Consider the following 57,671-nt stretch of genomic DNA (forward strand, 5'->3'; position numbering starts at 1 on the left):
AAAATCGCTACACTCCACTATTTCTCATGCTTCCGCCTCCTTGTCACCCCTTCAGCTGTTGGACATTTCCGTACAGTTCACCAACCAATCCGTCCAGTTCGTGCTTTATATCTTCATAGCGTCCAAGTTTGCTAGTCCACATACCATCATCTAGCTGTTTAGCTATGTGCTGTGGCTTACCGTCTTCTTTTACATATATAGCAATCTTTTCAAATCCAACTTCAATTTCCGCATTAATGCATATCTCCTAACCGCAAATTTGGAATGCAATAGTAAATGCTTGTAGTGTTTCCTCTTTAGGTGCACCATCAGGCCAGTAATAATCCTCTCCAGGTGCAGGAGACCACCAACGGTCATCTTCATTATTAATTGCCCAAGCAATGCAATTATATTCAGGTGTGAATTTGCTTGTGATTTCGTATGTAGTCTTGACTAAGTTAGGCCAATCAGCTTCAAGTTCAGCATTTGTATCCATGCTGTCTACCCCAATCCAACCAAGCCTCTGCCATTTTTTTGAGCCTCCCTCTATCTTCTGGCTTAATGGGATTAGCTCCAGTGATGGATCTTAATGCCCAAAACCAGTGTTCCGGCTCTCTGCTTAGTTCTTCAAGAATTAAAGGCACTGCATCTGTCCCCATGCCTATTATTTGTTGATATGCAGTGTGTAAAATCATATCACTCATTAATGACAGATGCTTGGTTTCGCTACGCCATTGATTAGCAAGCTTAATAAAAGTGTCTTTTAGTTCTGCTTGCCTTAATAGATAACTTGACGGACGGCTTGTTGTTTGCTTCGCTTTCCGAAATTTACTTTTTTGCAGTAAGGATTGTTCAGAAGAAACATACAACACTGTTTCTTCTCTCCAAAGAAAAGCCTCTTGCTTCCAGTTTTTAGTTCTCCATAACGATGCTTTGCTTGTTTCAGCTTTAATTTGATTACTCAAATAAATATCGTAGTTATTATCTTTAAATAAATTGAAACTACTATAATTTTCTTGAATTGGCACAGCAGAGACACAAATGCGGCGAAATTTAGGATAATGTGAATATTTGCTTAATTTTTTATTATTTACTTTTTGAGTCCAAAAGTTTATTTTATTTTTCGCTTTTTCTGATGTCAACATATTTCTACCCTAATTGTCGATTGGAAATTTCTGATATTTATACAGTTGAATCAATTTTTTTATTCATCGTCATTTTCTATATTTTATTCTATTACAGGATTTATATACTCTATTTCTGCTTTTTTTAAAACAGATCCAAGAGCTTGTCTATTGTCTATTGCAATAATTATTTGCTCATGTAAATTTTCTAAATCATCTGAGTCAAGAACTACATAAAATTCTTTAGTTCCCTCTGCATCTCTATACTGAATTTTAAGCGTATGAATTAAGATAACAGCTTCTACTTTTCTCTCAGTTTCTGAGTCAAATACAGGTCGGATATCAGTAACAATTCTTGAATCTGAAAATATCCGCTCATGTTCAATCAGTAAATCAGAAGCTTTATCCAAAATATCTAAAGGAAAAGCAATACTTTCTAAAGCTTTTAGTAGGCTGGATAACTTCCGTTTAAAAGGTTCTATTTGCTCTGGTTTGAAAAATTCAGCAAATTCAGCGTCTTCTTCTATAGACTTACTGAGTAAAGCTACAATAGCTTCATTAGACAAGTTTTGTTCTTTGTATAATTGCCTTAAAGATACTAGAGTAACAACAATATTTAGAGCAGTACGCCTATTAAGTTTTTGTGTTTGAACTATTTTTTCAGAAATTTTATATACAATGTTTTCGACCGTCGGAGGAAAATCCCGTAAAACTGATATAATTGCATCAATAGTATCATCATCAGTGTTGAAAATAAATTCAATCCCAGACTTATACTGCTCAGGAATTCTTAAATCCATAAATTATCCCACTCTTATCAAAAATACTTGAAGCACAAATACTATGCAGCAATAATAGTGTACTTTGCCGCCTTGAAATATATACCCATTACATTTTTACCATAAACAATAAGCTTTCCTTCAAAAAACCTCTTAGTATACTCTATATAGTATATTATAGTCAATACAAAGATTGATTGGTTTTTATTATAGATTTGAATATTAAGTAAGATTTTTTTTATAAACCTTTATTAGTTTTTAGTGTTGAGAACATCAATAAGAGGGGATAAAATTTATACTTAAATAATCATATTAATATGCAAGGTAATCATAAATCTCTTTCAGGTCTCTATTTTGTACAGACAAAAAGTTTAAGAAGATTTTTATTAACTTGATTAAGTACTATATGGATTTTGAGGATGATGAAACAACTTTTTAAAATCCTACGTGTCAGACTTGATGAAGTGCTGATCTGTAGTATTTAGGATGACACTTATATTACTATTGGGATGTCGGGTTGTTAAATTGACTATCACGACTTCTTCGGGAGTGCCATCAGGCTCAGTCGTAGCGTCGTAGCTATCCAAAGATGAAGTTTCATTGCTGTGGGTTAGGGAGATGAAACCTTCTCCGAGCATAAATTTTTAAGCCCATTGCGCTCATAACGATTCGGTTGCTTAATGCGGTAATTAAAGACTCTAGCACTGTTAGAAGAGATATTTAATGTCTATAAATTCCTTATTAGAATTGTTTTGCTGATATATCAATAAAATATTTAACCACTTGACAGCCTCAGAGTATGCATCTTTATCCAGGCGATTAACTGACAATGCTGTAATAGAATTAATACAATTACTATAATTTTCCTGTAGCTTTTCTTTAATCCTTTTAGAAAATAAGGGTTAAAAGTCTTACTAACCAGTGATTCCCTAAGATTTTGTTAAAAGCTTGGCAAAAAGGTAAGAATGCGATGGAAGAACGGATGAGGACGATTGACCAACACTTTGCACGGCACCTAATAGATTTACAACGTCCTTATCTCAATCCCAGTTCTGAGGATATATACAAGCCGTTAAATTGATGGGGATTGGGGATTGGGGACTAGAAGACCGATTCAGTATTCAGAGTGATGACGAAAAATTCGGGTTTCTTTTAGGCGCAAGAAGGAAATTGTGCTTGAAATGACCTGAAAATCTGGTTGTCCAGTCTTGCGTTTTATTACTGAATCGGTGTACTAGGGAGAATAATAATGCCCAATCGCCAATCCCCATACCCCATTCAAAATTCCACAATTACCGGCACATGGTCGCTAGGTTGAGTTAACTTTCTGGGGGCAACATCAATGATGCAACTTGTCGCACGCTCATACAGGATGGGTGTGAGATAGTGATGGTCAATTCGCCAACCTAAGTTACGACGAAAGGCGGCAGAGCGATAATCCCACCAGCTATAATTTCCACCTTCTGTGGTGAATTTGCGAAAAGCATCGGCAAATCCCAGTTTCAGAATATCCCGTAAGGCTTGGCGCTCTGTATCTGTTGCCATAATGTGATTTTCTGTACTCACTTGCTCGTGAATATCCTTATCTTCCAAGGCGATATTGAAGTCGCCGCACACACAAATTGCGGGTTGTGACAGCACGAGCAATCGCAAATACTCGTGTAGAGCTGTCAACCAACGCAGTTTGTATTCGTATTTCTCAGTTCCTACCGCTGCGCCATTAGGAACATATAAGTTTACAATCCGAACACCATCAATTACACCTGTAATTACGCGCTTTTGCTCGTCCCATTCGTGATGTAAATCTGGCAAAATCGCCCTAAGCCCGCTACTGACATTTAGGAATGGCTGGCGGCTAATCAGGGCTACACCGTTATAAGATTTTTGTCCTGATATATAAAGGTTATAGCCTAACTGCTCAAAAGGCGATCGCGGAAATTCAGCATCCACAACTTTGGTTTCTTGCAAGCAGAGAACATCAACGGGATTCAGGGTTAACCAATCGATAACCTGTTCAAGGCGAGTGCGAATTGAGTTGACGTTCCAAGTAGCGATTTTCATTAGTTAATTATCAGATTTTTTCTAAATTACTAATTACAAATTATGTAATTATTGTACAATTACTTAATATTTATAATTTCTGTTCCCTTTGCTAATTACCTTTAAATGAAGCTTTAATGACTTGATCCCATTCAATATTTTAGTATTTGCAGCTACAAAATATTCCATTTTGTAAGTTTTGCTACAAAATATTCTACCTTATTATGATTCCCAAGACAGATGCAACAAGTAATAGGTTAGCTATACGGTTAGAAGTGTAGATCAGAGTTGACTTTTGCCGATAGTCCATTAGATTTGTCGGTAGAAAATTTACGGAACGGTCAATCGTTATTGCGCTTTTGTTAGCCTGTTAGGTTAATTTAAATGTCAAAAGAGTAAGTACAAATGCTCTTTACTCATAAAATGAATGATGTCGCTCATTATATTGAGGACAATTTCATAGACTGAACCAGAAAAACTTATGAAAATCGCTCAAGTTGCCCCCTTATGGGAAAGGGTTCCACCTCCTAATTATGGAGGAATCGAACTGGTAGTGAGTCGCTTGACTGATGAACTTGTTCGTCGCGGTCATGAGGTAACTTTATTTGCCTCTGGCGATTCTCAAACTTTGGCTCATTTAGAAGCAGTTTATCCACGTGCATTGCGCTTAGACCCAAATGTGAAAGAGTATGCAGTGTATGAAATGTTAGAACTAAGCCAAGTTTACCAGCGTGCTGACCAATTCGATATTATCCATTCTCATGTAGGGATTTCGGCATTACCTTTAGCGAGTTTGATAACAGCAACTTCTACAGTCCACACCCTGCACAATAATTTTACAACTGACAACCGTCACGCATTTAGCTACTACCAAAAGCAACCATACATCAGTATTAGTAACTCGCAGCGTCAAATCGATCTTAATTATGTTGGCACGGTTTATAACGGAATTGAGTTAGCAGATTACCCATTTGTAGCCCAACCGTTAGAACCTCCATATTTAGCATTTTTAGGTCGTTTTTCGCCAGATAAAGGCCCGCAACATGCGATCGCTATTGCTAAACAGAGTGGTTGGCGCTTGAAGATGGCAGGAAAGGTTGATGCAGTAAACTCTGAGTTTTTTGAACAAGAGATTGCTCCCCACATAGATGGCCAGCAAATCGAATATCTCGGTGAAATTAACCACACTGAAAAAACTGAACTTCTGGGTAATGCTGCCATAACTCTTTTCCCCATTAACTGGCAAGAACCTTTTGGGTTAGTAATGATTGAATCAATGGCAACTGGTACGCCAGTGATTGCCATGAATTTCGGCTCCGTACCTGAAGTTATTGCCCACGGGAAGACAGGTTTTATCTGCAATAGCCATGCAGAAATGGCGGCAATGATTCCACTAGCTTTGGAACTCAATCGTCAAACCTGTCGAAAACACGTAGAAAACAACTTTAGTGTTAGCCACATGGTTAACGAATATGAAGCTGTTTACAGACAAATTATTAAAGACCGCATAGAATCGAATGGCCGCATTCATGCAGCTAACATTCAGTTTTAATCAACTGCTTTTTTTAATCAGCTTAAAACAACAATTTTTTTAAGGAGAATATTGGTATGAGTACGAGAGCCAACACCTGCCCATGCTGCGGTGGTTCCCTCCTGCGTCATGCTCGTCATGGTGAACTATATTGGTTTTGCCTGTCGTGCCGACAAGAAGTACCGCTATTAACTGCAACTCGCCTGCCGAATGTGGAAACCCGGAACACCGGTGTGCTTCCCCAGCCAGCAGTGAATAGCTAGTTTTTCAACATATAAAACCTACTAAAAATCAATACTGATTTAGTTTAGACCTATCAATAAGCCCCAACTGGTAAAATTGGATTGAGCTAATTGATAGGTTTAAAGTTTTGTTAGCAGCGTTACTTTATGGCCAAGAAGATTTACGCCTAGAGCAAGTTCCTGACCCCACTCCGGCGGCTGGGGAAGTCGCGATCAAAGTAGGGGCAGCAACAACTTGTGGTACAGATTTGAAAGTGTGGCGGCGTGGTGGTCATGCCAGGATGCTGATACCACCAACGCTGTTTGGTCACGAAGCTGCTGGGCGAATTGTTGCTGTGGGTGCAGGGGTGACAAATTGGCAAGTAGGCGATCGCATCGTCGCTAATAATTCTGCACCATGCATGAAATGCTTTTTTTGTCAACGTCAAGAATATTCCCTATGCCCAAATTTGACCTGGAATAATGGGACTTTTGCCCAATACCTAAAAATTCCCGCACCGATCGTAGAGCATAATATGTTGCAGATTCCTGATGAGTTGCCGTGGGAATTAGCAGCGATGACGGAACCTTTAGCTTGTGTCTTGCATGGTGTAGCCCGTTCTAATATTAAGCCCAAAGATAAAGTAGTCGTCTTGGGAGATGGGGCGATCGGGCTGATGTTTGTGGCAGCCTTGAGCGAGAAAGCTGAGGTTTTGCTGTGGGGAGGTAATAACCATAGACTAGAAATTGGTCAGAAATTGGGTGCAACCCAGACCTTTAATTATCATCAAATTCCAGAGATTCCCAGTGTAGTGAAAGAACTTACCCAAGGATGGGGTGCAGATATAGTGATTGAAGCCACTGGTGTCCCAAGTGTTTGGGAAACGGCGATCGCTTGCGCTCGTCCTGGTGCAACAGTCAACTTATTCGGTGGATGTCCACGGGATACCAGCATTACCGTCAGTACTGAACAACTGCACTATAGTGAACTTACTATCAAAGGCGTGTTTCATAATACACCAGACTATGTGCGATCGGCGCTTGCACTCATAGCTAGTCGCAAAATTCCCTTTGAGTTACTTATTAGCGAACAGCGACCATTAAAAGATATAGAACAGGTGCTTTCTGAGATGAAGGCGCGTAAAGTAATAAAGGTAGCAATGATTCCTTAGTATTTTGGCAGCCAATTCACAGGGCACACTACAATGACTATAGCACCACAGACTTAGGCTAAAGCACTATGACTCCTCAAGTCATTACCCCAGTATTGATGATTGAACCCTCATCATGGCTCTGCTCTGGCATCACCATTGAGAAAGTTGATAATGTTAACCTTGCTAAGTTTACAGATGAGTTACATACTCGTCTCGAAGAATTGCTTGAAAAACGAAAATCTGGATTGCTGACTCCTGAAGAAGAAGCAGAATATGCTGGAATTGCTGAACTAGAGCGCATCCTAAGTTTTGTTAACGCTAAATTGATTGCCAGTCGTGGGTGTTAAAGATGGTACTCGGCAGTTTGTGCGCGAAAGAGCTAAATATCTGTGTGAATATTGCCACTCTCTAGAACGCTCCAGTTCAGATCGCTTCACAATCCATCATCTTGTTCCACAATCATTAGGTGGTTCAGATGCAGATGACAACTTAGCTCTAGCTTGTCGTCGCTGTAATGAGCGTCGTTACAACTTCATAACTGGCGTTGATGCTCAAACTCAGCAAGAAGTCGCCTTATTCAATCCTCGTCAGCAACGGTGGGTAGATCACTTCATCTGGACAGGCGATGGACTAAAGATCATTGGCAAAAGTCCTACAGGTCAAGCAACTTGTCATCGACTAGATATCAATGATGAAAAATATATTGCAAAAGCATTCAAAACTTGTGGCGAGTTTGGAGGTGTAAATGACAGCTAATTATCGAATGTCTCGACAATATGTTCTAGAATATAATCTTCTGTTTAGAAAATGCCAAGAGATTATTAAAAATTGTGGCTTTATTCTTCAAGAATCAAATCAGACAAGTGGTTCCATTAAGGCAAAAGCAGGCATGAGTTGGAAGTCATTTGGTGAAAATATTGAGTTGCAGATTAATCATAATGGCATGATAAATGCACAAAGTACTTGCTCATAGTACCAACTTGTAGATTATGGAAAGAACAAAGAAAATCTTGAGAAATTATTCAAAACACTCGATACTTTGTTGGGAACGGTAAATACCGATATGTCCGCATTGTCAACAAATCTTAAAAAGCAATTTCAATTGATTCAAAACACTCAATTGAAGGAACATATCGAAATAATTTCCATTGAAAAATTTCCTCTAGATAACAAGTTTGGTTCTGAAATATTATCAGTTGAACACGAGTTTTCAAAAACCGTAAATAACGAAGTAACTTTAGAAGCCACCCAAGAAATAAAAGGAATGGGTGGCTTGGAGCTTTTTGAGGTTATAAAGGCTGAAATTTCGCGTACCTCTTCTCAAAAGCATGAGTTGTCTACTGGAGAATCAGTAACTAGGCGTTTTAAGCTAACATTTAGTGTAAAGCCAGGTGATTTTGTTACATACAAAGTTATATGGAAACGTAGAGTAATTAGTGGTGAGTACCATGTGATGGTCAACCAAAGTACTTTGATTGTGCCTTATAGTCTCCAATTAGGTCTAGAATACGAAGTCTCAACTGGTCAAGTAAATTAAGTGTAACTCAGTAAACCAAAAAGTTTTTCCCAAAGAGCGATGCCTACGCTACGCCTACGCTAATTTACTATACGTAGTTTTAAGTGCTATAAGCTACTTGTTTTATAATGAATTAGTTTAATTGAGCGATCGCTATAATTGCGTCTCTACCAACTAATAACTAAATCCTTATGGCAAACACTATTTCAATTACCGATTCTCTAGTTCCTAATCCCGTCCCGAAATCAACAATTATTCGTTTGGAAAATATCTTTAAAGTATATGGCAGTGACGAAACTGAAGTCAAAGCACTTAACGATGTGAATTTGACTATCCACGAGGGTGAATATTGTTCAATTATGGGGCCGTCTGGTTCAGGTAAATCCACAGCGATGAATATTATTGGCTGTCTAGACCGACCCACAGGCGGACATTATTACTTAGATAATATTGATGTGGCGCAAATGGATGATAAATCCTTGGCACACATCCGTAATAAAAAGCTGGGTTTTGTCTTCCAACAATTTCATTTATTACCCCAACTCACAGCATTAGAAAATGTGATGCTACCAATGGTTTATGCTAGTGTCAATCCAAAAGAAAGAAGCGATCGTGCCACAGTTGCACTGACGCGAGTAGGTTTAGCAAATCGCCTCAACAACAAACCAACTCAACTATCTGGTGGACAACAACAAAGAGTGGCGATCGCCCGTGCGATCGTCAATCGTCCGGTAGTACTCCTCGCCGATGAACCCACAGGCGCACTTGATTCGCGTACAACCCAAGAAGTCTTAGATATTTTTGGCGAACTCAATGCCAGTGGAATCACAGTTGTAATGGTGACACACGAACCAGAAGTTGCTCGTCAAACCCAGCGCATCGTTTGGTTCCGTGATGGTCAAGTAGTACACTCCAACCTCACCCCAGGCGACTTGAGTCAGTTAGCTGTCTCGTAGGTTGTTAAAGTCCGCGCAGGCGGACTTTAGTTTGTGTAGTAGCGACTTCTAATCGCCAAAGCTGATTACAAACTTGACGTTTTCCCAGTTTCTGCTTGCGTTGCGATCGGCTTAACATCTGTATAACCCACTTCACCAGCTATTGTCCGAAACACTGACATTTGCTCTTCAAAATCTAGTCCTTCAATTTGGGAAAGCAGATCGTTAACTGCCTTACTTGGCTGGTAGCTAGCTGGTATTCCAACCACCGTATCTCCCATAGCTACCGCCCAAGCATACCAAACTAGCAGCTGGTTGTTTTCTTTTATCGCCCCATAAGCACGAGAATATTCTGTGTCTTTGCGGTTAACAATATCCCGCATAATTTCTAGTTGCTGATCATCGGATAATTTAAAATAATCTCCTAGCAGAAGTGGTGCTAACTCTGGTTCGGCCGCAGCGGGAACAGCTGGTGTGATCGAATCACCCATTTTTTCATAAACAAAATAGAACCAGGCTAATTTGGCATCGGTATCTAAGGCGTTAAACGCATCCACCAAATTTTGAGTTTCATTGCTCTGAGCTTGAGAAATACTTTTATCGTAACTTGCAGTCATTATAATTTGTCTCCAAAATAATTTAATATGCCAAACTAAGAGGTACCAGAGTTTGATCGTCAGATTCTACTACCCATAGAAATAGTTAAAATAATTGGAAATTCTAGCTTTAATCTACCTTTTAATAGAGGTAAAAGTCTCCCCCAGGAAGCAATAAAGCAGTACACTACTTCGCTATGATTGCTCTAGCAATAAAAAATTTACCTAAGGTTTTAATTATGCCTGATGAAGAAGTGAAGCCCAATTTAAATGAAGCTTCCACCCAGGATGCACAATTAGCTGCCGATAACATAGCTAGTGGTGAAGAAGAAGCGCCAACGGTGGATTTTGATGCTGATTATGCAACTGCACAAAAATTCAGCGTTAGTGAAGTTGATCGCACAGGTAAAGGTGCAATAGCAGCTGAAGCAGCTACTGCACCTAATCAGAAAACCTCTCAGCCACAAGAGACGAAAACTCAAACTCAGTCAACTGGTAATCCTGATGATTTTCTAGAGTCAGCAAAAGAAGTTGGAAATTCTGAGACTGGGGGTGCAACTAATGTCAGTGATGATTTAGTAAAACAAGCTTTAGAAAAGGGTGAACGGCAAAATTAAGTTTTCCTGATTTTTTGCTATTTTGTCAGATGGGCAATGTCACAAATATGAAAATTGAAGTTATCGCTATTGGTAGACATTGCCCACTCTACTGTTTTTATCGATTGTCAATTGTTAAAATTATCACTATCGACTTTTGACTATTAATTAATGACTATTCATTACTTCTAGTAGTTCGCTAGGTTGCTGAATTAAATAATCTGGATTTTGCTTGGCTAGTACTTCCGGTGAGTTAAAGCCCCAAGTGACTGCAATCACTTGGATATTTGCTTTTTTTGATGCTTCTATATCTCTGGTTTCATCTCCAACATAAATAACTTCTTGAGGTTTGAGTTGCTTTTGCCTCAAGACATTATTTATAATAGTTGTTTTGCCAAAAATTGTAATTCCTGAGTAGATAAAATCAAATAGGTGATTTAAATCATTGATTGTAAGAAATTGTGTAACATTTTCTTTAGAATTAGAAGTGATAATACCCAGTTTATATCCTTGATTTTGGAGTTCTGTTAATGCTTCCTTAATTCCCGGAATTGGCTTTAATTCTGGGATTTTGTTTTTTAATTCCCCTTTAACTTTTTTAACTAGAAAAGGTATCTTAAATAAAGAAACTCCTGAGTACTTAATGATTTCCCTAGATGTTAAGTTCTTGAGGAAGGCTAATTGTTCTGGGCTTATTTGTCTATAACCAAAGTCTCCAGCTAAACGATTAGCAATACTTACAAGGGCATCTACTGTATCAGCAATAGTGCCATCAAAATCAAAAATAATTACTTTCTGGGTCATTCTTGTGCCTGGATGCGTCAAGATTAGCTAGGGCGTTGCGTCGTAACATTTCTGGCTTAATCCGCCGCAAGGCAGATGCTGGAAAACGTTTATCCCACTCCCGATCTGAGATTTGGGCTAATTCTAGCAGGTGGGGAGCAATATTCCCAGGATAAGGCTGAAACTCTGCAATATCAGTTGTTTGCGCAAAACGTTGATTCCAAGGACAAACATCTTGGCAAATATCGCAACCAGCAACCCAGCCTTGCAAATGAGGTGCGATTGTCTCTGGCAATTCCTTGTCACGATTTTCAATTGTATGATAAGCAATGCAACGATTAGCATCGACAACAAAAGGCTGAGTAATTGCACCTGTAGGACAAGCCTGAAGACAACGAGTACAGCTACCGCAGTGTTCTGTGTGTGGGCGATCGCTCTCTAATTCTAAATTGGTCAACACTTCTCCCAAAAATACCCAAGAGCCATATTCCCGTGTAATCACATTACCATTCTTGGCAATCCAACCAATTCCGGCAAGTTGTGCTAACACTTTATCTTGCACCGGACCAGTATCTGCATAATAAAGAGCTAATACGCTTGCATCAAGTGATTTTAGCCATATAGATAGCTGCTTAAGTTTTCTATGCATCACCTTGTGATAATCTCTTCCCCAACCATAACGGGAAATTTTAGCGTATTCCTCACTTTCAGGACGTTGATGTGGTGTGTAGTAATTCAGCGCTACACACACTAGCGATCGCACCTCTGGCATTACTAAGCGGATATCCTGACGCTTTGGATTAGCCATCCATTTCATATCAGCGTGATAACCTAGTTCAATCCATGCTTGCAACCTCTGCGCTTCTGTGGGATTTACCCGATCTACAGCAGCAATTCCAACTTTGTGAAAGCCCAACTCGCTGGCTTTTTCTTTCACCAGACTGCTGCTCGTTACGGAATACTGATTCATTTTTTTTATTTGGATTTTGCCTAAATAAAGGCGTTTTAATTATACCTTATCTAGCTAATATTTTTAATTAAGATTTGTTACTTACCTGATATATAGCCTGTCTTAAGTTGCGTAGCAGCTCAAGACTTCCATCGTCAGGAAGATTTATTAATATGTAGCAATCTATCTCAACAGCAGCTTTTTTTTTACTTAGTTTTGTATTGAAATTAATATTCAGACACCATAATACAGGTAATTTTATGACCTCTGCTGAATTTATATCGCCAGCGCAGTTTGAAGAATTCCAGATTGAGGGAATTAGAGAACCAAGCGTACTGGGTTATTTTGAAACCTTAAATACAGGAGAATTTGAGGCAACTGCTGCCTTGTTTGCGCTAGATGGTGTGATGCGTCCGCCATTTGAATCTGATATTGTGGGGACAGATGCGATCGCAGCCTACTTAAAACAAGAAGGTCAAAACATCAAAGCTTACCCAAACACAGGAATAGCCGAGACTTTAGAAAATGGTGATATCCAAGTCCAGGTAACAGGCAAAGCACAAACTTCGTGGTGTAGTGTTAATGTCTTGTGGCTATTTATCCTCAACCAACAACGGCAAATTCTATATACTAGAATCAAACTTTTAGCTTCCCCCAAAGAGTTACTTTCTTTACGTCGTGAAAGTAAGTAGCAAATAACTACAAACGGCAAAGTTTTAAACCAATATTTCTCCCCGACTCACACAGGATTCATGGCTTTATTCTGACTTCTGACTCCTGACTCCTGACTCCTGAATTCTTCCTCATAAATAGCATGACTTGAAAAATAGTAATACCAATTTAAAAAAAAGAATGCGACAGATACATACGGACATACCTTTGTTATGTCTGGCTTTCTTAATGCATGAATTTTGAATGCGTGAATTTTGAATTGGTATAACTTTTGTCTATTGGACTAATTCAGGTAAAGTAGCTTCTAACTTCAGACAGTTAGCACCATTAACTTGCAACTTGTAATCTACTTTATCCATGAGACGATTCATAATCAGCCAACCATAACCACCTTCTTGCTTTTCCATCGGATTTGGAGCGTAGTAGTTAGACATGTCAAAGCCTTCGCCGTAGTCCCAAATTTCTAGGGCAAAATCCCGGTCTTTCACTTCTAAACGTAGTAAGATGGGTAAATTTGGTTGATCCTTGTGGGCATGACGGACTGCATTAGAATAGGCTTCCACTAAAGCCAGTCTCAAACGACTTGATTGCCGCGACCAATCTACAGATTCCCCTAGCTGAATTTTCAAACATCCCAACAACCAGTTTTCAACAATATTCAGAAAATTTAAGTCGCTTGGTACATGAAGCTCACTTTTCATGACTTACAAAATCTCCAGTGAAAGTATAGTTTGATCGTCTTCTTGAACGTGATTATCTGCCTGGATGCGAGCTAGTAAATGGTTCAGAGAAAGTGGTTGTTGCTCTTGTTGTAAGAGTTGCCAAAGACCATCTTGATTCAGCATCGAACGGTTCACTGGCTCAATCCCAGCCTCAGTTTTTACTGTTGAATCATGATTACTTGATACCATTGCTTCTGTAATTCCATCACTGGCTAGTAACAATGTGTCTCCAGCAGCGAGAACCAAGCGACCAGACTGTGCCTGCCACTTAGGCAAAATCCCCAAAGGAACGCTGCGAACTTTCAGGTAATTGGGATTTTCAGCTAAAGTCGAGCAACGCGACCATAATATTGGATAAATATGACCGGCATTAGTGTAGACCAGTTCCTTAGTGCTAGGGGTATAACAAGCTAACACAAGAGTGACAAAATAATTGTTGCTAATCAAATCTTCACTGAGAGCGTGGTTGAGGTTCTGCATGACCACATTCGGCTCTGCTGGTGTCTCTTGAGATAATTCTCGGCGCAAAACTGAAATAATACTAGCCATAAATAAAGCTGCTGGGACGCCCTTACCAGAAACGTCACCCACTGCCAACCACAAGTCGCCTTTAGGATGGACAAAAACTTCAAAAAAATCGCCTCCGACTTCGCGCGCTGGATAGCAGCAAGCTTGTACCTTCACACCTTTGATGTCAGGTAAACTTTGGCGTAGCAGGTTGTATTGAATTTGACGAGCCACCTCTAACTCAGTGTGAATCTGCTGTTGCTTTTCTTGGAGGCGTTGGTAGAGTTTTGCTTGCGAGAGGGCTAAGGCTGCTTGTTCGGCAACACCTGCAATTAGTTGGATGTCTTCGTCTTCCCAAGGGCGATCGCGTCCCCATTGGTGGAGGGTGAGCACAGCCAACAGATGCTGATGGTAGCTAAGTGGCACAACTAGGTGATAACTAGGATTACCGTTATATATATCTTGAGCAAGTTGATAATGACGGGTTTCCAGCACCTTTTCGATTAAAACACTGGAGTCGAAGAAGGAATCTAATACATCAGATTTCGGATCGCGGTAGAAAAACTCGTCTTGTGTGAGGCGATCGCCCTCTACTGGTTTGAGCAAGCAACTGGTAGCTTCAAATGTTTCTCCAATAGTTGCGACAATTTTTTGCAGCATACTATCGTAGTCTAAAGATTCCCGAATTGCTGTTGTTACCGCATTAAACAAAGATTCTCGCCGTAGGGCCCGACGCAACTCTTGGGTGCGCTTCTTAACTAGGCGATATGTATCAGTGGCTTGCTCAACTAAGCTTCTCAGCCGTTCTGGATTCCAGGGTTTGGTAATGTACTTGAATACCTGACCGGAGTTAATCGCATCTACCAAATCTTCGACATCAGTAAAACCAGTTAACAAAATCCGAATCGTGTCTGGAAAACGTTCTACGGTGCGACTAAAAAATTCAGTCCCATTCATTTCTGGCATTCTTTGGTCAGAAATAATTACCGCCATTTCGCCAAATTGATCCAAGATTTCCAGAGCACCAAAGGCATGATTGGCTTTATATACTTGAAAATCTCGCCTAAAAGTGCGGTAGAGTAAATCTAGGTTATCTGGCTCATCATCTACCACCATGAGCTTAAGTTTGTCCGTACCAATCTCAGCCATATTTGACTTTTGTTTTTATATATTTGAATGGCGAGATAATATAATGTTTATCCCACCTAATAAATAAGAGAAAATCAGAGAAGCCATTCCCTTTGAAAATATAACTTTTCAAAGTTGTGAGTTTCCCTTGATTATCCTCAATCGATCCACACCAAAATTAAATTTATCCAACTAACCCAGAACGCAAGGCGCGGACTGCTGCTTGGGTACGGTCATCGGCACATAGCTTATTCAAAATATTGCGAACGTGAGTTTTAACAGTGCCAACTGTGATGTAAAGTCTTTCCGCAATTACTGCATTACTACAACCTTCGACAATCAACTGTAACACTTCCAATTCCCTTTCTGTCAGGGTGTAAGGTGGAATTTCTTCCAAATTCTCAAAAGAATCTGGGTTAGGAGCAATAGTCTTAGAATCGACCAAAGCCGATTCCAACTTTTGAGGATTTTGTTGCGCTTGTTGTAATACAATCCGAGCGATCGCTGGATCGATCCAGGCGTTGCCATTGTAAGTTACTCGTACTGCTTCCAGCAAATTATCAAATTTGATATCTTTCATACAGTAAGAGTCTGCACCAGCAGCAAAAGCTGCCAACACCGCTTCTTTGTTATCCCGCAGCGTCAAAATTAACACTTTTGTGAGTAGCTGCTGTGCATTAGTAGTAGATTTTACCTCCCGTGTTAATTCAATGCCATCCTTATCTGGTAAACCAATATCTACAATGGCAATATCTGGTTGTAGCATTTTTAACATTTTTAGACCCTCAACAGCATTAGCAGCTTCACCTACAACTTCAATTTCATCTTTTTGCTGTAGTGCTGTGCGAATACCCACACGAGTTAGGTCATGATCTTCAATCAGAGCGATACGAATTTTACTCATAGCCAACTTCAGCCCGTTACACTATAACCATAAAGTCGAGTTTCGTGACATACTCCCACACTAACTGCAAGCAGTATAGTGGGGGTTTCTATTCCCGGAACCAGAGTTGCAAGTTGAGCGTTTTATACTGAGTGAATATTACACTTTAATAATAAAAGTTGGACTGGTTCAGTCCCAGTACAAGCGCCCAAGATTAATAGACAGATGAGTGAAATTAATTATGTGTTACCTAAAACACTTATATATACGTAGCACTACTACGTATATACATTCTTGTTCACTCTTATGTCTATTTAGTTTAATCATGCTTTCTCTGGTTGCAGGGCAAAGGAGAATCTCTTTTGCCTAAGTTCTAATATAAAAAAATTTGATAAACTTAACATTCATGCAAAATCTGGTGTGAGTATTACTTAAGAATAGGCTATGTCTAAAGGCAATCAAGCATTTTCAGTGTTGGGAATACCAGTTCATGTGATGGCTGACTATCCAGGCTGGTTGTTAGAATGCCTGCACACAGGCAGAGGAACTCATGTAGTAACGCTCAATGCAGAAATGACTATGCAGGCAGAGCGAAATCAATTATTAGCTCAGGTGATTAAAAATGCTGAACTCGTGATTCCAGATGGAGCCGGGGTTGTTCTGTATTTACGATGGCTGTTATGGCAAAAAGTGCAGCGTTTTCCAGGGATTGAATTAGCAGAAAAACTTTTGCAAGCCCTTGGGCAACAAAAGACAGGGGCTAAGATATTTTTCTATGGAGGAGCGCCTGGAGTAGCGGCAAAAACGGCAGATTTTTGGCAACAGCAAATTCCAGATTTGAGTATAGTCGGCACTCACTCAGGCTACCATTCCCTAGAAGAAGAAGCACAATTGCGACAAACTCTGGCTCAATTGCAGCCACAAGTGATTTTTGTTGGTTTGGGAGTGCCACGTCAAGAGTTATGGATTGCCGAAAACCGCCATTTGTGTCCGCAAGCAATTTGGATCGGCGTTGGTGGCAGTTTTGATATTTGGTCGGGAACTAAAACTCGCGCTCCCGCCTGGTTAGGAAATAATAATTTGGAATGGTTGTATCGCCTTTATCAAGAACCTTGGCGCTGGCGGCGGATGTTGGCTTTGCCAGCGTTTGCTGTGAAAGCGTTTGTTTATCGTTTGACAGCAAGGGGTGCAATTAGTTAAGAGTGCTGAGTGCTGAGTGCTGAATTCTGAGTTCTGAATTCTGAGTTCTGAGTTCCGAGTGTTCTTACTTAGTTAGTATTAAAGTCTTAAAAAAATTTTAAATTTTCTTTGTTGAATTTTAAATTCCCAGGCAAAACCTGGGAATCCTTATTTTGGGGAGAATGTCACATTTAAGCAGTCAAACTGTTTGATTGTGGGTATGAGGAAAATTTAACAATGCCAGTATTAACAACTCAAGTTAAGACAGATAAATCCGTTCATGGAGAGGACTGTGAAACTCAACAGTACGGTAGCAATACTACTACAAAGGTACAATTGCACTCTGTAACCAAGACTTATGCTAACGGCACTCACGCCTTATTGAATGCAAACCTTGAGGTAAAAAAGGGAGAATTTCTGTTTATCACGGGGCCAAGTGGTTCTGGAAAATCAACGCTCTTGAAACTGCTGTATGGCCAGGAGTTGCCTACACAGGGAGAAGTAATTGTTGATGAATGTAATGTAGCGGATTTGCGAGGCGATCGCTTGTCATTATTGCGGCGACGGATTGGTATTGTGTTTCAAGACTACAAACTGATTACCCAACGAACAGTAGCAGAAAATGTCACTTTTGTGCTGCAAGCTCAAGGTTATACCCGTAAAGAAATCCAACGACGTTTAGAACCAACCTTAAAGTTGGTAGGTTTGCTGAGTAAAGCTGACTGTTTTCCAGATCAACTGTCTGGAGGAGAACAGCAACGGGTGAGTATTGCTCGTGCGATCGTTGGTACACCACCCTTGTTGTTGGCAGATGAGCCGACTGGAAATCTCGATCCAGATAATTCCTGGCAAGTCATCCAGATTCTCCAGAAGTTAAATTCTTTTGGAGCTACGGTAATTGTCACTACCCACGATGAACAATTGGTACGGCGGTGCAATCATCCAGTAGTGCAAGTTCGTAATGGAAGGTTGTCTCGAAAATAGTTATTTGTCATTAGTCATTAGTCATTAGTCATTGGTCATTTGCAAAGGACAAAGGACAAAAGACAAATGACAAATAACTAATAAACGTGGTGTTTGACTTTTGCTGATATCGGTGTGAAAATTGTTGCTGTTTTGGGGGGTAGCACTTGTAGGCGATCGCAGGCTTGTAAACTTTTAAAAGCTGCCTCTCGCACTACAACTTCTTCTTCTCGACTGAGTAGGAGTTGCAAGCATTGGACAATATCTTGCTGCACTGAAGAATCAACTCGCTTACGGCTGATGAATTTACTTAGTTGACCTAGAGCAATCAACCGCTTCAATGGATCTTTTTCTGTTAAATTCATTAACAACCGATCGAGGTGGTCTTCTTCTCGATTTTCATAGAAGTTGACAATTTGCCATACCAATAAAATTAAAGTTAACAGGGTTCCTACAGCTTGCACAATCGCACCAGTAGCAATCCAGTGACTGTGAGAGTCAACCCATATTGCCGCTGCCATGTAAGTGCTGACACTAGCAATACCACCACTGATGACTGCTAAAACTAACCGACGATTTGAACTATTTAAGAACTTACGTATTTTAGACCAGCGCAATTGCCAGTCCCACTCCTGCATTGAGTAAACCAATACCATTACTCCAATGCCGATTAAGAGAGCCAGTAGCAGTTTCCAGTTCCACAACAACATGGCAATGATAATTGTCAGGAACCCAAGAAAGCCCCCAGGGCCAGAGAAACGTTTAAATGTTTGCTGCTTTATGGCTCCCTTTGCCTTGAATTTTGTCAGCGACCAGTTCCAGTTGGGGATTTGGTTGATCAATTGCTGCCAAGAAGACGAAGCCTGTGCCACAGTGTTTACCTACTTGATTATGAAATTACCTATTGTATAAGTTTTACTATGGATGAAGAAAGGATGAAGGCTCAAATCACAAAATGCCCGGTTTTATAGACGGATAGTAGACTAATACAGCACAGCGCAAATAAGATACCATTTTCAATCGCTCAGAGCAAGGGCATTTTGTACGTAAGTCTTAGTTAAAGACAAAAACGAAAGTTATCAAGGGTGAATTGACCATCAAAAGTACAAAAGGTAACGCTGTAAATGTTATTCACATTTATAGATAATAAAGTATTGGGGGAAATTGGCGAGTCGGAATTGGCAAGATTGGAGCCTGGTAGTGCAGTTTGAGCAAGTAGTTGTTGATCGCGATCGTAAGCGGAAAGGACTAGCCGTTGCGAACTAGTGACAAAGACGCTAACTGAGTTAACTGGACGCAAGAAATTAGCTTCTAAAAATCCACTTTTGGGCGCTCCCATTAAGACTATTAGCCCTGAATAGGTTGGAAATGCGGGATTTGATGGCTGTACTGCTAGAGAATTGTGAAAAATGACTCCCCAACGTTCATATTGGCGCTCTACTGCTTCAAAACACTTCAAGTCTTCTAAGTCTAAACAAATACAAGTAGGTACAGTAAGTCTGGTAGCATCAAGAACTGGCTCGACCTGACCCCGCCTAGCTGAAGCTTTAATTTCGTTTTCTATATTAAAGTTGTCAAGCGCAAATTTAGCGTCTTCAATCGTTGGTAGTTTATTTGATTGAAGAGTAGCCTGCTCTACCATGACATCCCGCCTTACCATTACTTAGATAATAATCAGATTAGTTATACATCAAAAGCAATTATTTCTACATATATTAAGTAGAATTAACAGCTTATTAAAATAAGCGTTTTAACTATTGTTGACGTGTTGACGCTCAAAATTATTTATGGGTTTTTTGATAGACTACCATAAAAACTTATGTTGGATTGACGCTGGAGCGAGCCTCGCTATCATGAAAAACCTTTATAAAACAGTAATTTTAACGTTAATTTACTTGATGATTATGAAAAAAAAGCACCAAATCTTTACAAGTAATCCAGTAATTTTATATCTACTTAATCTGACGCTAGCAAGAAGTTTTAGAATGATTGGTTTGCTGATAATAACAATGAGTGGGGAGTTTGAACTAGACACATCAAGAGTGCTGAGTTAAAAGACTGCCTACAAAGGACGTTGTTTTTACTAAGTACACAGATATTGAGTACTTTTTAATTTACTTAGCACTGAGTAGTGTAAACATCTAAGGTGACTAAAGCGGAGGCGGATAAATTATCAAATCTTCTCTTGCTGTGCTTGCGTCCCAGATATCGTATCTTACTTGTGCCAACGAATCACTACAGTCAACAAAAAAATACTTATGTTTCAACCACTAGGATTTGAACAACGTTCTATAGATACCTCACTAGGTAGAATGGTATATTACACTGCTACTGGAGCACCTTGGCAGGATGATCGAACTGCCAAAGATGATCGGGAAACTTTGGTATTCCTGCACGGCTTTGGTGGTGGGTCTTCTGCTTATGAGTGGTCGAAGGTTTATCCGGCTTTTGCAGCTGAATATCGAGTCATTGCGCCAGATTTGCTCGGTTGGGGTAGGTCTGAACATCCAGCACGGAGTTACAAGATTGAGGATTATTTGACCACGATTCGGGAGTTTTTCGAGCAGACTTGTACTGGGCCAGTAACAGCGATCGCTTCTTCTTTAACCGCAGGATTTACAATTCGGGTAGCAGCAGATCGTCCTGATTTATTCAAGTCTTTAATTCTTACCACCCCCGCCGGACTTTCTGACTTTGGCGAAGACTACTCCCGTAGTTTTTTTGCCCAGTTAGTTAGCGTTCCCATTGTTGATCGTTTACTTTACAACACTGGAGTTGCTACTAGTGGTGGTATTCGCGGCTTCTTAGAACAAAGGCAATTTGCTCAATCAAATCGAGTCTACGAAGAAATTGTAGATGCTTATCTACAATCCGCCCAACAGCCTAATGCTGAGTATGCAGCACTGTCCTTTGTTCGTGGCGATTTATGCTTTGATTTATCCCTTTACATTCAACAATTAACCACTCCCACTGCCATTATTTGGGGACAAAAGTCAGAATTTACAGGCCCCTCAATTGGTCGCCGCCTTGCTGAAATCAATCCTCAAGCAATCCGATTTTTTCAACAGTTGGAAGATGTCGGATTAACACCACAGTTGGAATTGCCAGCAGTGACAATCGGGTTAATTCGCAAATTTTTGCCTTTGCTTAATTAACATGAGTAGTAGAGACGCAAAATTGGACTGGGCAACTCTTGGAGACGCTGCGCGAACGCCCCGTTGTGCTAATGCGTCTCTACATTATCAAAATAGAATTCAGGAGTCAGTCGCCAGAATACAAGTTGGGTATTTTGAACGAAAGAGCGGATGAATCAAGGGCGTTTTTGCACCCCCACGCTTATCTTCTCTTTCAGAGACGCTCTTGCGTTCGATTTAGTGGTCAACTTTCGTAGTGGCGGGTCCCAATCCCCCACTGTAAGCGTTGTGTTAGCGAGTCTTCTTCCAAGGGGAGACGCCAAGGGCGAACGAGCGTCTTGATTCTGACCGGAATTTCGGAGTCTCCGGCTCCGCTCCTGAATTCAGAATAGCTGAATTTTTTTTCAATTTTCACCAGATGTTTAATAAGATTGTTAGAGAAAATATTATCAGCAAAAGTGACAATACTATTTATCTTTCAATCTGATATCAATGACAGTTGCATTGAAGTTGTAGTTAAAGCCTTCTAACTCAAATGGCATCCCAATTTTCACTTTACTGTTACCCAAAACTGGACCGCTTTCAGTAACTTGGGCTTTGCCATCTAAAGTCAAAAGCAAATCTGTACTGTAATTATTGCTCTTTGGATCTGGCAGTTCTTTAACAGTGCCATCTGGTTGGAAAACATTGACTGTTCTAGGTAGCTGTTGAATAGATTTAATTTCAATCTGTCCGTAGGGTTGATTGCGAATAATCACATTGGTTTTTCCGCCTTTTTTTAAACCATTGTCGATTAATTTTTCTGGGTCGCGTACATTCAAACCACGAACTACTAAGTCTACTTCTATGGGTACTGTTTTCGCACCAACTTGGGCAACAGAACCAGAAGTGCCAGGAAAAACAAAGATGCCAAAGATAACTAGCAGAATTACCAGCACAGCACCTAAATCTAGGAGATTGATTTTGCCAAACAAGCGACCTTTTGAATCTAAAATAGCCATAAAAAGTTTTCCGAGGTAATAGCGAAGTAATGGATTGTAACAAGAAAGTTTTCGATGGAAACGGCAATTTTCTCTATTTGGTAATAACTCAAAGTATTCGGGGTTGCGATTATGCGACAGTTTATCACGAGTTAGTAATTTCCGAGGAACGGCAGCTAACCCTCAAAATTTTACCTGTTAATACTGACGCGCCTGGAAACTAAAATCTAGTGTTTAAGCCTATCTTTGGAGAGAATCCCTAGCCTCCCGCAGTTCGGTAGATTTGCGTCAAGATTATTCTGTATGACAACTCCTTTGGTCTTGAGTTAAGAATGCAACTTAGAATACTCTAAATCCGTCTCATAATTTGTCCCCTCATTTTATGTTCTCCCGAAATAATCTTCAGAGCGTATTATGTTTAATTGGAAAGGTTTTGCTGCAAATTACCGTGTATGGCGGCGTCGCTGGTTTTATCCCCTAATTTCAGTGGTAGTCGCCCTGAGTCTGTGCTTGAGTACACCCTTGCCTGGAAGAACTTTAGATTTCTTGCCTCTTCTACTCCAAGGAGTTCAGGCATTTCAGCTTTCTAATATATCCCCTAATCAAGAAGTTGATCTTGGTAAGCAGATTAATCAGGAATTAGTCGGCAGTCAAGTCCGACTTTACCGCAATCCCGAAGTTAATCGTTATGTAGAACAAGTTGGTCGACGTTTAGCAGCAAATAGCGATCGCCCCGATCTCCCCTATACTTTCCAGATAGTTGAGGATAACTCTATTAACGCCTTTGCGACCTTGGGCGGCTATGTATATGTCCACACGGGTTTGCTGAAAACCGCAGACAATGAAGCGGAACTAGCAAGTGTACTCGCCCATGAAATTGGTCACATTGGCGGAAAACACGTAGTCAAGCAGATGCAGCAAAAAGCCCTCGAAAGTGGTCTATTAACAGCAGCTGGCTTAGATCGAAATTCCGCAGTGCAAATTGGTGTACAGTTAGCGCGAGACTTACCACGCAGTCGTAAAAACGAATTTGAGGCCGATCAAAGAGGACTACGAACTTTGACACGTACTGGTTATGCCCAGTCAGCAATGGTCTCTTTTATGCAAAAGCTGCTGAAAAAGGGTGGTTCTACTCCAACATTTTTGAGTACACACCCCGGAACTAGCGATCGCATTGATGCCCTCAGACGTGCAATTAACTCTCAACCTAGTAATAAAAAATCTGGCTTGGATAATGCTAGTTATAAAGCTAATATTCGACCATTAGCGAAGTCTTGAGGAAATTGGGCATTGGGAATTGGCTCATAGGAGGCAGGAGGCAGAGGTTCTTTAATTTTGAATTTTGTTAGCGCCGGCGGCAAGCGAGTCCGCGAGCGTCATTTTGAATTTTGAATTAATTTCTCCCCACTCCCCCTCATTTCAAATATTGCTCAATTCTTATTGCGGCGAGCGACTTTAATTTTGGCTGGATCGACCGTACTTACAACCTCTTCTAAAGGCAGCGTACGGATATAATTTTTAAAGATATTAACTTGATAAACTAACTGATTTGTGACATCTAGTCCAGTCAACCAGCCACTCCGGGGATGATAAGCGCCAGTATCTATGTCTAGCCATCCCTTTCCTTGTGCCAGTTTACCAGGAGAAACACCCGGCAGGGTAAAGGTAATGGTGTGACCGATGATAATTTGTTTATCTGGAAAGTAAGGTTTTTCAATGCTGTGAAACTCCTCTCGTATCCAGCACAGTTCATCGGCAGTTTGTTCTGTCACCGACTTGCAAGGGTCAACACCAGCATGAGTTAACCAAATATCTCCCAAGTCAAGGTATGTAGGCAAAGCTTTTAACCAATCCAGATGGTCATCAGGAATTGGAGCCTCTTGGTAACTGGCTACAGTAGCTTGCCCTCCACCAAACAGCCATGCTTGCATCGTCGAGGAGGAAGTCCTTTCACTCGTCAGAATGTTTAGTAACATCTGCTCATGATTTCCCAACAAACATGAGTAGTTATTTTCTTTGACAAAATTAACTACTTGTGCACTATGAGGACCGCGATCAATTAAGTCTCCCAGAAAATAGACTCGATCTTCTGAAGTGGGGGCGATCGCCTCCAACAATGTCATTAAGCCTTCATAGTGTCCATGCACATCCCCAATTACAATTCGTCTGGGGCTAGTTTCGCTCATTGTCTCTTAGCTGCAATAGTTTTGGCTAATACTCCTGCTACAGTTTACGCTGTCTGCTTTCCGCAATGAAAGGTAAAAATACTGGATAATGGTTATTTTAATTTAATTTTTGTACGAGTAATAAACTTAACTTATCAAATATATACAACGGCAATTGTTTTTCAGATATAACCTATAATAATGATGGCGTAAGACTAGCTTTTTCTGCTAATTTGAACTACTTAGCCGATAATTTAGGCTCTTGCCATATTCATCACTTTTAAGTTCAGAATGTCTAATGGTTTCTCTGCTGAAATTAGTTCGCGCATCTGCAAGCACATGAATGAAGATCATGCGGATGCTGTAGTTATTTATGCTAAAGCTTTTGGTGGTGTCACTGATGCGACCGCAGCCGAAATGCTGTCAATTGATGCACAGGGTATGGATTTAACAGCGCAAGTAAATGGGGAAGCTGTACCAGTTCGCATTCAATTTGATCGTGTTTTAGTAGATGCGGAAGATGCCCATCAAACTTTGATTGTAATGGTGAAGCAGGCGCGGGTGAAGGCTAAATAGGAAATGACAAAGTAATTGACACTAAATCTGCGATATATTTAATCACATATTTTTGTACATATAGCAATACTAAATCATTTGTGAAAAACAAGATCCCCGACTTTGTACAAGTTGTCGGGGATCTGCGGCTTGGTTAAGCTTAGAGTCAAAGCTGTGTTATGTCGTAATTGCTGTAAATACTCACCCCGCCAGCCGATACATAATCACTTTTCCTTTCCAATTTTCTTCCACAAATACCAGATGCTCACCATTGGAACGCCGAAAAGCGCGAATACCGTAGGGTATATCAATCCAGCCACTTTCGCTGCCAACTTCTGGGCCTGGTTTTAACTTTTGTACTTGCGCTCCCGTTTTGGCATTGTAGACATATACCTCTGCGGTTTTGACTGTGACGGCAAATACATAGTCTCCCGCCACACTGATTGCTGCTGTAGACACTTCACGCTTACCGGTGCTGTCGTAGGGAATTACAATCCGCCATTTGGGAGTACGATTTCCTTTACTCCAATTGTCAAAACGGGCAATCTCAGATCCAGCAACTCCAGCATCGTCACTAAATGCAGGGCGATCTACCGTAAAGCCTGACAAATACATACTATCTGTTTCAGGGAAATATTCGATCCGCCGCAAGTCGTTAAATATTTTGGGAGTAGTTTGCTTTTCCATCGAACTATAGCTGTAGATGGGGTTGCCTTTAGGATCTATTCCCTGTAAAGGATAATGTCGAATGCCATCTTCTGTTCGCAAAGCTTTCCAAACATCTCCTTTGCTGTCTACCCACCAACCGCCGAGATAAGGATAATCTTTGCTGCGATCGTATTCGTTTTTTTCAAATTTGCCATTACCGTTGCGATCGCGCCAGATCCATTCGCCTTGTTCTGGTTGATGCGGTGGCCAATTTCCGGTGATAAATGGTTTATCTGCGCTATTAGTACCGACAAACATTCCGGCGGGTATGGCGACTTTACCATCTGTGGCGGAATTAAAACGATATATTTGCAGAAAGCTGTTATACATATCTGTGAGGAACAAAAACGGCTTCCCTTGGATGCGGCGAACAAAGGTTCCATCTGGGGATGTATGCAGACGTGGATCTTGAGGATATTTGAAAGCATTTAAGGTGTAGGCTTTGTAAGTCCATTGCTTACCAGCAGCCTTACTGTAATCGATCAAATAGTGTTCTTGTTTGGTGAATAAATCGACACCATCGGTTTTAGGATCGGCATCTGCATTATCGACGAATATCAATCCCAGCGATCGCCACATTAGTTTTCCCGATGGCGAAAATTTCCGCAAATCTGTTCCTGATTTGTTGAAACCATTACTATTTATATAGATATTGCCGGAAGCATCTGTACCGACTCCGGTAAGTCCGTAAAGTTTCAAATCTCGAACTTCACCAGGAACTCCTGCATAAATACCGCCTTTAGAACCAAAACTACTCACCTGCACCGGCTGATCTTTGATCTCATAAGTCAACATTTGCTGACGCGGGCCATTTTCTGCTACTAACAGCTTACCTTGATGATTAATAGCGATCGCTGTTGGTTCAACGATATCTGCAATCTGTTGAGGCAATTGTTTTCCACTTTGGGAATAATGTAAAATTTTTGCAGGCTTACTACCATTTTTACTTTGAATAATCCACAGATTTTTTTGTGGATCGATAGTTATTGCTCCCGGATTAGCAAAGGTAAAGCTGCGGAGTTTCTTCATCGTATCAGTATCATAAACACGAATCTGGTTAGTAGCAAAATCACTTACATATAACTCGCTTCCTACAGTTGCTAATCCAGTGACTTCATTTTTAGTACTGGTAATCAACATACTTTTATCCCAGCCACGCCCATTCGGAAATGGTGCGGGTTTTCCTGACAAGTCATAGCGTCTAACGCTATACCAAGTTGTTCCTTCTGGTGGGTAATCTTCTTTTATATTGCCCCTCGAACCTTGAGTCATGGCAATATAAACATATTTACTATTTGCTGTTACAGCTTTGCCACCGCCACGACTCCAGCCGTGAGTATCTCCAAGGGCAGCAATAACCTTACCATCTTTATATATTGCTGCCTCCATTCCCGCCTCATCCCAATGGCTGTTAGTATAAACTGTGCCATCAGGGGCAACATACATGGTCTCAATATTATTTTGTATCCGCAGATTTCCACTGCCAATAGTATTACCTATCCACGATGTTTTGTAGTTAAGCGTAGGTGTTTCAGTATTGTTTTGTACCTGCAAATTTGCATTGTCAATAGTATTACTTATCGACGATGTTTTGTAGTTAAGCGTGGGTGTTTCTGTTGTTGCCCAGTCTGTTGTAATTCCGATGCTAGTAACAATGACTCCAACAGTCAGGCTAAGTAAAAAGTTGAAAGTTTTACTTTTGTATAAATATCTAGCTTTAGATAATTTTTTGATATGCTGATTAAGCTTGTGACGGAGTTTTTTTAACTGCGTCAGGAATTTATTTATCATATAATTTTTCAGCTTTTAATTATTTATATACAATTATTGTTTCTGAAATCCGTAAAAAAATATAACTCTTTTTAACAAGGTTCGATACAAGTTGTGTCGTAACACTACATCTAAAATCTTTTGATTAATCATTAATGTTTATTTTTTGTATTATTTATTACTTATTTTTCAATCAAAAATGGTAAATATTAATACAAAATACTTTGACATTAATTTATTATTAATGGTTTGTTCCTCTTCCCATATACCTCTCAGCTTCCTTGCTTTGCAGGTATAATGTATGTCGTAGTCGGTATTCTCTAGTTAATAAAAACACAGAATTTAATTCATTGTTGACGTTGGCATATAAATAGTTTATAAATTGGTGTTCTATAAAAAAATATTATTGGGAATGGGTATTCGCAAATCATTGTAATTGAAATTTTGCTCGAACACGCTGTAGAGAAACATATCAATTTTTATCTCTACATCTAAAGCGTGAGATTTTTATACTGTTATTCAAAAATACTCAAGAAATTATAGGACACACATTAGTGGAAAATAAAAGAGAGAATTTTGATTCAACACCTGCATCTATTCTCACTCTTGGATTAGGCTGGTTTCCCAAAAGTCCTGGAGGATTAGAAAGGTATATTTATGAACTAACTCATAAATTAGCTGTAAATAAAGACCAGATTGAATTATGCGGAGTCGGTTTACCAGAGGCTGAACTAAATTCGCCGATTAAGCTGACTAACTTGGCGAGTCCCGATAGTGCTATTTGGCAAAGATTATGGTCGATTCGTAATAATTTTCAGAAAACAAGAACCAGCAAACCAGATGCTATTAATTTACACTTTGCATTATACAGCTTTCCTATTTTAGATATTTTGCCAAAGGGAGTACCAGTTACTTTTAACTTTCATGGCCCTTGGGCTTCTGAAAGTCAGCAAGAGGTAGTTAATAAAAACCTTAGTCTTTTGATCAAGCATTGGCTAATAGAACAAAACACTTATAATCGCTGCGATCGCTTCATTGTTTTGAGCAAAGCTTTTGGGAAAATTTTGCACGCTCAATATCAAGTACCGTGGAGCAAAATTAATGTTATCCCTGGTGGAGTTGATATTAATTGGTTTCAACCAAATTTATCACCCCAAGAGGCTTGTGCAAAGCTAGGCTGGCCTAATAATCGCCAGATTATATTTACATCACGCCGCTTAGTACATCGAACCGGAGTTGACAAATTATTGCAAGCTCTGGCTATAATTAAGCCCAGAATACCAGATGTTTGGCTAGCGATCGCAGGTCGTGGTCACATCCAAGCTGCACTACAACAACAGGCTACAGAATTAGGGCTAGATGATAACGTTAAATTTTTAGGTTTTCTGCCTGATGAGCAATTACCTATAGCTTATCAAGCTGCTGAATTAACCATCATGCCTAGTCAATCCTTTGAAGGGTTTGGATTAGTAATAGTTGAGTCTCTAGCCTGTGGTACTCCTGTTTTATGTACTCCAGTTGGGGGAATGCCAGAAATTTTATCAGAATTTTCACCCGATTTAATTACGACTTCAACAGAAGCCTCATCCATTGCTGAAAAATTAGAACAAGCACTATTGGGAAATATCCCCATACCATCAAGAGCAGCCTGTCGCCATTACGCCAGCATACACTATGACTGGAATCAAATTGCCCAACAAGTACGGCATGTTTTATTAAATTAAACAAGTGATTGTAATAAATAGTAAGGGTGCTACATGAGTCAAATTAGATAAAATAGAGGTTTAATGAGAATTTTTTTTCTAGACCAAAGCGGTAAACCAGGCGGTGCGGAATTATGTTTAATAGATATTGCTAAACCTTATGGCGATCGCGCTTTAGTAGGTTTATTTGCAGATGGCTCATTTAAACATTTATTACAGCAAAATCATATTCCAGTAGAAGTTTTCACAACTCAAGCCATCCAAGTTCACAAAGAAAGTAGTTTGGTACAAGGATTCAAAAGTCTTGGACAACTTGTACCTTTGATTAGTAAGGTAGTTAAAAAAGCACGTGAATACGATTTAATCTACGCCAACACCCAAAAAGCATTAGTTGTCGGAGCATTGGCAAGTTTTTTCAGTCATCGCCCTTTAGTTTATCATTTACACGATATTCTTTCCAAAGAACATTTTAGCCAAACTAATCTTCGCATTGCTATTAACTTAGCTAATCGTTTTGCATCATTAGTAATTGCGAATTCTCAAGCTAGTAAAACAGCCTTTGTGCAAGCAGGAGGGCGCTCAGATATCATCAAAGTTGTTTATAACGGCTTTAATCCAAAAATTTATCAAACTGATGAATCTGACATTAATCAATTACAACAACAGTTAGGATTAAAAGGAAAATTTGTCGTTGGACACTTTAGCCGTCTTGCACCTTGGAAAGGGCAGCATATTTTAATTGATGCCCTTGCTAAGTGTCCGCCAGAAGTGATAGCAATTTTAGTGGGTGATGCACTATTTGGCGAACAAGATTATGTCCAAAAGTTACACCAACAAGTTAGTCAACTAGGACTAGAAAACCGCGTCAAATTTTTAGGATTTCGTTCTGATATTCCTCAGTTAATGGCAGTTTGTAACTTGGTGGCACATACCTCTACTTCACCAGAACCCTTTGGTAGAGTGATTGTAGAGGCTATGCTATGTGAAAAACCTGTAGTTGCAGCAAAAGCCGGGGGTGTAATGGAATTAGTAGAACATGGATTTAATGGTTTTCTAGTCACACCAGGAAAACCCCAGGAACTTGCACAAGTAATTAGCACTTGTTTACAGGAGACGGAAATAACTGCAACTATAGCTAAGAATGCCAGGATTACTGCTAGTGAGCGTTTTAATGTTGCAGTTATTAATCAGCAAATTGCCCAACTGCTGTTTAATATCATGTCCGCTTAAATAGACATAATACCCGTGCTAACCCCACCCAGCTAAAGCATAGCTTTTGTTTTCTTCCTCGCTTGCAAAGGGGTGCTTTTGTGATTGACAATTAGACGGGCATAATAATATTAAAAATTAGTACAGCCTTGTACAAGTTTGCAGCGAATCGAATTTAGAAACTTTGCCTTAGTGTGTGAATGTTTACACCAAGTTGCTGTATTTAGCAATACTCTATATCATATAAATAGTGTAATTTAGAACACTGACTAGAAAAAACTCCATCTTATATTGTGATTTCTATAAATGATACAACAGAAATACATTTAACAATCTCCTGCGACTTTCAACTACCCACATTTGGTAGATAAAAAGATTTTGCCGACCATAGCGCTGTATTATGAAAACACATCGCAATACACAACACTCAGCGCAAACGCATCTAAACTACTCTTGATCGCAACCAAGGTTAAGAACCAACGACAAAATCAGCATTTATCGTTTGGTTTAGTTTCCAAGACTCAAAGCGATATCCACGACGGGCTGTTCGGTGACGCTAAATTTGTGTCAATAAGCGGGGATTAATGCGACTATTTTGGAGCCGATTGAGAATAAAATCCTTTTGTTGACATGATGCGTTTGCCCTGACACAACACCGAATCAAACAGATAAGGAACACAAATATTATGACCTCAACTACAACTTACACTTACGATGCTGCTGGCAATGTGATATCTGAGAAGATAGACAACAACAGTGATGGGATAATAGACTCAGTTATTACCTACCGCTATAACCGGACATCCTCTAGCATTGACTACAACAACGACGGCATAGTTGATAGTGTCTTAACCTATACTTATGATGCCAACGGCAACGAGACATCCTATAGCAGTAATAACAAGAACAATGGCAAAGTTGATTATGCCGAAACCTCTACTTATGATGCCAACGGCAACCGGACATCCTTTAGCCGTGACGACAATGGCGACGGCATAGCTGATTCTGTCCAAACCTCTACTTATGATGCCAACGGCAACCAGACATTTTATAGCCAAGACTACAATGGTGACGGCAAAGCTGATGATGTCTCAACCTCTACTTATGATGCCAACGGCAACCAGACATTTTATAGCAGTGACAATAATGGTGACGGCAAAGTTGATGATGTCTCAACCTATACTTATGATGCCAACGGCAAGTTAATATCCTCTAGCCGTGACAATAATGGCGATGGCATAGTTGATGAGGTGGAAACCTATACTTATGATGCCAACGGCAAGTTAATATCCTCTAGCCGTGACAATAATGGCGATGGCATAGTTGATGATGTCTCAACCTTTACTTATGATGCCAACGGCAACCAGACATCCTCTAGCAGTGACAACAATAACGACGGCATAGTTGATGATGTCTCAACCTTTACTTATGATGCCAACGGCAACCAGACATCCTCTAGCCGTGATAGCAACAACGATGGCATAGTTGATAGAGTCTCAATCTCTACTTATGATGCCAACGGCAAGTTGACATCCTCTAGCCGTGACTATGACGATGGCATAATTCATGAGGTCGAAACCTATACTTATGATGCCAACGGCAACCAGACATCCTTTAGCCGTGATAGCAACAACGATGGCATAGTTGATGAGGTCTCAACCTTTACTTATGATGCCAACGGCAAGTTGACATCCTCTAGCCGTGATAGTAACAACGATGGCATAGTTGATGAAGTCTCAACCTCTACTTATGATGCCAACGGCAAGTTGACATCCTCTAGCCGTGACGACAATGGCGACGGCATAGTTGATTATGTCGAAACCTTTACTTATGATGCCAAAGGGAACCAGACATCCACCAGCCGTGACAGCAACAACGATGGCATAGTTGATTATGTCGAAACCTATACTTATGATGCCAACGGCAAGTTGACATCCTTTAACATTGACAATTATATCCAAACCTATACTAATGGACGCGCATCCGCCAGCTATGACTTCAACAACGATAGTGTAACTGATGCAGTTGGCATCTACAGCTACGATTTGAGCGGCAAGCTGATTTCACAGAAGATTGACAACAATAATGATGGTATCTTTGATCAAGTGACTGCCTTAAGTTACGACGATAACAACAGACTAGCTGCACAGCTAGCTGACCTGAATAATGATGGCATCGCTGAAGAAATTACCACTTACAACTACGATGCCAATGGCAAACTAACTACCGCAGATATTGACAGCAACAGTGATGGCACTACTGATGCAGTTGCCACTTATCTGTATGATGCCAATGGTCAACTTCTCAGCAAGACCACCACACAAGGAACTGTGCCAAACCAAACCTTAAATAGTGGCAATGGTGCAGACACGCTTACTGGTACGGCTGGTAATGATAAACTGCTTGGATTAGCCGGAAATGACAAACTAGTTGGTGGTCATGGTAATGACATCCTTAACGGTGGCGCTGGGCGTGATACCCTCACAGGCGGTTGTGGCGCTGATAAATTTGTGTTCAACAGTCTGAGTGATTCGCTGCTGTCTGGCTTTGATAGAATTACTGATTTGAAAATCGGTGAAGATAAAATTGATGGGCTGTATGCAGTTAACGCTGCTAATTTAGTTCAACTTGGCACTGTTGCTAGTCTAAATCTTTTCGATGTACAGCAGATATTGAGTGCAACTGCTTTTGTGGCTAAAGGTGCAGCAACTTTTACCCTTGGTACAGGCAATAAGGGACAGACTTTTCTGGCACTCAACGATAACACTAATGGATTCTCTGCCCTCACCGATGCCGTAATTGAGATTAGTGGCTACAAAGGTAACTTAGTTTCTTTAGCAGTTGTCTAATTAGACTACGGTTCAATACTAAACTATTAGTAAGTAAATTTAATAGTAATTAGTTAAGAACTTCATGAATATGTAATCTAGACTCCAAAGTTTAAGTGTTAGGAGTCGCTCGTGAGATCATCCGCTTAATTCATTAGGTAGCAAGGATAAGTGACTCATGAAAACCGATAGGCTTACAATTAACCAGCTTTCACCCAAGACCTACGAGTGGTATCTCACCTACTTGCAGGCTATTGATACTAAAAATATAGAAGTTTACGGCACATTTCTGGCAGATGATTGTGTTATGCAATCTAACAATAATCCCCCTATTCAGGGTAAGACTGCCATTTTACAAAGTCTTTCTGAGTACTGGATTACCTTCGATACCTTGACTCACGACTTACTGAATATTTACGGAACCGAATCGTCTTTTGTCCTTGAAGCCTTAAATCATTACAAACGCAACGATCAAAAGGTCATAACAGTTAGGGCGGTAGCTATTACCGATCGCCACGAAACAGGCTTAGTAACTTCGGTTAGACTCTATACTGATACAACACCCCTGTATACATAACTGCAACTTAATACTTTGACTTAGCCTCGGAGTTGATTCCGAGGCATGATAGTTACCAAGTAAGAGATTTGACAGATGTGTTTAAAGATCGGGAGTTGAATTTAGAGATTCATGGGTGTGACTATAAACCAACTAATTCGCGAGATTCAAAATCAGAGAGTTGTTGAGCGATCGCTAATCTTGCTTCCAACTTAGCTACACTAAACTGGTTACGCAGATATTCCAAATGAGCGATGGCATTTGCTTTATCGACAGTTAGTCGAATTTGAATGTCTATTGCTTTTTGATATTCCTGATTTACAAGCAGCACCTCAAAGCGGCGAGCCTTGCGTTGAGCATCATTTTTCAAATCCATCTCAAAGGCGGCGGTGCGGTCTGCATTGCCTTCAAATCGGTTAACTTGGTGCTGCACTGCCATCAACTGAGAGTCTATTTCATTAGCCCGTTGAGCAGCTTGTGCGATCGCAGCTGGATAATGACTCAGTTGCATCATTTAATAATTTTCCTCTAAGGTCAATAATGTAGTGTTTAAGTATAAGACCAACCCTTGAATCCATTTACCAAAAGGCTGTCACAGAGCAGTTTTACACTTAACTCAGCTTGGTGGAAGCTATATATATATTATAGTCCAAATATACTAAATTAGGGGAGAAAAAGCGATGTCTGAAGTGCAAGTATGGCAATTTTTTTCCACTAATTATTTAGAGTCATTTTCCTAAATTTTAGCGGAAATCAAGTTCAAATCAACTCTCAAAAAGTTTGAAATTGAAACCTCATTCATTTTTATATATACTGTGTACCAGCAAATTTTTTAATTTTTTCAAATTAGCTTTATAGATATGAGTGAAAATGAATGTAGATCATTATTAATTTCTGAAGATGTCTTTTGAATAACACCATTAATTTTATCTTTTAAGATTAAGTCCGCTCATATACTGATGACTTATTTAGCCGTCAGACTGAAGTCTGCGGCTAACAAAGTAAGCCTGTTTATGCAGGCTTATTATTTTCTGCTAAATTCTGCACTGTAGCTCAAGCTGCTTCCCGCAGTTGTGGTTGTGAGGGCACACTCACCTCTGGAAATGAAAGCGAGAGTTGTTCGGCTTGAGGTACTGCCGCTTGCTGCAAAACTTGAACTTCAATATTCACGCTGACCAAATAACTACCTGTATCAGCACCAACTGCTTCGGCAATTAGTTTAGCAATGTCTGGGCGTTTGGCAGTCAGCGGGTCACGTAAAATACACCGATCCCATTCATGCTTGGCAGTCGGATTGAGGTTGAGAATATAATGCTTCATCATCGAACTAACCCTTGAATCCATCTTCCAGAAGGTTTTCACAGAGCCATTATGCATTTGGCTAGGCTTTGTGAACGCTATACTTATTATAGTATATTTGTACTAAATTGGGCGATATCTGAGTCAGAAAGTAGGAAATATAGCAGTAGGCAGGAGGTAAAACTATTACTATTCCTAGCTTTCACGCTTTCAAAATGTTTTAACCTATGTGACTACGGCTATATATCATGTCCGACTAATTAGCTACAGCGGATTTCAGGTAAATCAAGTACACGGGTAGGGGCAAAACCAACACCAAATTTATCTATTCCCTTCATCTCCAATTTGGTCCCTAATCCCAGAAAATCTGCCCATAGGTAAATTCTAATACAAAGCTATTGCAACTAAGCTTACAAAGCAACACCTTATATTTATGTAAATCGCTATATGGTAGATATCTATATTATTGACCTATTTGTGATTGGTCTACTTTTGCTGATGGTAACTTTAGGGTCAGGTTGGATTACTCGCTTACCCCTTTCTTTTGCCATTATCTACCTAGTGGTTGGTATTTTTCTAGGCCCTTATGGCTTTGGGCTGATTCAATTACGTCGAGATGACGTTTTTAACACCCAACTGCTGGAGAAAATAACAGAACTTGTAGTAATTATTTCTGTGTTTAGCTGCGGCTTAAGAATTGTTCGACCTCTAAAGTTGGGGGTTTGGGATATTACAGTGCGATTGATTGTATTTCTGATGCCAATTTCAATTTTTGCTCTGGCTGTTGTGGGTAAATTGTTTTTAGGGATGAATTGGGGAGAAGCAATTTTATTAGGAGCAATTCTCGCACCTACTGATCCAGTATTAGCATCAGAAGTACAATTGACCGATACAAATGACCAAGATGAGTTGAGATTTGGTTTAACTTCTGAAGGTGGGTTAAATGATGCTTTAGCTTTTCCCTTCGTTTATTTTGGCATTCATGCTTTAGAAGATGACAACTGGGGTAACTGGTTTCAACAGTGGATTACAGTTGATTTAATATGGGCGATCGCAGTTGGCACTATTATGGGGATTGTTGTTGCCAAATCTATCGTTTGGATTGAAAAAAAAGTTCAAAAACGCCGTGCTGCCGATGAGTTAATGGAAGATTTTATTGCTATCAGCACAATTCTATTAACTTATTCCTTAACAGAAATGGTTAATGGTTATGGATTTCTAGGAGTATTTGTTGCTGGGTTAGTTGTGCAACGCAGTTACAGAAATCCTGAAAAACCGCTAGCACAATTGGAATTTGTTGAGCAAATTGAAAAGCTGCTGGAAGTTGGGACAATTTTACTATTAGGTTCAATATTATTATTGAAACCAATGCTTAATTATGGTATGCAATCTTTGTTAGTGATAATTTTGTTATTCTTGATCATCAGACCTTTGGGAGTTTGGATTAGCACAATAGGAAAACGTCCTCTAGATTCACGCCGCCAAAGCTTCCACCCAGCAACTCGGTGGTTATTTGGATGGTTCGGTATTCGCGGAGTTGGTTCTTTATATTATCTAGCCTATGCCTTTGGTCATGGCTTGAAAGGTGAAGCAGCCGAAGAAATTGCTTGGATAACTTACACTACTATTGTAGTTTCGGTAATTGTGCATGGAATTAGTACAACTCCATTAATGAAGTGGTATGAGCGCAATTTTGCTAACAAGAAAAAGACTACTCCTCCCACCACAATAGATGAATTTGAGTAAAAACATTTTTTGTATGTAGCGACTTTCATGACAGTCGCTACAATTTAATTTTCTGAACTTGCTTCAAACCAAAGAGGCGCTTTGAGTATTAAATTCAGATTTCTTTGTAAGAAAGGGTTTCGGTTTATATTCCCTATTTACCTGTTACTTTTTCAATAACTTCTTTCGCTTTTTCGCCAAAACTTTCTGGAGGATTTTGTTCTTGTTCAGCCTTTAAATTTCTTTCGTAAGTCTTCTCTATAGTATCAAGGTTTTTTGAATCTTTTATTGCTTGCTCATAAGCTTCTTCTCGGTTTTCTTCTTGAATGCCAACACCTGGATCGTATTCGTTAGCACGATTAATTTTTTCTTGAGAATTTGGTTTATACTCTGGCGGTATTAGCTTTAATTCTTCAAGAGTAGTTGCATAACTAGTTTGCTGAACAAAAATGAAGGAACCTGTGAAGCTGATGAAAACCATCAAGCTAAGAACCAAAAAACTTGAACGTAATGCTTGTTTTAAACTTAATAGAATTTTTTGCATGAAAAAAATCTCCTAATCTTTTGTTATGAGCCTTTTTAGGTAGAAAATAGATTAAATATCTTAGGCTCACAGGCATCCTAAGTGTTTAGGTACAGTTCTTTCTTCTACCTCAAGGTATATTAATTTTTAGTTGTTAAGTAATCTTATTTACAAGACTAAAATCCTCGACTTCTTAGAGAAGTCGGGGATCTTGTGGTTCACAAATGATTTAGAGTAGCACAAAGTTGTGTAATCTTACCCGTGTACCTCTTTAAAATGAGAATTGTTATAGTCATAAATTGTTGTGCTTACTAACACACCATTCAGGACTCAAGTTCTGGACTAATAGCTTAATCTACTTAAGTAAAATGATATTTTTACTTTCTTATCGGATAGACACTTATGACCAACTGTGATTAATCTTAATTCCTCGGCTTTGCATTACCTCTTCAAATAAATTTGTTGGTAATGCTTCTTCTACAGGAAAAACTCCGGGTTTTTTGAGTTTACCTTCTAGCAATAATTGGGCGATACTACCTGTGCCATAACCAGAAGCCACAGCTGTATTTTCATGCACTACAGTTGAACAATAAACGGCTGTTTCACCATTTTTCTGCCCTGTAACCTCAGAACGAACTGCTACTCCAATTCCACTAAAATTATTAGTTACATCTGTCATTGAATGGCTGACATGAGACAGAAATTCAATCATGTAACGACGCTGCATTAACCACTTGGGAAAAACGTGTGCCGCAATCCAAGTTAGGTGATTGTAAAAATCGGGAACAGAGCCAAACTTAGTAATTACAGTTTTTACTGATGGGAAGGCTTTGGGCAGTGTAAAGGTTTCTGGCATATCAAACCAGTAAACTCCGGTGCTTCCATAGGGAGGTGGAAACTCAACTACTTCTCTTTCACTATAAGGCTTGACTATTTCCCATTTTCCATCTATCCATGTCTCAAAAGGATACTGTAACCCCAGAAAAGTTGTCCGCATGACTGTAATGCCAGCACCACCCGAACCAGAAACTAAATAACTTAAATGGATCTTTTCGGGTTTATCAAATTGTTCAACTCCCTGGCGTACCATGCTGTTAGAAATACCAGGAAAAATGCCAGTATTAATAATTGCCGTCACACCAGCAGCAGCAGCTTGTTCATGATAATTAAGAGCTTTGCTGGTATAAGAACGGTGGTCGCTAACATCTAGATAATTAACGCCTTCAGCAATACAGGTTTCAAGAACATTAGTATCTCGATAGTGAAATGGCCCAGCACAGTGAATGACTAAGTTAGAGTTTGCGATCGCATCTCGCAGCTTGTCAATTTCTGCCAAGTCTAATATCAAAAACTGCACTTGTCCCCCCGAAGACAAGTTTACAGCTTCCCCAAACTCCGCAGAACGTCCAGTAATCGTAATTTGTGCTTGCGTATGGGTAGCTAGATCCTCGGCAACACTGCTACCAATCCGCCCTCGTCCTCCAAGAATTAAAATGCTGTCTGTCATTACTCCAGATTTGCAACACTAACCTTATTTCATCAGTTTTGCGTCCTGTTTGCCATCGGTTATAAGTATGATTTACCTTTAAATCAAGGTAGAGTTTTCAATTATAGTTAAATTGCTCCCCGTACTAACCTCTATTGATTCTTGATTTGCTAATATGCCAATGATGTCATCAGCGTACTGCAAAGGAACAGCACGTATGGAACAGACAGGCCCAAATTTCTATGATGATGAGGCGGTTTTTACAACCTACATACGCCATCGTCAACGTATAGATAGACCGAACGATACCCTTGAAAAGCCAATGATGATGGATCTCATTCGACCCATTACTGGTAAACGTATCCTCGATTTGGGGTGTGGCGATGCGGCAGTTGGGCGAGAACTCCTTGATCGCGGCGCGGCGAGCTACACTGGTATCGAAGGATCGCACAAGTTGAGGATTTGCGTGAAGCGTGTCCGCAACGCGAACACTTTCAAGACTTGCAAACCTATGAGCGACGAAAACGTATTCCTCTGTTTTTGATATTCGCAGCACGCAAGCCTGGATAGCACAAGCTTATACCAATTCAAAATTCACGCATTCAAAATTCATGCATTAAGAAAGCCAGACAGAAGAAAGGTTTGAGAATATGTATCTGTTGCATTCTTTTTTCAAATTGGTATTATCTAATCTTTAGGCTTCAATTTGCCTAACTACCGTTAGTGCCGAATAACTTACTCCAGCAGTACCTTCCCCTGGATGGGTGGAGTCACCAACTAACCACAAATTCTGGATTGGTGTACGATTAGCAAACCCAAAGGGGCCAAAGGTAGGAATTCTTTGACCAATACCGCCAACTATACCGCGATCGCGGGCTGTGAAATGGGCAAAGGTGCGGGGTGTTGCGGCTTCTTGATAAATAATTGTTTCTGGTTTGAGATAAAAGTATTGGGCAAGACGAGCGATCGCTTCTTGGGTAAACTTTTCTTTTAGTCCTTCATAATCATCAGTCTGCCACCACGGTGCAGGATCGACAAATGAAGAAGCGATAATTGTCGCTTTTCCCTCCGGGGCGCGACCATCTCCAGGATGACTGACAGAAACAAATAGGGAATTATTCTCGCCAATGGGGCCATTGACATCATACAGAAATTGTAAGTGCGGAGGACACCCAAGCGGAATCGCGCTGGCATCTACACCCAAATAGACCACAAAAGCACCCGATGCTTGGGGCAGTTTTTCCACCCGGTTTTTATAACCAGATGGCACTTGTTCTCCTAACAACTGCACCAAATTTTGTACGGTGACGTTGCTAACTATGTGGTCGGCTGCTTCTGTCCAAACTTCGCCAGTTTTCTGATTTCTAATGACTACAGCATTGGCTTTACCGTTTTCTACTTTGATTTTTTCTACTGTGTGGCGCATCAATAGTTTGCCGCCATCTCTCTCTAGGGATTGTACCAAGCGATCGCTTAGTACTTGCATACTTCCCTGGAGGTGAAACAATCCTTGAGGTAGTTGGGATACACTCAACGCTGTGGCTGCATAAAGTAATGCTGTCTCGTCTGCATCTACCTGGGAGTATAGTTTCAGCTGCAAATCCAAAAAAGTTCTCAGTCGTCGGTCATTTCCCAATCCACATAACCGTAAAGCATCTCCTACCGTAAATAAGGTGAAGGGTACGGTAATTAATGTACTCGGACGCACCGCTTGCATTAGCTGCCACAAATCCCATAAATTACGCGGCGGTAGTACCGGATCGCGTCCTTGAAATTGCCAACTAGCATCAAATAAAGTTGCCATCAACTGCCAAAACGGTTCGCTACCAGGAAACTGTTTTTGTCGTTCTTCTTGCCATTTCTCTTGGTCGCGCCAAACGTTGATGGGTGTGGTTTCCCCAGGTAAATACACCGCACAAGCAGGATCGCAAGGCGTTGCTTGTGGCAAATCTATTGACAATTCTGAGAAAATCCGGTGGTGAATTCCCCCTGGTTCCAACCCCGCCACCTGAGTTGCTCCCACATCAAAGGTAAATCCCTGGCGTTTAAAGGTTGAAGCACAGCCTCCTGGTACAAGAGCTTGATCCAAAATTAAGACGCTGTAACCTTTATGAGCTAATAATGCTCCAGCAGTCAGTCCACCTATTCCTGCACCGATGACGACGACATGAGAGTTACTTTTGTCAAGAGAAATGCTGGACATTGATTAGTTTATTTAAAATTCTTAATACTTTTACTTATAATTTTACCTTAATCTCTAAGTTGAATGGGGTCGAAGGGTGCGATTTATCAGTTGAGTCCAATAGAGACCTAACCCCCAACCCCTTCCCTATAAGGGAAGGGGAGTAAGATTTAAAGCCTCTCTCCTCTTAGGAGAGAGGTTTGGAGAGAGGTCAAAGAAGCGCTATATTATCCCGCGATTTAAATCACCGGCGGATCAACCTAAACCCAAAAAATTTGAAATCAACGGCAATAGATTGCTGCATTGTTCAACCAACTTTGCAGCACTGGGTAAACTAGAAATTGTCCCTTTTAAAATCTTTATAGCCGTTTTCGCCGCCTTTTGCATCGCCCCTTCTTGAGGACTTTTCCCCGCTTCAGCTAAGGCTTTCACTTGTTCTAATGCCTCAGCTTTATCTTCTTGCAGTAAATTTGTATCAGCCTCAATTGCTGCTTGCAATTGCGTCAACAATTCCTTAATTCCCAGTTTATCAGGTTCGGAAGATGCTGGTAACTGGTTGATGGTGTTTGTTACTCCACCACTGATTTCACCTAAATTAATTGTTCCCGTTGCATTAAAATCTCTGCCGACATTAATATTGCGGCTGGCATCATTGCTGTTAGTCATATTTTTATTCTCTACTTTATTATCAACTTGAACATTAATCGGCTTATTAGCTAATAATTTTACAATCTCTGCCATCTCTCCACTTTGTTGGCGATAAACGACTATCTGCTCATCTTTAGCTTGTAATTGTGCTTTATATTTTTCTTCTACAGCTTGCAATGCCAGTTGATAACTTTGTGTAAAATCACTATGAATCTTTTCTTTATCAGCACCATCAGGTACACCAACTTTAACTACTACTACGCCATCACCTTTATTTTCAATACTCTGTAGAGCTAATTCTGTGTCTGCATTTTGGTCTTGCACTGTTTGGAAGGCGTTAACAAAAGCTTTCCAGTCTATGCCATTGCGGAAAATTAAATCAACAGTATTTAAAACTTCTTCAAACAGCTTGGTAAATTCTCCTGGTTGAAAGTCGCCACTGCTGGGACGGCGTTCGCGGTCATCAGTTCCCGGCTTTGGATGTTCAAGAAGATAGATAAAGCGACAATCTACATTATCTAATTTGGTTGTACTTTCAATATTCCATGCTTCCACACATGCACCTGTCATTTGAGCACTAGTGAAGTTAGTACCTATAGCTTGAGTGAGAGTTAAATTTGCCCACTCTAAACAACCTCCTTGGAAAGTAGCTTCACGAATATCAGCATCTTTTAGATTTGCTTCTTTCAAGTCTGCGCCTATGAGATTTGCGCCTTTAAGGTTAGCACTAGCGTAGGTTTTTCCTCTACCATTACCAGTTATCAACAAATTTAGAACAGATAGGTTAACTAATATTGTGTGATCAACTCTGGCAAAGTCAAGTTTTTTAGCTTCATAAAAAAGAGTGCGTGTTAAGTTTGTAATTCTCAAATCTGTGTTTTTGAGCGTTGCACCGATTAAATTAGCATCAGTTAAATCAGCACTATAAAAGTTGGTTCCACCTGTAGTAGCAAAAGCAATGATCAATGAGCGAAGCCATGCGTCTTTTTCATTTCCAGCTAAACTACGCCAGCCTATATAAGCAGAAAACAGGATGAAGACGAAGGCGCCGATAAAAGTCTCGATGTCGATGGCAAAGCCAGAGGTGTAAGTGCCAGTGAAGATAGCAAAGGCGACGATGACTGCGGTGGTGAAGGCTCCGGCAAAACTTCCGGCAACGGCGACAGTGACGGCAACAGTAAAGGCAATGGCAAAGACTTCAGTTACAATGAAGATTCCAGCAAAGGCTCCCACAAAGGCTCCAAGACAAGCTCCTCCGAACGCTCTGATAAAGGCTCCTCCCAAGCCTCCGACCAATCCTCCCACAAAAGCTCCAGCAAATGCGAAGGCTCCTAAACCTGCTGTTAAACCTTTGCGAATAGTAACAATAAAAAAGACTGCAAATACAATTAGGTAAACTACCCCAATAAAGAGGTTTTCAGTATTTGTGGCACCAAAAATATCTCCTACAACCAAACTAATGCCGACTGAAAACAACCCTAATAATGCTGACAGCACCCATAAGCCTATAAACAACCAAATTATCCTACTTGTCTGTTGTCCAGCTATAGCACCTCTAAAGTCAGCATTTTTTAGAATAGCATTGGTAAAGTCTACCCCTCGAATATCCGCTTTGCTAAAGTTTGCTCCAGTTAGGTTTTGACCTTTAAAAGAACGTCCTCGAAGATTTTGACCGGAGAAGTCAGCATGTTTTAGAATAGCGTTGGTAAAGTCTACCCCTCGAATATCCGCTTTGCTAAAGTTTGCCCCAGTTAAGTTTTGACCTTTAAAAGAGCGACCTCGCAGATTTTGACCGGAGTAGTCTGGCGGCATAATGACTAATTCGTAATTCGTAATTAAGAAAGTTTGATTAAATCTGGATTTGGGGGTTTGAATCTGGTAACGGATTTTAGAGAATTGGTATTACTGAGATTTTATACAAGTTTGCTGTGCAATATTTCGGGTTTTGGCAAAATAAGGAAAATACAAAAATTTTGGATGCAATACGCTGTAGAAGCGCATAGCTGTGCGCCCTCATCTTTGAATGCTTAAGTTATCATCAGCAATATTGAAGTTGGTGTCACCATACTTAACCTGTAGTTATCAATATTGCAACTGTAGCAGTCTCACAACTTACGGGAGCAGTTCCCGAACTTATGGGAGCAGCTCCTGAACTTATGGGAGTGGCTCCCGAACTTATGGGAGCAGCTCCTGAACTTATGGGAGTGGCTCCCGAACTTATGGGAGTAACTCCCGAACTTACGGGAGCAGTTCCCAAACTTATGGGAGCAGTTCCCAAACTTATGGGAGCAGTTCCCGAACTTATGGGAGCAGTTCCCGAACTTATGGGAGCGGTCTAACTCATGACGGGAGCGGTCTACTTTGCAACATTACTCACTAATTGCGGTATTTCAAGCTCTGCTAATTATTCGGTCATAATACAAGAGCGTAGGTGCAGCCAGTCGTAAACATCCCTTTACCAATACCTTTGAGAAGCGGCATCTGTGCCCAGCGTACTGCAAAGAAACCTAACCCCCAACCCCTTCCCTTATAAGGGGAGTAAGATTCAAAGCCTCTCTCCTCTTCTCTCCTCTTAGGAGAGAGGTCAAAGTGAATCAAGGGCGGATCAACCTAAACCCAAAAAATTTGAAATTAACGACAATAGATTGCTGCATTGTTCAACCAACTTTGTGGCACTGGGTAAACTAGAAATTGTCCCTTTTAAAATCTTAATAGCCGTTTTCGCCGCCTTTTGCATTGCCCCCTCTTGAGGACTTTTCCCAGCTTCTGCTAAAGCTTTCACTTGTTCTAATGCCTCAGCTTTATCTTCTTGCGGTCGTCCCGATATTTGCGTGTCGGACTTATTTAGCGCCCAGAAGAATCATCCAGCACAACAATGGAATCAATTTAATCGCCTGGATTACAAGCTTTGTAAGGCGTAAATTTAATCTTACAGGTTAAAAGTGAGCGAACTGACAGAATCTGGCGCAAGTTCAATAATTATTGCGATTGCAGATGAATCAATCGGTGAATTTTAGGGAAGACTGAGCTTACGTCTTTATTTTCCCTATTTTTCTGTGCTAATTATGAATGAGCAACCGAATTCAATGCCTCCCCTGCGCCGAAGTCTCACTTCACAAGAAACTTGGGGGTTTGGTTTTAGCGGTTTGCTTTTATGGTTAGGGACGGCTCCTGCTATACATGCTGCACTAGGCCCGCAGGCGCTCTGCGTGTGGTTGCCTGGAACCATCATTGGCATATTGCTCAACCTCCAAGTTAAGCGGTTAGGGACATATTTCCCAGAGGTCGCTGGAGGCACCCCAAACTATATGACCCGCTTGCTCCAGCGATTGCCAAACTTGGCTCGCTATGGGGCGATTGGCTACCTGCTCGGCTGGGTCTCTGTTCCGCCTATGGATGCGATTATTCTGACCGATTTAATCAAGGCGAATCTGACTCCACTGGGCATTACCTGTCCAGAGACTCTACTCAGAATCGGGTTTACAGTTCTGCCCTTTATCGTTGCCTTTAGTGGAACTCGCACGCTAGGCATTTTGCACTCTTTCTTTGTATTTCCGGCGATCGGGTTTCTTCTCACCTTTTGTCTCCAAGGCATTGGTTGGTTGAGTTTTGCCCCCACTAGCCCTGGGGTGCTGCCCGATCTGGGAGCAGGCATTTCCCTGATCGATTGGATGAAATGGTTCTTTATCGCCGTCTATGCGGTTTATGGTTGCGAGACGACATCTTCATTTGTGGCAGATAGCCTCCAACCCAGCTTTACCCTACGGTGTTTGCAGGTGACTGCTGGATTGATTCCGATCGTCTATCTCGGTGGCTCATGGGTTTTAATGCGGTTAGCCACAGCCCCCGGATTAGGTGATAGCGCCTATCTCAATCTAGTGGCAGCAGCCCAACCCTTCTGGGGCGCATTCGCCCCCGCTCTTGTCACTTTTCTAATTACGTCAGGGTGTCTCCTTAGCTCTGCAACCCCTGTTTCTAACTGTCCCCGGATTTTGTATCAGTTAGCCAAAGATGGCTACTTACCGCCCGTATTTGCCGTGTTGTCTCGCCGGGGAGTGTTTGAACCCAGCTTAATTTTTACCCTGGGGCTGAGTCTAATTTGCTTGGGGTGGGGCGATGTAGAACGGGTTGTGATGGTGACGGGCACTGGCTATCTGACTTCGATGATGGCAATTCACTTAGGTGAGTGGGTCAGTCGGCGGCGACCAGCAGCCCGATGGCCCTGGTGGTCGCTGGGTTTCTTTGGCATTGAAGCGATTGTTTTGGTAGTGGGCGGATTGGCATGGGGCTGGCAGGACTTAGCCATTGGATTGCTCCTGCCTGGGCTGGTGAGCATAGCAGGCACTCAATTACCGCGTTTGAACGTCTCCCTGTTCCATCCCGATGGGTGGATGCAACGGTATCACCAGCAACCCCATACCAGCAAAACAGATTGGTTGGCATTTCAGGTGATGATCTTAATTGGCTTAGTGTGCAGTGCGGTGAGTATTGGCTGGTGGGTGAGGGCGGGTTTAGATCAGGTGGGTGTGGGGCAACATGTCGCCTTGTTTAGCATTTTGTTAGTGACGGTTGCCTTCGTGGGAGTGGCGATCGCCTGTTGGACTAGTCTGCCCCAAATTGCTGCCATTACTGAAGCCCGAGAACAGGTCGAACGCACACTGCTGGATTTGCAACAAGCCCAAACGCAACTCGTGCAGGCAGAAAAAATGTCAGCATTGGGTAATTTAGTTGCTGGGGTTGCTCACGAGATGAATAATCCTTTGGGCTTTATTTCTGCTACTCTCCAACAAGCTAAACCCACGATTGCTGATATTATTGAACACCTGAAACTCTATCAAGAAAGTTTAATCAAACCGGGTGATGACATTAAAGACCACGCTGAATAAATTGACTTGGATTATAGCTTAAAAGACTTGCCCAAAATGATTGATGGAATGGTCATGGCCTGCGATCGCCTGAAAAATGTCAGCACCAGTCTCCGCACTTTCTCCCGTGCAGATAAAGATTATAAAGTACCTTTTAATATCCATAAAGGCATTGATAGCACAATTTTAATTCTCAAACATCGCCTGAAAGCAAATGAACAACGTCCAGCCATTGAAGTGATAGCTGAGTATGGTAATTTACCTGAATTCAAGTGTTTCTCTGGGCAATTAAATCAGGTATTTATGAATATTCTGGCGAATGCTATTGACGCATTAGAAGAAGCCAATTCTGGGCGGAGTTTTAGAGAAATTAAGGATAATCCCAACCAGATTATAATTACAACTTCAGTGGTAGATGAGAACGTAAAAATATCAATTGCTGATAATGGTAACGGAATAAGTGAAGGAGTCAAAGAAAGAATATTTGACCATTTCTTTACTACAAAAGGAGTCGGGAAAGGTACGGGTTTAGGACTGGCGATCGCTCAGTCTATTGTGGTAGAAAAACATAACGGTTCACTGGTTGTGAATTCTACACTTGGTGAGGGAACTGAATTTGTCATTACCTTACCAATTCTGACTCAGACTCAAAATTAACTTGGTCGAGACTCTGAAATTCTTTAGTCATTATCTCTTCTACTAAATCGACTTCATCAATGACCCGATCAGCCGTTAAGAGTGCAAAAAAAGATAAACGTAAATTGGCAAAGGTATTAAATTTGTAATTTGTAATTAAAAAAGTCACATTAAATCTGGGTTTGGAGGTTTAAATTTGGTGGCGCATTTTAGAGAATTGGTATTACTGAGATTTTATACAAATTTGCTGTATAATATTACATTACGATGTGTAGGGGCACAGCAGTGCCCATTGGTGTCAACTTAAGGTTACGATCAGGCGCTGCATTGCTTACATCCATACCACGCGATCGCTGTCTTTATCCCCCTATATAGTATACAAAGACTACTATCTACATCTCTACTTACCAATTAGATACATTGAGCGACAATGCACAGATTATACGTTTGACGCTCAAAGAATTGGATCGAGTTGCACCGAATTCAATCGTACTTATCGTTAGCAAGAAGAGTAGATGTACTTACGCGGATTGCGTAGGCGTAGCCCGTCGTAGACATCGCTACTTCCACCAGAGCAGAAAACTTAATTTTCAGTTCGGGAACTGTTCTTGATACTGCCAAACTGAGATATCAACTTGGAAAGCAAATGAATGTTGCAAAACTTGACGTTCATGCTTATGTGATTAAAGAGCATGGAGACAGTGAATTTGTCGTTTGGTCTAGTGTATTTATTGGGGAATTCCGTTAACTGAATTTTCCACACCACAAGGAGTAACGCTAGAACAAATTCAGCAAGAGTACGCACAGTTAACTCGTAAACGAGGCTATAACATTTTTGAACGCAAAGGAAATACTAGCTATGGTATATCAACAGTAGTTTGTTAGTTAGTTGATACCATCCTGCGAGATGAAATGCAAATATTTCCAGTATCGGTGAGAGCAGATTATAACTTTTTGTAAAGATTGCCTAGGAAAATACGTAAAGTTATCTGCTTGATACAGAGAAATTAATAGAAGTTTCCTTTAAGGATGAAATTATATGTCAGTATCAGCTTCTTTAGACCTGTCTAAAACTTTCTTCCTCAACAGCTTACTAGGAGCTAATCAGACAATTTATTTAGATTTCGACGGCAATATCACCTCTGGTACTTCCTGGAACACAAGTGAACGTCCGGCTAACATTATCACCCCTGCCTTCGACTTCGACGGCAATACAGCATCCTTTAGCTCGGCTGAACTTGAAAGAATTCAGTATATCTGGCAGCGTGTCGCTGAGGATTTCAGCCCATTTAATGTTAATGTCACAACGCAGGCTCCAGCAGATATTAACGATCTGATTAAGAGCGCCAGTAATGATACTCGCTGGGGGGTGCGTGTTGCGATCGGCGGTAGCAGTTACGATTGGTATGGTAAAGGAGCCGCGGGAGTCGCCCGTGTTGGTTCTTTCAACTCGAATAGTGATACTCCTGCTTTTGTTTTTGCTGATGAAAATGTGTTCGGTGATGAGAATGATACGGCTGATACTATCTCTCATGAAGTAGGTCATACGCTGGGACTCGAGCATGATGGACAAATAACCCCCGCTGAGGAATACTACTATGGACATGGTAGTGGAGAGACTGGCTGGAGACCGATCATGGGATCGGGGTATTACGACGAGCTAGTCCAGTGGAGTAAAGGCGAGTATGCTTCTGCTAACAATACTGAGGACGATTTGCAAATTATTACAACCCAAAATGGGTTCACCTACCGAGCCGATGATTGTGGTGATACAATTGCGACAGCAAAGCCACTAACCATTTCTAGTACGTCTATCAGTGGTAGTGGCATCATTGAGCGCAATACAGATTTAGATTTTTATAGTTTTGTCACAGGTACTGGTCTAATTAGCTTGACAGTGAATCCTTTTAGTCGAGGGCCAAACTTAGACATTTTGGCAGAGCTATACAATTCTGCTGGTACCTTAATTGCATCGTCCAATCCAACAGATTTACTATCTGCAAGTATTACAACAAATGTCGTTGCTGGAAATTATTACCTCAAAATTGATGGTATAGGAAAAGAAAATCCTCTTTTAACTGGCTACACGGATTACGGCAGTTTGGGGCAGTACTTTATCAGTGGTACTCTAAACTTTCCTAATATCCAGCGATGGGCAACTGGCCAAGGCGGGTTTTGGGATACTCAAAAATGGCTAGTCGGCGATTTTAACGCAGATGGGAAAGATGATTTAGTCAACATCTTCAATGATGGGGGTCTAGCTAGTATCGATACTCACTTATCTAATGGTGAGAGTTTTGATAGCCTGCGCTGGGCAACTGGCCAAGGTGGGTTTTGGGATACTCAAAAATGGCTAGTCGGCGATTTTAACGCAGATGGGAAAGATGATTTAGTCAACATCTTCAATGATGGGGGTCTAGCTAGTATCGATACTCACTTATCTAATGGTGAGAGTTTTGATAGCCTGCGCTGGGCAACTGGCCAAGGGGGGTTTGGGGATACTCAAAAATGGCTAGTCGGCAATTTTAACGCAGACGGGAGAGATGATTTAGTCAACGTCTTCAATGATGGGGGTCTAGCTAGTATCGATATACTCATATAAAAAACCAGACTTTGGGATGAAATTGATAGCCAATAGGACTGTAAACCAATCAACACAACTGATTGATTAGACTTCTTGCATGATGAATCAAGACCCCTCACCCTAAATCCCTCTCTCTCCCAAACTTGGGAGAGGGACTTTGAAGTTTACTCCCCTTCTCCCAATATTGGGAGAAGGGGTTGGGGACGGAACCATTAAATTTGAAAGTACATTTACAGATGCAGGTTTGAAAAAATGGTGAATGAATGCTGAACTTGGAGCCAAAATAAGCAAGATTATCGAATTTATTGGCCGAAGTACATTTAGGGATATTTTTTCACCTTCAGTAATTTTAGGTAAGCCTTCAGACCACTCTGGGAAAAACTACTTGTCTTCAATTCTGACTAAACCGAAGCGAGTATGGGCATCGGTTAAGCTGGTATAATCGCTTCCGTGATTGTTGCTGTCTGTGTCATAGCTTTTCTACCTTCCTGTGTATGCAAAACCCAGCCTTCGGGTGTTATAGGTTTTTTTACCTTTATATATAATGTGAAATTATTGTATCGGCTCAATTTTTTCTTTTTTCCACTACCCTGATTTATTGAGCGGATACTAGTGTCTAAAACGCTCAAAATCTAAGCTCAATAAAGGTTTGGGTAATAGCGTAGGCGTAGCCCGCTGTAGGCATCGCACTGCTTGTGAGAAATGCGGGTAAGGAATGGAATAATTCAATTAATTGCAAAACGCTGTTAGAGCGAAACTGCCAGAAAACTCCCTAAAAACAAAAAAAACCCGCCGTAGCGGGTTGCACAACAAAACTATGAACAATGAAAACTTGATTTAGCTGGAATACCTCATTTCAGCTTCCAGTTGACGAATTAGCTGTTCGTCGCCTTTTGCTCTAGCTATTTCCAAGCGATGCTCTAGGCTTCTTTGAATATTGGCTCTGTGAGCTTCTCGTGATTTGCTTATGCTTTGTAGTCTATTTTGATTCATAGTGATTACCTGGTTTAATCTTTCAATTTATGTCTTCTATTCTTAACATAGCACACATTTTGTAGCTGTTGCTACAGAAAATATATTTTTTATATATTTTACCAAAATATGTCTAATAACCAGATAGATGAACCACCACTCGTGACTTTACTGAGCGATTTCGGCGATCGCGATGTTTATGTAGGCATAATCAAGGGAGTCATAGCCCAAATCAACCCCAGACTGACAGTGGTAGACTTAACCCACCAAATTCCGCCGCAAGACATCAAAGCAGCCAGGTTCAGCCTGATGAATGCTTATGCCCATTTCCCAATTGGGACAGTGCATCTGGCAGTAGTAGATCCGGGTGTGGGAAGCAAGCGACGGGCGATCGCAGTAGAATTTGCTCAAGGGTTTTTGGTCGGGCCAGATAATGGTATATTCAGTGGCGTACTCAGTCAAAGTCTGGCGATCGCAGCTGTCGAACTTACAAATCTTAATTATTGGCGAACTCCTCAACCAAGCAAGACTTTTCACGGTAGAGATATCTTTGCACCAGTGGCAGCTAATCTTGCTAGTGGTGTCCCACTCAAACAGCTAGGACAAGAAATCGATCTAGTAAGTTTGGTAAAGCTGGATATAGGCAACTGCAAGCAGACAACAACTGGTGTAGTGGGTTGCATTCAATATATTGACCACTTTGGCAACCTAGTGAGTAACATTCCAGCGAGTTACGTGCAAAACAAAAGTTGGTATGTGCAAGTTGCTGGATTGAGTGTACCAGGCTGTGAAACTTACAGTCAGGTCAAAGTGGGAGAGATAATAGCTTTAGTTGGCAGTCATGGCTGGGTAGAAATTGCCATTAATTGCGGACATGCTCACTCACAATTACAGATTAATTTACAAGATGCGTTAGAAGTCTTGTTTTTTTAAGAAAATCAGACCAGTGAATATTGCTAAAGTTAAGACAGTGAAAAAATACCAGGCTGCAAAGTGCCTGTTGGTGATTTGTGGTAAAGGCAAAGAAAGGGGAAAATTCTAGATATAAAACGGAGGTTGGGCAACTGCACACCACTTAAAAACAAGCATTTTCATTCACCGTAGGCAGTGCCAATTCGACAAAAATTTCCAGAAAGTAACTGCTAAAAGATGTAAGTTTAGGAATAGTGACATGAAGTTCGCCTTATTGCTCATAATAATAAAAGTAACCCTTGAGCAATTTCCCGTTGTACTCTACTAGAAAATCATAATTATATTCTTAGCTATGACTACACAAACACTCTCTGCATCAGAAGTTTATCAAGGTCAGTTTGGGGAATTTACAATTACTCAGAGCGATCGCACTGGCGTAATGATCTATCGCGCTGGGTTAATGGTAGCAGCACTGAGCTTTGCGATCGGCAGCGCTTTGATTTTACTCAACAATAACCCAACAGTTGTAACTTTACTGACACCTCTATATGCTTGTTTTAGTCTCGCTCTTGGTGTAAGTTTATTTACCATCCATATCTATATGGCATCACTGCACCGAACGTTGCAAGTTTTTTGGGCGATTGGTAGTATCGCATCAGTGATTCTGGCAATCACTAGTAGTGAACCTTTAGCTCTTGCTGTTTACAATCAGCCAATTACCTTATTTGGAGTTGGTTTTATTTTCGTAGCTTTGACAGGTATTTATTTTAAAGAGGCTTTTTGCTTCAATCGCCTGGAAACCAAAGTATTAACCCCAATTGTACCGCTACTGTTGTTAGGACATTTGGTAGGAATTTTACCAACTCAGGGAGAAAGCATTTTATTAGGAACTTGGGCGATATTATTTTTAGTGTTTGCCCTGCGAAAGACAGTCCAAGCAATTCCTGCTGATATTGGAGATAAATCTGTGTTTACTTACTTGAAAGAACAACGTTTAGCTAAGGGTTAATGCGGAGAAAAAATCGTCGGTGTCAAAAATTTCCCAAAATCAAACTAATCAAACGCCAAGAAATGTGGACACTTACGGCTCAAGGGTGGGCGATTGCGATCACTTTGATTGTTTACTTAATATTTTTCACTATTACTCATGTACACTCATTTCTTGCTGTAACTTCCCCGATCCAATCAGCAGAAGTATTAATTGTTGAAGGATGGCTACCAGATTACGCTATAGAAGAAGCTTTGACTGAATTTCAAAACGGTTCTTATCATCAAATAATTACTACTGGAGGTACATTAGGAAAAGGAAGTTATCTTACCGGATACAAGAACTTTGCAGACGTGTCGGCTGACACTTTCATAAAACTCGGTTTAGAAGCAGAAAAAGTAGTAGCTGTTCCGACACCTTTTGTGGTTAAGGATCGTAGTTATGCATCTGCTGCTGAATTTGAGCGTTGGCTATCCAATTCAAATTTAAAGATAGAATCAATTAATCTTTTTTCCTTGGACGTTCATGCCCGTAGGAGTTGGTTTCTTTTTAAAAAAATACTTACCCCTCAAATTAATGTTGGTGTGATTGCTGCCACAACGCAAGATTATAATCCAAACAAATGGTGGGGTTCTAGCGAAGGTGTGCGGACGGTTCTTGATGAAAGTATAGCTTATCTTTATGCACGGTTTTTGAATTGGAAAGCCTAACAGTGATACAGCAGAAATATTAGCTTCGGAAGCGATTTAATTTTGAATTTTAGATTCTAGATTTTTCAGTCAATCCAAAATCCAAAATTCAAAATGGTATTACTTACCCAGGATTTGTAATAATGCTTGCCGATAAATTTTCAGACCCTCTGCATTCAGATGGTCGCCATCACTGGTCAAATTTTCTTTAAGAACATTATTTTCATATAATGGTGCTAGTCCGGCTGCGGCAACTGGCACTTTTTCTGTTTCAGCAACTTGATTAATCAGAACATTAATTTGTTCAACTCTAGCAAGTGGGGCTGCTACAGTTGGATCTGAGCTTGCTGCCACTGTCGAATAAAAAGCCGGAATCAGAAAAATCTCTTTAGTTCCCATTGTGCGAAGAAGTGCGATCGCCTCTTGGAGATTTTTGTTAAATAACTCATCACTAATTTTATACAAAGCATCATTTCCACCTATGGCAATAATGGCTTTTTCGCATTTCACCTTGGTAGGAATTAAACTTTTGAGTTGTTCTAGTAACGAGATTGTACTCAGACCATTTAATCCAAAATTAAAAGTACCACTCCCAAGGGTATTGCCAAGTCCAGCCGAAATAGAATCGCCAAATAAGCAACCTGAGAACTGTTTATCCTGGGCGGCGAGTGTTTGATATTGTAGTGCAATTTTCCCTAAGGGTGAAGAACTTACATTGTCCTTCGGTGGTGCATCAGCAGAACTAGAAGAGGAATTTGCCATGCCGACTAGCTTCTGAATTTTTGACACGTCAATAACTAGTTGATTGCTGGGATAGGCTTGTAGAAAGCTGGCTATTCCTAGACCTTCTGGTGATTTTGCTCCGATGATAATGGCAGATCGTAGCGCTTGTATACTAGCTTGATCGCGACGGGCGATCGCACCAGAAGCAAAAGATAAAATTTGCTTGCCCATTCCTGTATTTATCAGCTTATCTAAAGCCACAATATCAAGCGACATTTTCACCTGAAGGGCTTCTTGGAACTTCTGTTTGTCTTTAGCGCTGAGGTAATGTAAGAAAGATTGCAGATCGGCAGAAACCTTTTGTGTCTCGCCATAGTTGCGTATATCTGCCACCGGGATCGATTGCTCAAACAATCCGTACCTGACGGTAACTTTTTCAGCTGCCAAACTAGGCGATAAACCAAGTCCACTATGCACCAGTAAAAATATTAAGCACCCAGATAGGCTTATTAGAAGACGATAGAAATATTTCATCACAGAAGATAAGAAGATAGATAGTTAATAGTTAATAGTCAAGAGTCAAGAGTCAAAAGTCAAGAGGAATTGGAAATTGGGAATTGGGGATTGGGAAGAGACAAGGAAGAAATTTGTTCAATAATTCTCCCTTGTCTCCCTTGTCCCCCCACTCCCCACTCCCCACTCCCCCTCGCAACAGCCAACCCTAATTTGGGAATACTCAATACAGTGGTGTGAGGATAGAAATGTGGTAGAAGAAGGCGCATATTGGCTAGCTTGGGCGCAAATTTCGGGAATTGGGCCGGTATTACTGCGACGGCTGCAACAGCATTTTGGCACGCTGGCAACAGCTTGGAACGCCACTAAGGTACAGTTGGGAGAGGTAGAAGGCTTGGGTTTCCAAACACTAGAAAAAGTAGTACAACAGCGATCGCGTTTGCACCCAGAACAACTATTCACCAAGCACCAGCAGGAAAATTCCCATTTCTGGACACCAGCAGATGCAGATTATCCCCGCTTACTGCTAGAAACTCCCAGTCCACCGCCGATTTTGTACTATCGCGGTGAAGTCGAACTCCAAGAAAATCTCGGACAAAAACCAATGGTTGGGATTGTCGGAACCCGCCAACCCTCAGAATACGGTATCCGTTGGACTCGCCAAATTAGTACAGCTTTGGCTAAAAATGGCTTTACAGTCGTTTCTGGTATGGCAGAGGGAATTGACACCGAAAGCCACATCGCCGCCATGAAAGCAGGTGGACGGACGATCGCAGTTTTGGGAACTGGCGTTGATGTCATCTATCCACATAAAAATCGGGATTTGTACAAGCAAATTTTGACGGCGGGGTTAGTCGTAAGTGAGTACCCCACAAAAACCCCACCTGATCGCACTCACTTTCCCCGTCGCAACCGAATTATTGCAGGCTTAAGCCGCGCCATCCTGGTAATGGAAGCGCCTTTAAAATCTGGTGCTTTAATTACTGCTACCTACGCAAATGAATTTGGTAGAGATGTCTATGCATTACCTGGGAGACTGGACGATTATCCATCCCAAGGATGCTTAAAGTTACTGAGTCAGGGAGCTTCCTTCATTCTTAAAGAACTAGATGAACTGTTAACAATGTTAGGAGCGATACCACAAATTGATGCAATTGAGGCTTCTACAGCACCAGAACAGTTAATGCCAACTTTATTGCCAGAGTTGCAAACGGTTATGGATGCAATCGCAAGTGAAGCTTTACCCTTCGATTTTATTGTCCAACAAACTGGCATGGCTGCTGGCTCAGTTTCCAGCGCTTTGTTACAGTTGGAACTTATGGGTTTCGTTTCCCAACTACCAGGAATGCGGTATCAAAAAAATTAAGAGTTAAAAGATAACAACATTATTTAGCTTTGTTTTTAACAATTTCATCATCAGATTTATGGCATTATAAAAATACAATTTTTATATAAAACAAACTATTTAAAAGATGAACCAATGGGCTTTTGAATATCAAGTAGAAAATATAGGTAAATCTGTTATTTTATACGCAAACTGTTTCGAGTGGCTGAGTAGATTACCAGAAATATCAAAAACAAATACCAGAAGCCAAGTATCTTCAGGATTATGACCTTGCCATCCACTTTGATAACGAGAAGCTTTTACTTCAATCCCAATATGAGAATGCTGTGCAGAGTTTTTCGGAAACATTCCTGCTGGAATTAAGTCAGGATGCCCATTATGATATTGCTTTTTGACCAACTTAGAGCAGTATTTTGGAATATTTGAAATCATAAATTCTCCAACCATACTACTAAAGTTGGCTGGCATCATCATCACCTCAAGACGTTCTATTTCTTTGCTGTAAAGCTGTTGATTGATGAATCCTAAAAATTCTACAAAATCATCTGATGTCCGAGTAATTAACCATAATAACCGGAACCCCACCCCGCAAAAGCTGCGCTTTAGCTCCCCTCCCCGCTTGCGGGGAGGGGTTGGGGGTGGGGTTCTTTTATTATGGGTGATTTGGCAGACATGATATCATTCATTGCCAAATGAGTGTGTTCAATTATGCAGCTATACGGCAGAGTGGCATTAGGGTTAAAACCTTTACTCTCAATTGGGTGAGGTTGACAGGCAATCAACTCTAGTTCAACGTTCATTTACATACTTTTGAGTTGATTATCGACTCGCAATTAAAAAGGGGAATGAAACCATTTTTAATTATGAATTATGAATTATCTTTGAGGGTAATACTGAGGATTCATAACTGGAGATTGATAACCGTTTGTTGGTACTGTACTTCCCATACCGTTGGGTACAGGAGTGACAACAGGAGGCTGATAAATGCTCATGGGCGCAGTGCCTGTTGTACCGTTAGGTAAAGCAGGATTCGCCACCTGGGGCTGATAACCATTTGTGGGTACTGTGTTTGTAGTGGCGTTGGGTGTGACAGGATTTTGGCTAAACTCTTGGTAGGCTGCACGAGAAATTGAGCTAATCAATTTCTCGGCACGAGGATCGTTTGCTGGGCGTTGTACCATGACGGAAGCTATGTAGCGCTTGCCAGTTGGAACCACAATTAAACCTGCATCTGCCAACATTGTGCCGATATCACCCGTTTTGTGGTATGCTCTTGCACCTGTTCCCAAACCTGCTGGCAGCAGAGTGTCTTTTTGGGTGCGACGCAAGATATCGAGCATGAGATCGCGTGATGGCATACTGACTAAATTTCCCTGACTCACAATTGCCATCAAATTCCCTAGTTCCTTGGGACTAGTGGTGTTTGTCCCTTGCAAATCTGGGAGTTGATTACGAATTGTTGTGGTTGTCAATCCCCAACTACGGAAACGCTGGTTTAAAGCCTCCATCCCTCCCAGTCGGGCAATCAGCATATTTGTCGCCGTATTGTCGCTGATTGTAATCATTTTAGTGACGACTTCCAAAGCAGCGTACTGAGTTCCTGGTGGTTTGTATTGCAGATTTCCCGAACCGCCAGCGAGCATATCCTGTTGCATGGTCAGCATGTCATCTAGGCGAATTTTCCCCGCATCCACATCCTGGAAAAAGGCAATCAGA

General features: G+C 40.8%; 57 protein-coding genes and 3 pseudogenes (1 of these 60 running past the window's edge). 32 read left to right on the plus strand and 28 right to left on the minus strand.

Annotated features, from left to right (window positions below; genetic code table 11):
* Positions 1-247: 247 nt before the first annotated feature.
* From HWQ58_RS28820 to HWQ58_RS28835, 4 genes are all read right to left on the minus strand, one after another.
* Positions 248-475, minus strand: coding sequence for a hypothetical protein (locus HWQ58_RS28820; protein WP_292870744.1), 228 nt, complete (start codon positions 473-475; stop codon positions 248-250).
* Positions 459-1,124 carry a hypothetical protein gene (locus HWQ58_RS28825; RefSeq protein WP_292870746.1) on the minus strand — a complete coding sequence of 222 codons (666 nt, stop codon included), beginning with the start codon at positions 1,122-1,124 and terminating at the stop codon, positions 459-461. Before HWQ58_RS28825 ends, HWQ58_RS28820 begins: the two co-directional genes overlap by 17 nt.
* An 83-nt stretch (positions 1,125-1,207) precedes the next feature.
* Positions 1,208-1,903: a hypothetical protein gene (locus tag HWQ58_RS28830; RefSeq protein WP_292870748.1), complete on the minus strand. Its 696-nt coding sequence runs from the start codon at positions 1,901-1,903 to the stop codon at positions 1,208-1,210.
* Positions 1,904-2,325: 422 nt separating this feature from the next.
* Complete coding sequence (locus HWQ58_RS28835; RefSeq protein WP_292870751.1) at positions 2,326-2,520, minus strand: hypothetical protein; 195 nt, start codon at positions 2,518-2,520, stop codon at positions 2,326-2,328.
* A gap of 299 nt (positions 2,521-2,819) precedes the next feature.
* Between HWQ58_RS28835 and HWQ58_RS28840 the strand changes: the two are divergent.
* Positions 2,820-2,963 (plus strand): annotated as a pseudogene (locus HWQ58_RS28840) (hypothetical protein); the annotation flags it as partial.
* Between the two features lie 197 nt (positions 2,964-3,160).
* Here HWQ58_RS28840 and xth read toward each other — a convergent pair.
* A complete protein-coding gene (gene xth, locus HWQ58_RS28845; RefSeq protein ID WP_292870754.1) occupies positions 3,161-3,943 on the minus strand; it encodes an exodeoxyribonuclease III in 783 nt (260 codons plus the stop codon).
* 460 nt (positions 3,944-4,403) lie between these two features.
* Between xth and HWQ58_RS28850 the strand changes: the two genes are divergently transcribed.
* The 8 genes from HWQ58_RS28850 (at position 4,404) to HWQ58_RS28885 (ending at position 9,300) form a co-directional block, all read left to right on the plus strand.
* The gene (locus tag HWQ58_RS28850; protein ID WP_292870757.1) at positions 4,404-5,474 is read left to right on the plus strand and encodes a glycosyltransferase family 4 protein; all 1,071 of its coding nucleotides are present in this window, start codon (positions 4,404-4,406) and stop codon (positions 5,472-5,474) included.
* Between the two features lie 56 nt (positions 5,475-5,530).
* Positions 5,531-5,716: a hypothetical protein gene (locus HWQ58_RS28855; protein ID WP_194043989.1), complete on the plus strand. Its 186-nt coding sequence runs from the start codon at positions 5,531-5,533 to the stop codon at positions 5,714-5,716.
* Between the two features lie 107 nt (positions 5,717-5,823).
* Complete coding sequence (locus HWQ58_RS28860) at positions 5,824-6,846, plus strand: alcohol dehydrogenase catalytic domain-containing protein (RefSeq protein ID WP_292870762.1); 1,023 nt, start codon at positions 5,824-5,826, stop codon at positions 6,844-6,846.
* 68 nt (positions 6,847-6,914) lie between these two features.
* Complete coding sequence (locus HWQ58_RS28865) at positions 6,915-7,175, plus strand: hypothetical protein (RefSeq protein WP_292870765.1); 261 nt, start codon at positions 6,915-6,917, stop codon at positions 7,173-7,175.
* Positions 7,165-7,584: an HNH endonuclease gene (locus tag HWQ58_RS28870; RefSeq protein WP_292870768.1), complete on the plus strand. Its 420-nt coding sequence runs from the start codon at positions 7,165-7,167 to the stop codon at positions 7,582-7,584. The genes HWQ58_RS28865 and HWQ58_RS28870 overlap by 11 nt, the downstream gene beginning before the upstream one ends.
* A complete protein-coding gene (locus HWQ58_RS28875; protein ID WP_292870771.1) occupies positions 7,574-7,801 on the plus strand; it encodes a hypothetical protein in 228 nt (75 codons plus the stop codon). Before HWQ58_RS28870 ends, HWQ58_RS28875 begins: the two co-directional genes overlap by 11 nt.
* A 66-nt stretch (positions 7,802-7,867) precedes the next feature.
* Positions 7,868-8,365 (plus strand): hypothetical protein, encoded by a 498-nt coding sequence (locus tag HWQ58_RS28880; RefSeq protein ID WP_292870774.1) that lies wholly within the window; start codon positions 7,868-7,870, stop codon positions 8,363-8,365.
* A 170-nt stretch (positions 8,366-8,535) separates the two neighbouring features.
* On the plus strand, positions 8,536-9,300 hold the full coding sequence (locus HWQ58_RS28885; protein ID WP_292870777.1) for an ABC transporter ATP-binding protein: 765 nt from the start codon (positions 8,536-8,538) through the stop codon (positions 9,298-9,300).
* A gap of 65 nt (positions 9,301-9,365) precedes the next feature.
* On the opposite strand, the gene HWQ58_RS28890 is transcribed toward HWQ58_RS28885, so the two are convergent.
* Entirely contained in the window at positions 9,366-9,896 is a 531-nt protein-coding gene (locus HWQ58_RS28890) for an orange carotenoid protein N-terminal domain-containing protein (protein ID WP_292870780.1), read from the minus strand.
* Positions 9,897-10,114: 218 nt separating this feature from the next.
* Between HWQ58_RS28890 and HWQ58_RS28895 the strand changes: the two genes are divergently transcribed.
* Positions 10,115-10,492, plus strand: a complete 378-nt coding sequence (locus tag HWQ58_RS28895) for a hypothetical protein (RefSeq protein ID WP_292870782.1) — start codon at positions 10,115-10,117, stop codon at positions 10,490-10,492.
* A gap of 147 nt (positions 10,493-10,639) precedes the next feature.
* Here HWQ58_RS28895 and HWQ58_RS28900 read toward each other — a convergent pair whose 3' ends face one another.
* Together HWQ58_RS28900 and queG are read right to left on the minus strand one after the other, a co-directional pair.
* Complete coding sequence (locus HWQ58_RS28900) at positions 10,640-11,275, minus strand: HAD-IA family hydrolase (protein WP_292870785.1); 636 nt, start codon at positions 11,273-11,275, stop codon at positions 10,640-10,642.
* The gene (gene queG, locus HWQ58_RS28905; RefSeq protein ID WP_292870788.1) at positions 11,250-12,224 is read right to left on the minus strand and encodes a tRNA epoxyqueuosine(34) reductase QueG; all 975 of its coding nucleotides are present in this window, start codon (positions 12,222-12,224) and stop codon (positions 11,250-11,252) included. The genes HWQ58_RS28900 and queG overlap by 26 nt, the downstream gene beginning before the upstream one ends.
* Positions 12,225-12,463: 239 nt before the next feature.
* Here queG and HWQ58_RS28910 point away from each other — a divergent pair, with 239 nt between their 5' ends.
* Positions 12,464-12,895: a ketosteroid isomerase family protein gene (locus HWQ58_RS28910; RefSeq protein WP_292870791.1), complete on the plus strand. Its 432-nt coding sequence runs from the start codon at positions 12,464-12,466 to the stop codon at positions 12,893-12,895.
* A 255-nt stretch (positions 12,896-13,150) separates the two neighbouring features.
* On the opposite strand, the gene HWQ58_RS28915 is transcribed toward HWQ58_RS28910, so the two are convergent.
* The 3 genes from HWQ58_RS28915 to HWQ58_RS28925 form a co-directional block, all read right to left on the minus strand.
* Positions 13,151-13,576 carry an anti-sigma regulatory factor gene (locus tag HWQ58_RS28915; protein WP_094351551.1) on the minus strand — a complete coding sequence of 142 codons (426 nt, stop codon included), beginning with the start codon at positions 13,574-13,576 and terminating at the stop codon, positions 13,151-13,153.
* Between the two features lie 3 nt (positions 13,577-13,579).
* On the minus strand, positions 13,580-15,253 hold the full coding sequence (locus HWQ58_RS28920; protein ID WP_292870794.1) for a SpoIIE family protein phosphatase: 1,674 nt from the start codon (positions 15,251-15,253) through the stop codon (positions 13,580-13,582).
* Positions 15,254-15,416: 163 nt separating this feature from the next.
* A complete protein-coding gene (locus tag HWQ58_RS28925) occupies positions 15,417-16,136 on the minus strand; it encodes a response regulator transcription factor (protein WP_292870796.1) in 720 nt (239 codons plus the stop codon).
* Positions 16,137-16,559: 423 nt separating this feature from the next.
* On the opposite strand from HWQ58_RS28925, the gene HWQ58_RS28930 reads away from it, so the two are divergent.
* Complete coding sequence (locus HWQ58_RS28930) at positions 16,560-17,315, plus strand: WecB/TagA/CpsF family glycosyltransferase (RefSeq protein ID WP_292870798.1); 756 nt, start codon at positions 16,560-16,562, stop codon at positions 17,313-17,315.
* A gap of 216 nt (positions 17,316-17,531) precedes the next feature.
* On the plus strand, positions 17,532-18,278 hold the full coding sequence (gene ftsE / locus HWQ58_RS28935; protein WP_292870800.1) for a cell division ATP-binding protein FtsE: 747 nt from the start codon (positions 17,532-17,534) through the stop codon (positions 18,276-18,278).
* 77 nt (positions 18,279-18,355) lie between these two features.
* Here ftsE and HWQ58_RS28940 read toward each other — a convergent pair whose 3' ends face one another.
* Both HWQ58_RS28940 and HWQ58_RS28945 read right to left on the minus strand, forming a co-directional pair.
* Positions 18,356-19,129 (minus strand): armadillo-type fold-containing protein, encoded by a 774-nt coding sequence (locus HWQ58_RS28940; protein ID WP_292870802.1) that lies wholly within the window; start codon positions 19,127-19,129, stop codon positions 18,356-18,358.
* Positions 19,130-19,314: 185 nt separating this feature from the next.
* Complete coding sequence (locus HWQ58_RS28945) at positions 19,315-19,917, minus strand: hypothetical protein (protein ID WP_292870804.1); 603 nt, start codon at positions 19,915-19,917, stop codon at positions 19,315-19,317.
* A gap of 598 nt (positions 19,918-20,515) precedes the next feature.
* Between HWQ58_RS28945 and HWQ58_RS28950 the strand changes: the two genes are divergently transcribed.
* A complete protein-coding gene (locus HWQ58_RS28950; protein WP_292870806.1) occupies positions 20,516-21,412 on the plus strand; it encodes an alpha/beta hydrolase in 897 nt (298 codons plus the stop codon).
* A gap of 446 nt (positions 21,413-21,858) precedes the next feature.
* Here the strand turns inward: HWQ58_RS28950 and HWQ58_RS28955 are convergent, their stop codons facing one another.
* Positions 21,859-22,392, minus strand: a complete 534-nt coding sequence (locus HWQ58_RS28955) for a DUF4330 domain-containing protein (RefSeq protein WP_292870808.1) — start codon at positions 22,390-22,392, stop codon at positions 21,859-21,861.
* A 29-nt stretch (positions 22,393-22,421) separates the two neighbouring features.
* Between HWQ58_RS28955 and HWQ58_RS28960 the strand changes: the two genes are divergently transcribed.
* Both HWQ58_RS28960 and HWQ58_RS28965 read left to right on the plus strand, forming a co-directional pair.
* A complete protein-coding gene (locus HWQ58_RS28960; RefSeq protein WP_292870810.1) occupies positions 22,422-22,595 on the plus strand; it encodes a hypothetical protein in 174 nt (57 codons plus the stop codon).
* Between the two features lie 190 nt (positions 22,596-22,785).
* Positions 22,786-23,649: a M48 family metalloprotease gene (locus HWQ58_RS28965; RefSeq protein ID WP_292870812.1), complete on the plus strand. Its 864-nt coding sequence runs from the start codon at positions 22,786-22,788 to the stop codon at positions 23,647-23,649.
* A 152-nt stretch (positions 23,650-23,801) separates the two neighbouring features.
* On the opposite strand, the gene HWQ58_RS28970 is transcribed toward HWQ58_RS28965, so the two are convergent.
* Entirely contained in the window at positions 23,802-24,557 is a 756-nt protein-coding gene (locus HWQ58_RS28970) for a metallophosphoesterase family protein (RefSeq protein ID WP_292870814.1), read from the minus strand.
* 270 nt (positions 24,558-24,827) lie between these two features.
* Between HWQ58_RS28970 and HWQ58_RS28975 the strand changes: the two genes are divergently transcribed.
* Positions 24,828-25,112 (plus strand): DUF2470 domain-containing protein, encoded by a 285-nt coding sequence (locus HWQ58_RS28975; protein WP_292870816.1) that lies wholly within the window; start codon positions 24,828-24,830, stop codon positions 25,110-25,112.
* 180 nt (positions 25,113-25,292) lie between these two features.
* On the opposite strand, the gene HWQ58_RS28980 is transcribed toward HWQ58_RS28975, so the two are convergent.
* The gene (locus tag HWQ58_RS28980; RefSeq protein WP_292870818.1) at positions 25,293-27,590 is read right to left on the minus strand and encodes a hypothetical protein; all 2,298 of its coding nucleotides are present in this window, start codon (positions 27,588-27,590) and stop codon (positions 25,293-25,295) included.
* Between the two features lie 533 nt (positions 27,591-28,123).
* Between HWQ58_RS28980 and HWQ58_RS28985 the strand changes: the two genes are divergently transcribed.
* The 4 genes from HWQ58_RS28985 to HWQ58_RS29000 all read left to right on the plus strand — a co-directional run bounded on the left by HWQ58_RS28985 (position 28,124) and on the right by HWQ58_RS29000 (position 33,886).
* Complete coding sequence (locus HWQ58_RS28985) at positions 28,124-29,293, plus strand: glycosyltransferase family 4 protein (protein WP_292870820.1); 1,170 nt, start codon at positions 28,124-28,126, stop codon at positions 29,291-29,293.
* Between the two features lie 63 nt (positions 29,294-29,356).
* A complete protein-coding gene (locus tag HWQ58_RS28990) occupies positions 29,357-30,502 on the plus strand; it encodes a glycosyltransferase family 4 protein (RefSeq protein ID WP_292870822.1) in 1,146 nt (381 codons plus the stop codon).
* A 665-nt stretch (positions 30,503-31,167) separates the two neighbouring features.
* Positions 31,168-33,330, plus strand: coding sequence for a bluetail domain-containing putative surface protein (locus HWQ58_RS28995; RefSeq protein ID WP_292870824.1), 2,163 nt, complete (start codon positions 31,168-31,170; stop codon positions 33,328-33,330).
* Between the two features lie 157 nt (positions 33,331-33,487).
* Complete coding sequence (locus tag HWQ58_RS29000; protein ID WP_292870826.1) at positions 33,488-33,886, plus strand: nuclear transport factor 2 family protein; 399 nt, start codon at positions 33,488-33,490, stop codon at positions 33,884-33,886.
* 121 nt (positions 33,887-34,007) lie between these two features.
* Here the strand turns inward: HWQ58_RS29000 and HWQ58_RS29005 are convergent, their stop codons facing one another.
* Both HWQ58_RS29005 and HWQ58_RS29010 read right to left on the minus strand, forming a co-directional pair.
* Positions 34,008-34,379 (minus strand): hypothetical protein, encoded by a 372-nt coding sequence (locus tag HWQ58_RS29005; RefSeq protein ID WP_292781831.1) that lies wholly within the window; start codon positions 34,377-34,379, stop codon positions 34,008-34,010.
* A 539-nt stretch (positions 34,380-34,918) separates the two neighbouring features.
* The gene (locus tag HWQ58_RS29010) at positions 34,919-35,188 is read right to left on the minus strand and encodes a hypothetical protein (protein ID WP_069069307.1); all 270 of its coding nucleotides are present in this window, start codon (positions 35,186-35,188) and stop codon (positions 34,919-34,921) included.
* 423 nt (positions 35,189-35,611) lie between these two features.
* Here HWQ58_RS29010 and HWQ58_RS29015 point away from each other — a divergent pair, with 423 nt between their 5' ends.
* Positions 35,612-36,910, plus strand: coding sequence for a sodium:proton antiporter (locus HWQ58_RS29015; RefSeq protein WP_292870828.1), 1,299 nt, complete (start codon positions 35,612-35,614; stop codon positions 36,908-36,910).
* 133 nt (positions 36,911-37,043) lie between these two features.
* Here HWQ58_RS29015 and HWQ58_RS29020 read toward each other — a convergent pair whose 3' ends face one another.
* Together HWQ58_RS29020 and HWQ58_RS29025 are read right to left on the minus strand one after the other, a co-directional pair.
* Positions 37,044-37,433: a hypothetical protein gene (locus HWQ58_RS29020; protein WP_292870830.1), complete on the minus strand. Its 390-nt coding sequence runs from the start codon at positions 37,431-37,433 to the stop codon at positions 37,044-37,046.
* A 379-nt stretch (positions 37,434-37,812) separates the two neighbouring features.
* Entirely contained in the window at positions 37,813-38,919 is a 1,107-nt protein-coding gene (locus HWQ58_RS29025) for a saccharopine dehydrogenase NADP-binding domain-containing protein (protein WP_292870832.1), read from the minus strand.
* Positions 38,920-39,115: 196 nt separating this feature from the next.
* Between HWQ58_RS29025 and HWQ58_RS29030 the strand changes: the two genes are divergently transcribed.
* Complete coding sequence (locus HWQ58_RS29030) at positions 39,116-39,442, plus strand: class I SAM-dependent methyltransferase (RefSeq protein WP_292870834.1); 327 nt, start codon at positions 39,116-39,118, stop codon at positions 39,440-39,442.
* Between the two features lie 150 nt (positions 39,443-39,592).
* On the opposite strand, the gene crtD is transcribed toward HWQ58_RS29030, so the two are convergent.
* Positions 39,593-41,101 carry a C-3',4' desaturase CrtD gene (gene crtD / locus HWQ58_RS29035; RefSeq protein ID WP_292870836.1) on the minus strand — a complete coding sequence of 503 codons (1,509 nt, stop codon included), beginning with the start codon at positions 41,099-41,101 and terminating at the stop codon, positions 39,593-39,595.
* Between the two features lie 234 nt (positions 41,102-41,335).
* Entirely contained in the window at positions 41,336-43,540 is a 2,205-nt protein-coding gene (locus HWQ58_RS29040) for a pentapeptide repeat-containing protein (RefSeq protein WP_292870838.1), read from the minus strand.
* Between the two features lie 323 nt (positions 43,541-43,863).
* Between HWQ58_RS29040 and HWQ58_RS29045 the strand changes: the two genes are divergently transcribed.
* Positions 43,864-44,067, plus strand: a complete 204-nt coding sequence (locus HWQ58_RS29045; protein WP_292870840.1) for a hypothetical protein — start codon at positions 43,864-43,866, stop codon at positions 44,065-44,067.
* A gap of 266 nt (positions 44,068-44,333) precedes the next feature.
* On the opposite strand, the gene HWQ58_RS29050 is transcribed toward HWQ58_RS29045, so the two are convergent.
* Positions 44,334-44,510, minus strand: a complete 177-nt coding sequence (locus tag HWQ58_RS29050; RefSeq protein WP_292870842.1) for a hypothetical protein — start codon at positions 44,508-44,510, stop codon at positions 44,334-44,336.
* A gap of 304 nt (positions 44,511-44,814) precedes the next feature.
* Here HWQ58_RS29050 and HWQ58_RS29055 point away from each other — a divergent pair.
* Both HWQ58_RS29055 and HWQ58_RS29060 read left to right on the plus strand, forming a co-directional pair.
* Positions 44,815-45,822 (plus strand): annotated as a pseudogene (locus HWQ58_RS29055) (PAS domain-containing sensor histidine kinase); the annotation flags it as partial.
* A 528-nt stretch (positions 45,823-46,350) separates the two neighbouring features.
* A pseudogene (locus HWQ58_RS29060) lies at positions 46,351-47,250 on the plus strand (ATP-binding protein); the annotation flags it as partial.
* 462 nt (positions 47,251-47,712) lie between these two features.
* Here HWQ58_RS29060 and HWQ58_RS29065 read toward each other — a convergent pair.
* Positions 47,713-47,850, minus strand: coding sequence for a hypothetical protein (locus HWQ58_RS29065; RefSeq protein WP_292870844.1), 138 nt, complete (start codon positions 47,848-47,850; stop codon positions 47,713-47,715).
* Positions 47,851-47,875: 25 nt separating this feature from the next.
* Here HWQ58_RS29065 and HWQ58_RS38595 point away from each other — a divergent pair, with 25 nt between their 5' ends.
* Positions 47,876-47,977, plus strand: a complete 102-nt coding sequence (locus HWQ58_RS38595) for a hypothetical protein (protein ID WP_366838823.1) — start codon at positions 47,876-47,878, stop codon at positions 47,975-47,977.
* Positions 47,978-48,268: 291 nt separating this feature from the next.
* Positions 48,269-49,831: a zinc-dependent metalloprotease family protein gene (locus HWQ58_RS29070; protein ID WP_292870846.1), complete on the plus strand. Its 1,563-nt coding sequence runs from the start codon at positions 48,269-48,271 to the stop codon at positions 49,829-49,831.
* Positions 49,832-50,650: 819 nt separating this feature from the next.
* Here HWQ58_RS29070 and HWQ58_RS29075 read toward each other — a convergent pair.
* Positions 50,651-50,806 (minus strand): hypothetical protein, encoded by a 156-nt coding sequence (locus HWQ58_RS29075; RefSeq protein ID WP_199784718.1) that lies wholly within the window; start codon positions 50,804-50,806, stop codon positions 50,651-50,653.
* A 108-nt stretch (positions 50,807-50,914) separates the two neighbouring features.
* On the opposite strand from HWQ58_RS29075, the gene HWQ58_RS29080 reads away from it, so the two are divergent.
* From HWQ58_RS29080 to HWQ58_RS29090, 3 genes are all read left to right on the plus strand, one after another.
* Positions 50,915-51,718, plus strand: coding sequence for an SAM-dependent chlorinase/fluorinase (locus HWQ58_RS29080; RefSeq protein ID WP_292870848.1), 804 nt, complete (start codon positions 50,915-50,917; stop codon positions 51,716-51,718).
* Between the two features lie 331 nt (positions 51,719-52,049).
* Complete coding sequence (locus HWQ58_RS29085) at positions 52,050-52,706, plus strand: DUF2301 domain-containing membrane protein (protein ID WP_292870849.1); 657 nt, start codon at positions 52,050-52,052, stop codon at positions 52,704-52,706.
* Entirely contained in the window at positions 52,706-53,395 is a 690-nt protein-coding gene (locus tag HWQ58_RS29090) for an ElyC/SanA/YdcF family protein (protein WP_292870850.1), read from the plus strand. The genes HWQ58_RS29085 and HWQ58_RS29090 overlap by 1 nt, the downstream gene beginning before the upstream one ends.
* Before the next feature lie 99 nt (positions 53,396-53,494).
* Here the strand turns inward: HWQ58_RS29090 and HWQ58_RS29095 are convergent, their stop codons facing one another.
* Positions 53,495-54,574: an alpha/beta hydrolase gene (locus tag HWQ58_RS29095; protein ID WP_292870851.1), complete on the minus strand. Its 1,080-nt coding sequence runs from the start codon at positions 54,572-54,574 to the stop codon at positions 53,495-53,497.
* A gap of 286 nt (positions 54,575-54,860) precedes the next feature.
* Here HWQ58_RS29095 and dprA point away from each other — a divergent pair, with 286 nt between their 5' ends.
* Complete coding sequence (gene dprA / locus HWQ58_RS29100) at positions 54,861-55,976, plus strand: DNA-processing protein DprA (RefSeq protein ID WP_292870852.1); 1,116 nt, start codon at positions 54,861-54,863, stop codon at positions 55,974-55,976.
* A gap of 129 nt (positions 55,977-56,105) precedes the next feature.
* Here the strand turns inward: dprA and HWQ58_RS29105 are convergent, their stop codons facing one another.
* Positions 56,106-56,540, minus strand: coding sequence for a hypothetical protein (locus tag HWQ58_RS29105; protein ID WP_292870853.1), 435 nt, complete (start codon positions 56,538-56,540; stop codon positions 56,106-56,108).
* Positions 56,541-56,830: 290 nt separating this feature from the next.
* On the minus strand, positions 56,831-57,671 hold the 3' portion of the coding sequence (locus tag HWQ58_RS29110) for a serine hydrolase (protein ID WP_292870854.1). It continues 734 nt past the right edge of the window; the window shows 841 of its 1,575 coding nt (coding positions 735-1,575); the start codon falls outside the window, past its right edge; its stop codon occupies positions 56,831-56,833.

The organism is Nostoc sp. LPT (assembly GCF_017115165.1).
Lineage (GTDB): Bacteria > Cyanobacteriota > Cyanobacteriia > Cyanobacteriales > Nostocaceae > Nostoc.

What these genes read in the sequence shown, in the direction of transcription:
- HWQ58_RS28820 (WP_292870744.1), bottom strand. Translation starts at nt 475, where the DNA reads ATGGATACAAATGCTGAACTTGAAGCTGATTGGCCTAACTTAGTCAAG.
- HWQ58_RS28825 (WP_292870746.1), bottom strand. Translation starts at nt 1,124, where the DNA reads ATGTTGACATCAGAAAAAGCGAAAAATAAAATAAACTTTTGGACTCAA.
- HWQ58_RS28830 (WP_292870748.1), bottom strand. Translation starts at nt 1,903, where the DNA reads ATGGATTTAAGAATTCCTGAGCAGTATAAGTCTGGGATTGAATTTATT.
- HWQ58_RS28835 (WP_292870751.1), bottom strand. Translation starts at nt 2,520, where the DNA reads ATGCTCGGAGAAGGTTTCATCTCCCTAACCCACAGCAATGAAACTTCA.
- xth (WP_292870754.1), bottom strand. Translation starts at nt 3,943, where the DNA reads ATGAAAATCGCTACTTGGAACGTCAACTCAATTCGCACTCGCCTTGAA.
- HWQ58_RS28850 (WP_292870757.1), top strand. Translation starts at nt 4,404, where the DNA reads ATGAAAATCGCTCAAGTTGCCCCCTTATGGGAAAGGGTTCCACCTCCT.
- HWQ58_RS28855 (WP_194043989.1), top strand. Translation starts at nt 5,531, where the DNA reads ATGAGTACGAGAGCCAACACCTGCCCATGCTGCGGTGGTTCCCTCCTG.
- HWQ58_RS28865 (WP_292870765.1), top strand. Translation starts at nt 6,915, where the DNA reads ATGACTCCTCAAGTCATTACCCCAGTATTGATGATTGAACCCTCATCA.
- HWQ58_RS28875 (WP_292870771.1), top strand. Translation starts at nt 7,574, where the DNA reads ATGACAGCTAATTATCGAATGTCTCGACAATATGTTCTAGAATATAAT.
- HWQ58_RS28885 (WP_292870777.1), top strand. Translation starts at nt 8,536, where the DNA reads ATGGCAAACACTATTTCAATTACCGATTCTCTAGTTCCTAATCCCGTC.
- HWQ58_RS28890 (WP_292870780.1), bottom strand. Translation starts at nt 9,896, where the DNA reads ATGACTGCAAGTTACGATAAAAGTATTTCTCAAGCTCAGAGCAATGAA.
- HWQ58_RS28895 (WP_292870782.1), top strand. Translation starts at nt 10,115, where the DNA reads ATGCCTGATGAAGAAGTGAAGCCCAATTTAAATGAAGCTTCCACCCAG.
- HWQ58_RS28900 (WP_292870785.1), bottom strand. Translation starts at nt 11,275, where the DNA reads ATGACCCAGAAAGTAATTATTTTTGATTTTGATGGCACTATTGCTGAT.
- queG (WP_292870788.1), bottom strand. Translation starts at nt 12,224, where the DNA reads ATGAATCAGTATTCCGTAACGAGCAGCAGTCTGGTGAAAGAAAAAGCC.
- HWQ58_RS28910 (WP_292870791.1), top strand. Translation starts at nt 12,464, where the DNA reads ATGACCTCTGCTGAATTTATATCGCCAGCGCAGTTTGAAGAATTCCAG.
- HWQ58_RS28915 (WP_094351551.1), bottom strand. Translation starts at nt 13,576, where the DNA reads ATGAAAAGTGAGCTTCATGTACCAAGCGACTTAAATTTTCTGAATATT.
- HWQ58_RS28920 (WP_292870794.1), bottom strand. Translation starts at nt 15,253, where the DNA reads ATGGCTGAGATTGGTACGGACAAACTTAAGCTCATGGTGGTAGATGAT.
- HWQ58_RS28925 (WP_292870796.1), bottom strand. Translation starts at nt 16,136, where the DNA reads ATGAGTAAAATTCGTATCGCTCTGATTGAAGATCATGACCTAACTCGT.
- HWQ58_RS28930 (WP_292870798.1), top strand. Translation starts at nt 16,560, where the DNA reads ATGTCTAAAGGCAATCAAGCATTTTCAGTGTTGGGAATACCAGTTCAT.
- ftsE (WP_292870800.1), top strand. Translation starts at nt 17,532, where the DNA reads ATGCCAGTATTAACAACTCAAGTTAAGACAGATAAATCCGTTCATGGA.
- HWQ58_RS28945 (WP_292870804.1), bottom strand. Translation starts at nt 19,917, where the DNA reads ATGGTAAGGCGGGATGTCATGGTAGAGCAGGCTACTCTTCAATCAAAT.
- HWQ58_RS28950 (WP_292870806.1), top strand. Translation starts at nt 20,516, where the DNA reads ATGTTTCAACCACTAGGATTTGAACAACGTTCTATAGATACCTCACTA.
- HWQ58_RS28955 (WP_292870808.1), bottom strand. Translation starts at nt 22,392, where the DNA reads ATGGCTATTTTAGATTCAAAAGGTCGCTTGTTTGGCAAAATCAATCTC.
- HWQ58_RS28960 (WP_292870810.1), top strand. Translation starts at nt 22,422, where the DNA reads ATGGATTGTAACAAGAAAGTTTTCGATGGAAACGGCAATTTTCTCTAT.
- HWQ58_RS28965 (WP_292870812.1), top strand. Translation starts at nt 22,786, where the DNA reads ATGTTTAATTGGAAAGGTTTTGCTGCAAATTACCGTGTATGGCGGCGT.
- HWQ58_RS28970 (WP_292870814.1), bottom strand. Translation starts at nt 24,557, where the DNA reads ATGAGCGAAACTAGCCCCAGACGAATTGTAATTGGGGATGTGCATGGA.
- HWQ58_RS28975 (WP_292870816.1), top strand. Translation starts at nt 24,828, where the DNA reads ATGTCTAATGGTTTCTCTGCTGAAATTAGTTCGCGCATCTGCAAGCAC.
- HWQ58_RS28980 (WP_292870818.1), bottom strand. Translation starts at nt 27,590, where the DNA reads ATGATAAATAAATTCCTGACGCAGTTAAAAAAACTCCGTCACAAGCTT.
- HWQ58_RS28990 (WP_292870822.1), top strand. Translation starts at nt 29,357, where the DNA reads ATGAGAATTTTTTTTCTAGACCAAAGCGGTAAACCAGGCGGTGCGGAA.
- HWQ58_RS28995 (WP_292870824.1), top strand. Translation starts at nt 31,168, where the DNA reads ATGACCTCAACTACAACTTACACTTACGATGCTGCTGGCAATGTGATA.
- HWQ58_RS29000 (WP_292870826.1), top strand. Translation starts at nt 33,488, where the DNA reads ATGAAAACCGATAGGCTTACAATTAACCAGCTTTCACCCAAGACCTAC.
- HWQ58_RS29005 (WP_292781831.1), bottom strand. Translation starts at nt 34,379, where the DNA reads ATGATGCAACTGAGTCATTATCCAGCTGCGATCGCACAAGCTGCTCAA.
- HWQ58_RS29010 (WP_069069307.1), bottom strand. Translation starts at nt 35,188, where the DNA reads ATGATGAAGCATTATATTCTCAACCTCAATCCGACTGCCAAGCATGAA.
- HWQ58_RS29015 (WP_292870828.1), top strand. Translation starts at nt 35,612, where the DNA reads ATGGTAGATATCTATATTATTGACCTATTTGTGATTGGTCTACTTTTG.
- HWQ58_RS29020 (WP_292870830.1), bottom strand. Translation starts at nt 37,433, where the DNA reads ATGCAAAAAATTCTATTAAGTTTAAAACAAGCATTACGTTCAAGTTTT.
- HWQ58_RS29025 (WP_292870832.1), bottom strand. Translation starts at nt 38,919, where the DNA reads ATGACAGACAGCATTTTAATTCTTGGAGGACGAGGGCGGATTGGTAGC.
- HWQ58_RS29030 (WP_292870834.1), top strand. Translation starts at nt 39,116, where the DNA reads ATGGAACAGACAGGCCCAAATTTCTATGATGATGAGGCGGTTTTTACA.
- crtD (WP_292870836.1), bottom strand. Translation starts at nt 41,101, where the DNA reads ATGTCCAGCATTTCTCTTGACAAAAGTAACTCTCATGTCGTCGTCATC.
- HWQ58_RS29040 (WP_292870838.1), bottom strand. Translation starts at nt 43,540, where the DNA reads ATGCCGCCAGACTACTCCGGTCAAAATCTGCGAGGTCGCTCTTTTAAA.
- HWQ58_RS29045 (WP_292870840.1), top strand. Translation starts at nt 43,864, where the DNA reads ATGGGAGCAGCTCCTGAACTTATGGGAGTGGCTCCCGAACTTATGGGA.
- HWQ58_RS38595 (WP_366838823.1), top strand. Translation starts at nt 47,876, where the DNA reads ATGAATGTTGCAAAACTTGACGTTCATGCTTATGTGATTAAAGAGCAT.
- HWQ58_RS29070 (WP_292870846.1), top strand. Translation starts at nt 48,269, where the DNA reads ATGTCAGTATCAGCTTCTTTAGACCTGTCTAAAACTTTCTTCCTCAAC.
- HWQ58_RS29075 (WP_199784718.1), bottom strand. Translation starts at nt 50,806, where the DNA reads ATGAATCAAAATAGACTACAAAGCATAAGCAAATCACGAGAAGCTCAC.
- HWQ58_RS29080 (WP_292870848.1), top strand. Translation starts at nt 50,915, where the DNA reads ATGTCTAATAACCAGATAGATGAACCACCACTCGTGACTTTACTGAGC.
- HWQ58_RS29085 (WP_292870849.1), top strand. Translation starts at nt 52,050, where the DNA reads ATGACTACACAAACACTCTCTGCATCAGAAGTTTATCAAGGTCAGTTT.
- HWQ58_RS29090 (WP_292870850.1), top strand. Translation starts at nt 52,706, where the DNA reads ATGCGGAGAAAAAATCGTCGGTGTCAAAAATTTCCCAAAATCAAACTA.